The sequence below is a fragment of the Aequorivita marina genome, assembly GCF_031631895.2.
Taxonomy (GTDB): Bacteria; Bacteroidota; Bacteroidia; order Flavobacteriales; family Flavobacteriaceae; genus Aequorivita; species Aequorivita marina.
The window spans coordinates 57,672-115,342 of record NZ_JAVMBW020000013.1; the positions used below are offsets into that span (position 1 = coordinate 57,672).

General features: G+C 37.9%; 56 protein-coding genes (1 of these 56 only partly in view). 29 read left to right on the forward strand and 27 right to left on the reverse strand.

The genetic code is table 11. From position 1 onward, the window contains the following. Window positions 1-249: 249 nt before the first annotated feature. From QPK98_RS12610 to QPK98_RS12655, 10 genes are all read left to right on the forward strand, one after another. Window positions 250-1,434, forward strand: a complete 1,185-nt coding sequence (locus tag QPK98_RS12610; protein ID WP_310993819.1) for a lipoprotein N-acyltransferase Lnb domain-containing protein — start codon at window positions 250-252, stop codon at window positions 1,432-1,434. Window positions 1,435-1,497: 63 nt separating this feature from the next. Next, on the forward strand, window positions 1,498-1,674 hold the full coding sequence (locus QPK98_RS12615) for a hypothetical protein (RefSeq protein ID WP_310993820.1): 177 nt from the start codon (window positions 1,498-1,500) through the stop codon (window positions 1,672-1,674). A gap of 112 nt (window positions 1,675-1,786) precedes the next feature. Then, window positions 1,787-2,359, forward strand: a complete 573-nt coding sequence (locus tag QPK98_RS12620) for a cob(I)yrinic acid a,c-diamide adenosyltransferase (RefSeq protein ID WP_310993821.1) — start codon at window positions 1,787-1,789, stop codon at window positions 2,357-2,359. Between the two features lie 573 nt (window positions 2,360-2,932). Next, window positions 2,933-3,154, forward strand: coding sequence for a DUF2795 domain-containing protein (locus tag QPK98_RS12625; RefSeq protein ID WP_014782927.1), 222 nt, complete (start codon window positions 2,933-2,935; stop codon window positions 3,152-3,154). Between the two features lie 282 nt (window positions 3,155-3,436). Further along, window positions 3,437-6,796: a preprotein translocase subunit SecA gene (gene secA, locus QPK98_RS12630; protein ID WP_310993822.1), complete on the forward strand. Its 3,360-nt coding sequence runs from the start codon at window positions 3,437-3,439 to the stop codon at window positions 6,794-6,796. Window positions 6,797-6,947: 151 nt separating this feature from the next. Then, window positions 6,948-7,424, forward strand: coding sequence for a DUF4199 domain-containing protein (locus tag QPK98_RS12635; protein WP_310993823.1), 477 nt, complete (start codon window positions 6,948-6,950; stop codon window positions 7,422-7,424). A gap of 64 nt (window positions 7,425-7,488) precedes the next feature. Continuing rightward, entirely contained in the window at window positions 7,489-9,015 is a 1,527-nt protein-coding gene (locus tag QPK98_RS12640; protein WP_310993824.1) for a helix-turn-helix domain-containing protein, read from the forward strand. Next, entirely contained in the window at window positions 9,012-10,142 is a 1,131-nt protein-coding gene (locus QPK98_RS12645) for a tetratricopeptide repeat protein (RefSeq protein WP_310993825.1), read from the forward strand. The genes QPK98_RS12640 and QPK98_RS12645 overlap by 4 nt, the downstream gene beginning before the upstream one ends. A gap of 173 nt (window positions 10,143-10,315) precedes the next feature. After that, on the forward strand, window positions 10,316-11,608 hold the full coding sequence (locus QPK98_RS12650; RefSeq protein WP_310993826.1) for a T9SS type A sorting domain-containing protein: 1,293 nt from the start codon (window positions 10,316-10,318) through the stop codon (window positions 11,606-11,608). A gap of 479 nt (window positions 11,609-12,087) precedes the next feature. Beyond that, window positions 12,088-12,612 carry a DUF2383 domain-containing protein gene (locus tag QPK98_RS12655; RefSeq protein WP_310993827.1) on the forward strand — a complete coding sequence of 175 codons (525 nt, stop codon included), beginning with the start codon at window positions 12,088-12,090 and terminating at the stop codon, window positions 12,610-12,612. 58 nt (window positions 12,613-12,670) lie between these two features. Here the strand turns inward: QPK98_RS12655 and QPK98_RS12660 are convergent, their stop codons facing one another. Continuing rightward, entirely contained in the window at window positions 12,671-13,099 is a 429-nt protein-coding gene (locus QPK98_RS12660) for an organic hydroperoxide resistance protein (RefSeq protein WP_310993828.1), read from the reverse strand. A gap of 93 nt (window positions 13,100-13,192) precedes the next feature. Between QPK98_RS12660 and meaB the strand changes: the two genes are divergently transcribed. Beyond that, window positions 13,193-14,272 (forward strand): methylmalonyl Co-A mutase-associated GTPase MeaB, encoded by a 1,080-nt coding sequence (gene meaB / locus QPK98_RS12665; RefSeq protein WP_310993829.1) that lies wholly within the window; start codon window positions 13,193-13,195, stop codon window positions 14,270-14,272. 5 nt (window positions 14,273-14,277) lie between these two features. On the opposite strand, the gene QPK98_RS12670 is transcribed toward meaB, so the two are convergent. Beyond that, the gene (locus tag QPK98_RS12670; protein WP_310993830.1) at window positions 14,278-15,216 is read right to left on the reverse strand and encodes an NAD-dependent epimerase/dehydratase family protein; all 939 of its coding nucleotides are present in this window, start codon (window positions 15,214-15,216) and stop codon (window positions 14,278-14,280) included. A 245-nt stretch (window positions 15,217-15,461) separates the two neighbouring features. Here QPK98_RS12670 and QPK98_RS12675 point away from each other — a divergent pair, with 245 nt between their 5' ends. Genes QPK98_RS12675 through QPK98_RS12685 form a run of 3 tightly spaced genes read left to right on the forward strand, consistent with a single transcriptional unit; the run spans window position 15,462 to window position 18,416 of the window. Continuing rightward, entirely contained in the window at window positions 15,462-16,172 is a 711-nt protein-coding gene (locus tag QPK98_RS12675) for a glycosyltransferase family 2 protein (protein WP_310993831.1), read from the forward strand. Continuing rightward, window positions 16,169-16,801, forward strand: coding sequence for a lipid-A-disaccharide synthase N-terminal domain-containing protein (locus QPK98_RS12680; protein WP_310993832.1), 633 nt, complete (start codon window positions 16,169-16,171; stop codon window positions 16,799-16,801). The genes QPK98_RS12675 and QPK98_RS12680 overlap by 4 nt, the downstream gene beginning before the upstream one ends. After that, window positions 16,791-18,416, forward strand: a complete 1,626-nt coding sequence (locus tag QPK98_RS12685; RefSeq protein WP_310993833.1) for an ArnT family glycosyltransferase — start codon at window positions 16,791-16,793, stop codon at window positions 18,414-18,416. Before QPK98_RS12680 ends, QPK98_RS12685 begins: the two co-directional genes overlap by 11 nt. Here QPK98_RS12685 and QPK98_RS12690 read toward each other — a convergent pair. From QPK98_RS12690 to QPK98_RS12700, 3 genes are all read right to left on the reverse strand, one after another. Beyond that, complete coding sequence (locus QPK98_RS12690) at window positions 18,397-18,981, reverse strand: phosphatase PAP2 family protein (RefSeq protein WP_310993834.1); 585 nt, start codon at window positions 18,979-18,981, stop codon at window positions 18,397-18,399. The genes QPK98_RS12685 and QPK98_RS12690 overlap by 20 nt on opposite strands. A 93-nt stretch (window positions 18,982-19,074) precedes the next feature. Beyond that, entirely contained in the window at window positions 19,075-19,305 is a 231-nt protein-coding gene (locus QPK98_RS12695; RefSeq protein WP_310993835.1) for a DUF8828 family protein, read from the reverse strand. Between the two features lie 86 nt (window positions 19,306-19,391). Then, window positions 19,392-20,768, reverse strand: coding sequence for an MATE family efflux transporter (locus QPK98_RS12700; RefSeq protein WP_310993836.1), 1,377 nt, complete (start codon window positions 20,766-20,768; stop codon window positions 19,392-19,394). A gap of 98 nt (window positions 20,769-20,866) precedes the next feature. Between QPK98_RS12700 and QPK98_RS12705 the strand changes: the two genes are divergently transcribed. From QPK98_RS12705 to rlmF, 4 genes are all read left to right on the forward strand, one after another. Further along, the gene (locus QPK98_RS12705) at window positions 20,867-22,705 is read left to right on the forward strand and encodes an ABC transporter ATP-binding protein (RefSeq protein WP_310993837.1); all 1,839 of its coding nucleotides are present in this window, start codon (window positions 20,867-20,869) and stop codon (window positions 22,703-22,705) included. A gap of 490 nt (window positions 22,706-23,195) precedes the next feature. Then, entirely contained in the window at window positions 23,196-24,155 is a 960-nt protein-coding gene (locus tag QPK98_RS12710) for a PH domain-containing protein (protein WP_310993838.1), read from the forward strand. Window positions 24,156-24,318: 163 nt separating this feature from the next. Beyond that, window positions 24,319-25,059, forward strand: coding sequence for an AAA family ATPase (locus QPK98_RS12715; RefSeq protein ID WP_310993839.1), 741 nt, complete (start codon window positions 24,319-24,321; stop codon window positions 25,057-25,059). 58 nt (window positions 25,060-25,117) lie between these two features. Beyond that, complete coding sequence (gene rlmF / locus QPK98_RS12720) at window positions 25,118-25,963, forward strand: 23S rRNA (adenine(1618)-N(6))-methyltransferase RlmF (RefSeq protein WP_310993840.1); 846 nt, start codon at window positions 25,118-25,120, stop codon at window positions 25,961-25,963. A gap of 64 nt (window positions 25,964-26,027) precedes the next feature. Here the strand turns inward: rlmF and QPK98_RS12725 are convergent, their stop codons facing one another. Beyond that, a complete protein-coding gene (locus tag QPK98_RS12725; RefSeq protein ID WP_310993841.1) occupies window positions 26,028-26,360 on the reverse strand; it encodes a hypothetical protein in 333 nt (110 codons plus the stop codon). A gap of 107 nt (window positions 26,361-26,467) precedes the next feature. Here QPK98_RS12725 and QPK98_RS12730 point away from each other — a divergent pair, with 107 nt between their 5' ends. Both QPK98_RS12730 and QPK98_RS12735 read left to right on the forward strand, forming a co-directional pair. Further along, window positions 26,468-26,923: a DUF1801 domain-containing protein gene (locus QPK98_RS12730; RefSeq protein WP_310993842.1), complete on the forward strand. Its 456-nt coding sequence runs from the start codon at window positions 26,468-26,470 to the stop codon at window positions 26,921-26,923. A gap of 104 nt (window positions 26,924-27,027) precedes the next feature. Then, window positions 27,028-27,753 carry a DUF1853 family protein gene (locus QPK98_RS12735; RefSeq protein ID WP_310993882.1) on the forward strand — a complete coding sequence of 242 codons (726 nt, stop codon included), beginning with the start codon at window positions 27,028-27,030 and terminating at the stop codon, window positions 27,751-27,753. Window positions 27,754-28,121: 368 nt separating this feature from the next. Here the strand turns inward: QPK98_RS12735 and QPK98_RS12740 are convergent, their stop codons facing one another. The 9 genes from QPK98_RS12740 to QPK98_RS12780 all read right to left on the reverse strand — a co-directional run bounded on the left by QPK98_RS12740 (window position 28,122) and on the right by QPK98_RS12780 (window position 38,370). After that, entirely contained in the window at window positions 28,122-28,991 is an 870-nt protein-coding gene (locus QPK98_RS12740; protein ID WP_310993843.1) for a universal stress protein, read from the reverse strand. Between the two features lie 208 nt (window positions 28,992-29,199). After that, a complete protein-coding gene (locus tag QPK98_RS12745; RefSeq protein WP_310993844.1) occupies window positions 29,200-30,591 on the reverse strand; it encodes a M20/M25/M40 family metallo-hydrolase in 1,392 nt (463 codons plus the stop codon). A 49-nt stretch (window positions 30,592-30,640) separates the two neighbouring features. Continuing rightward, the gene (locus QPK98_RS12750) at window positions 30,641-31,519 is read right to left on the reverse strand and encodes a PPK2 family polyphosphate kinase (RefSeq protein ID WP_310993845.1); all 879 of its coding nucleotides are present in this window, start codon (window positions 31,517-31,519) and stop codon (window positions 30,641-30,643) included. 32 nt (window positions 31,520-31,551) lie between these two features. Continuing rightward, window positions 31,552-32,715, reverse strand: coding sequence for a sigma-54-dependent transcriptional regulator (locus QPK98_RS12755; protein WP_310993846.1), 1,164 nt, complete (start codon window positions 32,713-32,715; stop codon window positions 31,552-31,554). 3 nt (window positions 32,716-32,718) lie between these two features. After that, complete coding sequence (locus QPK98_RS12760) at window positions 32,719-33,639, reverse strand: DUF6268 family outer membrane beta-barrel protein (RefSeq protein WP_310993847.1); 921 nt, start codon at window positions 33,637-33,639, stop codon at window positions 32,719-32,721. A 152-nt stretch (window positions 33,640-33,791) separates the two neighbouring features. Beyond that, a complete protein-coding gene (locus QPK98_RS12765) occupies window positions 33,792-35,099 on the reverse strand; it encodes an ABC transporter permease (RefSeq protein ID WP_310993848.1) in 1,308 nt (435 codons plus the stop codon). 6 nt (window positions 35,100-35,105) lie between these two features. Continuing rightward, complete coding sequence (locus tag QPK98_RS12770) at window positions 35,106-36,032, reverse strand: ABC transporter ATP-binding protein (protein ID WP_310993849.1); 927 nt, start codon at window positions 36,030-36,032, stop codon at window positions 35,106-35,108. A 620-nt stretch (window positions 36,033-36,652) separates the two neighbouring features. Next, window positions 36,653-37,771 (reverse strand): molecular chaperone DnaJ, encoded by a 1,119-nt coding sequence (dnaJ, locus tag QPK98_RS12775; RefSeq protein WP_310993850.1) that lies wholly within the window; start codon window positions 37,769-37,771, stop codon window positions 36,653-36,655. 2 nt (window positions 37,772-37,773) lie between these two features. Continuing rightward, the gene (locus QPK98_RS12780; protein WP_310993851.1) at window positions 37,774-38,370 is read right to left on the reverse strand and encodes a nucleotide exchange factor GrpE; all 597 of its coding nucleotides are present in this window, start codon (window positions 38,368-38,370) and stop codon (window positions 37,774-37,776) included. 103 nt (window positions 38,371-38,473) lie between these two features. On the opposite strand from QPK98_RS12780, the gene QPK98_RS12785 reads away from it, so the two are divergent. Continuing rightward, the gene (locus QPK98_RS12785; protein ID WP_310993852.1) at window positions 38,474-39,130 is read left to right on the forward strand and encodes a YceI family protein; all 657 of its coding nucleotides are present in this window, start codon (window positions 38,474-38,476) and stop codon (window positions 39,128-39,130) included. A gap of 484 nt (window positions 39,131-39,614) precedes the next feature. On the opposite strand, the gene QPK98_RS12790 is transcribed toward QPK98_RS12785, so the two are convergent. The 3 genes from QPK98_RS12790 to QPK98_RS12800 all read right to left on the reverse strand — a co-directional run bounded on the left by QPK98_RS12790 (window position 39,615) and on the right by QPK98_RS12800 (window position 41,916). Then, the gene (locus QPK98_RS12790) at window positions 39,615-40,520 is read right to left on the reverse strand and encodes a TIGR01777 family oxidoreductase (protein WP_310993853.1); all 906 of its coding nucleotides are present in this window, start codon (window positions 40,518-40,520) and stop codon (window positions 39,615-39,617) included. Between the two features lie 206 nt (window positions 40,521-40,726). Further along, the gene (gene mnmC2 / locus QPK98_RS12795) at window positions 40,727-41,395 is read right to left on the reverse strand and encodes a tRNA (5-methylaminomethyl-2-thiouridine)(34)-methyltransferase MnmC2 (RefSeq protein WP_310993854.1); all 669 of its coding nucleotides are present in this window, start codon (window positions 41,393-41,395) and stop codon (window positions 40,727-40,729) included. A gap of 5 nt (window positions 41,396-41,400) precedes the next feature. Further along, window positions 41,401-41,916, reverse strand: a complete 516-nt coding sequence (locus tag QPK98_RS12800; protein ID WP_310993855.1) for a DUF4920 domain-containing protein — start codon at window positions 41,914-41,916, stop codon at window positions 41,401-41,403. A gap of 111 nt (window positions 41,917-42,027) precedes the next feature. Here QPK98_RS12800 and QPK98_RS12805 point away from each other — a divergent pair, with 111 nt between their 5' ends. Continuing rightward, window positions 42,028-43,098: a branched-chain amino acid aminotransferase gene (locus QPK98_RS12805; protein WP_310993856.1), complete on the forward strand. Its 1,071-nt coding sequence runs from the start codon at window positions 42,028-42,030 to the stop codon at window positions 43,096-43,098. A gap of 73 nt (window positions 43,099-43,171) precedes the next feature. Here the strand turns inward: QPK98_RS12805 and QPK98_RS12810 are convergent, their stop codons facing one another. After that, entirely contained in the window at window positions 43,172-43,558 is a 387-nt protein-coding gene (locus QPK98_RS12810) for a pyrophosphohydrolase domain-containing protein (RefSeq protein WP_310993857.1), read from the reverse strand. A gap of 359 nt (window positions 43,559-43,917) precedes the next feature. Beyond that, window positions 43,918-45,957 carry a dipeptidyl-peptidase 3 family protein gene (locus QPK98_RS12815; protein WP_310993858.1) on the reverse strand — a complete coding sequence of 680 codons (2,040 nt, stop codon included), beginning with the start codon at window positions 45,955-45,957 and terminating at the stop codon, window positions 43,918-43,920. Between the two features lie 147 nt (window positions 45,958-46,104). On the opposite strand from QPK98_RS12815, the gene QPK98_RS12820 reads away from it, so the two are divergent. Both QPK98_RS12820 and crcB read left to right on the forward strand, forming a co-directional pair. Further along, window positions 46,105-47,160 carry an SRPBCC family protein gene (locus QPK98_RS12820; protein WP_310993859.1) on the forward strand — a complete coding sequence of 352 codons (1,056 nt, stop codon included), beginning with the start codon at window positions 46,105-46,107 and terminating at the stop codon, window positions 47,158-47,160. Continuing rightward, the gene (crcB, locus tag QPK98_RS12825) at window positions 47,161-47,532 is read left to right on the forward strand and encodes a fluoride efflux transporter CrcB (RefSeq protein ID WP_310993860.1); all 372 of its coding nucleotides are present in this window, start codon (window positions 47,161-47,163) and stop codon (window positions 47,530-47,532) included. Here the strand turns inward: crcB and QPK98_RS12830 are convergent. Together QPK98_RS12830 and QPK98_RS12835 are read right to left on the reverse strand one after the other, a co-directional pair. Beyond that, window positions 47,529-48,134 carry a DUF1684 domain-containing protein gene (locus tag QPK98_RS12830; protein WP_310993861.1) on the reverse strand — a complete coding sequence of 202 codons (606 nt, stop codon included), beginning with the start codon at window positions 48,132-48,134 and terminating at the stop codon, window positions 47,529-47,531. The two genes, crcB and QPK98_RS12830, sit on opposite strands and share 4 nt — an antisense overlap. 376 nt (window positions 48,135-48,510) lie before the next feature. Then, entirely contained in the window at window positions 48,511-48,954 is a 444-nt protein-coding gene (locus tag QPK98_RS12835) for an Lrp/AsnC family transcriptional regulator (RefSeq protein WP_310993862.1), read from the reverse strand. Between the two features lie 120 nt (window positions 48,955-49,074). On the opposite strand from QPK98_RS12835, the gene QPK98_RS12840 reads away from it, so the two are divergent. After that, window positions 49,075-49,470: a hypothetical protein gene (locus QPK98_RS12840; protein ID WP_310993863.1), complete on the forward strand. Its 396-nt coding sequence runs from the start codon at window positions 49,075-49,077 to the stop codon at window positions 49,468-49,470. Between the two features lie 77 nt (window positions 49,471-49,547). Then, window positions 49,548-50,165, forward strand: coding sequence for a hypothetical protein (locus QPK98_RS12845; protein ID WP_310993864.1), 618 nt, complete (start codon window positions 49,548-49,550; stop codon window positions 50,163-50,165). Here the strand turns inward: QPK98_RS12845 and QPK98_RS12850 are convergent, their stop codons facing one another. The 3 genes from QPK98_RS12850 to QPK98_RS12860 form a co-directional block, all read right to left on the reverse strand. Continuing rightward, window positions 50,166-50,624 carry an RES family NAD+ phosphorylase gene (locus QPK98_RS12850; protein WP_310993865.1) on the reverse strand — a complete coding sequence of 153 codons (459 nt, stop codon included), beginning with the start codon at window positions 50,622-50,624 and terminating at the stop codon, window positions 50,166-50,168. It abuts the gene before it with no gap. A 2-nt stretch (window positions 50,625-50,626) separates the two neighbouring features. Continuing rightward, window positions 50,627-51,127, reverse strand: coding sequence for an Xre family toxin-antitoxin system antitoxin (locus tag QPK98_RS12855; RefSeq protein WP_310993866.1), 501 nt, complete (start codon window positions 51,125-51,127; stop codon window positions 50,627-50,629). A gap of 64 nt (window positions 51,128-51,191) precedes the next feature. Next, window positions 51,192-54,617 carry a methylmalonyl-CoA mutase family protein gene (locus QPK98_RS12860; protein WP_310993867.1) on the reverse strand — a complete coding sequence of 1,142 codons (3,426 nt, stop codon included), beginning with the start codon at window positions 54,615-54,617 and terminating at the stop codon, window positions 51,192-51,194. 164 nt (window positions 54,618-54,781) lie between these two features. On the opposite strand from QPK98_RS12860, the gene QPK98_RS12865 reads away from it, so the two are divergent. The 3 genes from QPK98_RS12865 (at window position 54,782) to QPK98_RS12875 (ending at window position 56,815) form a co-directional block, all read left to right on the forward strand. Further along, window positions 54,782-55,711 (forward strand): T9SS type A sorting domain-containing protein, encoded by a 930-nt coding sequence (locus QPK98_RS12865; RefSeq protein ID WP_310993868.1) that lies wholly within the window; start codon window positions 54,782-54,784, stop codon window positions 55,709-55,711. 84 nt (window positions 55,712-55,795) lie between these two features. Next, complete coding sequence (locus QPK98_RS12870) at window positions 55,796-56,509, forward strand: DUF4197 domain-containing protein (protein ID WP_310993869.1); 714 nt, start codon at window positions 55,796-55,798, stop codon at window positions 56,507-56,509. Window positions 56,510-56,632: 123 nt separating this feature from the next. Further along, window positions 56,633-56,815: a Lacal_2735 family protein gene (locus QPK98_RS12875; RefSeq protein ID WP_310993870.1), complete on the forward strand. Its 183-nt coding sequence runs from the start codon at window positions 56,633-56,635 to the stop codon at window positions 56,813-56,815. A 2-nt stretch (window positions 56,816-56,817) separates the two neighbouring features. On the opposite strand, the gene QPK98_RS12880 is transcribed toward QPK98_RS12875, so the two are convergent. Beyond that, window positions 56,818-57,600 carry an ABC transporter substrate-binding protein gene (locus QPK98_RS12880; RefSeq protein ID WP_310993871.1) on the reverse strand — a complete coding sequence of 261 codons (783 nt, stop codon included), beginning with the start codon at window positions 57,598-57,600 and terminating at the stop codon, window positions 56,818-56,820. Then, window positions 57,587-57,671, reverse strand: partial view of an orotidine-5'-phosphate decarboxylase gene (gene pyrF, locus QPK98_RS12885; protein ID WP_310993872.1) — the 3' end only. 737 nt of this gene lie beyond the right edge of the window; only the last 85 of its 822 coding nucleotides appear in the window; its start codon lies off the right edge, out of view — the gene reads right to left on this strand; it ends in the stop codon at window positions 57,587-57,589. The genes QPK98_RS12880 and pyrF overlap by 14 nt, the downstream gene beginning before the upstream one ends.

Sequence of the window (57,671 nt, forward strand, 5' to 3'; positions counted from 1 at the left end):
CATAAAGTTTACCAAGAAATATACTAGCATTTGACATTTGAACGGCTCAGTTCATTGAACAACAATAAAGACTTTACAAAAACACTATAAATGCCTTGATGAGTCTAAAAAAATTAAATGCGTATCTAGTGATTAAACAATAAAATTCTTTGTGATCTTTGTGCTTATCATTGTGTTCATTGTGGTTAAATAAACAGTACAATTTATTATTATCCAACTCTAATTGATAACTGAAAACGATATTTAAAAGTGGCTAAAAATTACATCCTATTCCTTCTTCTTTTACTAAGTATTTCTGCTAAGGCACAGTTTGGCTCTTTGTCTCCCGCAGGCGAAATAAGCATATTAACAATTGGCCCCGGAGCCGAGCTTTATGACAAGTTTGGCCATAGTGCTTTTAGGGTCAAAGACTCCCTTAGCGGCGTAGATGTAGTATTCAACTATGGGGTTTACGATTTCAACACGCCTAATTTTTACACAAAATTCGCCCAAGGCAAGCTCTTGTATGAACTTGGTGTGAGCTACTACCAGCCATTTTACGAAAGCTATGTGCATCAAAACCGTTGGATAAAAGAACAGACTCTAAACCTGACCAAGGCCGAAAAGCAAGAATTAGCAGATTTTCTATGGCACAATGCCCTACCGGAAAACAAAAAGTATAAATACGATTTCTTTTATGACAATTGCGCCACTAAAATCAGAGATGTAGTCTGGGAAGTTTTGGGCAACAAACTCGAGTTTAAAAATGACCATATAAAAGACTCGTTGAGTTTTCGGGAGCTTATCCAAAAAAACCTGCAGGCAAACACCTGGGGAAGCATGGGTATTGATATTGCCCTAGGGTCAATTATTGACCAAAAAGCGCGCCCCATAGAATACCAGTTTTTACCGGAATACGTCTTTAAAGGTGCTGAAAATGCAGTTATTCACCGCAATGAAAACACCGTGGATTTAGTAAAGAAAACTAAAACCCTTTATGACAACACCCCCACTCCGCCAGAAACTAATTTTATTACAAGTCCGCTCTTTGTTTTAGGCGTTCTTGGGTTGATTATTGTTTTTATCACCTTTAGCGATTACAAAAAATCATCGCGAAATCGTTTCTTGGATGGGTTCCTTTTTCTTTTTACAGGGCTCATTGGTGTATTTTTACTATTGCTTTGGTTTGCTACAGACCATACCGCAACGGCAAATAATTATAATTTGCTATGGGCATTTCCCATTTCATTATTGTTTTTAATCGCTATTATAAAAAAGGATATTGCGATAGGCATAAAACGTTATATGGTACTATTAATCCTTCTTTTAGGACTTTTAACCCTACACTGGATAACGGGGGTGCAGGTTTTTGCCATCGCGCTGCTACCGCTATTGATTGCCTTGGCCATTCGTTACTTGTATGTTATGTATTTTATTGGGAAGCGGAACAAGTAATTCACAACGTTTCAAAATCATCTTAAAAATTGGTATTATTGTTTCAAGCTTTATCTTTAAATTATGAATATTGACTTTTCAAACCCACTTGTTTTAATCATTGGCGGAATTCTCTTTCTGGCAATTCTATATTTTTGGAACAAACGCAACGCAAGCAACCAAAGACGGCGACGAAACAGAAATTTTCGAAGCAGTTATTACGAACGTAAAAAGGAAAGGGAGAAGGAAAGTGAGCAGTAGGCAATGCTCTTTAATAAATTGAAACTTAGAATTTCTTCTTAGCTCCTGAGCACGCTTTTTAACCTTGTAATTTGTAACTTTGAAAGCCTCAAACCATAAACATCGAACCATTATGAAAATATATACAAAAACCGGCGATGCAGGTACTACTGCCCTATTTGGTGGTACGCGGGTACCAAAGCACAATATTAGAATTGAGAGTTACGGCACTGTAGATGAGCTGAACTCCAATATTGGGATGATTCGCAGCCAAGACATTGATGCCCACAGTAAAAAAACCTTGATACAAATTCAAAATAGATTATTCACTTTAGGTTCAACTCTGGCTACCGACCCTGAAAAAGCGGTCCTTAAAAGTGGCAAGGAAAGGTTGAACATTCCAAGGGTCGATGAAGAAGATATCCAGCTTTTAGAAACCGAAATGGACAAAATGAACGAAACCCTGCCAGATATCACCCACTTTGTACTTCCGGGCGGGAATACTACCGTGTCAACTTGTCACATAGCCCGCACTATCTGTAGGCGCGCAGAACGTCGTGTTACTTTATTAAATGAAAATGAACCGGTTGACCAAGGCGTACTAAAATACTTAAACCGACTATCTGACTACCTCTTTGTGCTGGCACGAAAATTGTCTAATGATACTAATGCGGAAGAAACGCAATGGATTCCGAAAAAGTTATGAGTTATGAGTTATGAGTTATGAAAATTGGCGATAATTGTTATAAAAGTTATGTTTTGCATCAATAGCGTCCTAAACGTTCATAAGAAAGCCATTGAAAGCCTTTGTTTAATGATGCTTTAGAGATAATATGAAGCTTAGGGGGCTGTAATTGAGAATTCCTGTTCTTTGGCCTATCGAAAATTTATCGTAAAATTTGAAGTGAAGTTCCCGTAAAATTTTAGGCTGTTTGAGCCAGCAAAGATAGTCATCAAAGCACTGGATTTAAAGGCGAGTTCCTAAAATTTAGGGGACGAACAAAAAATTTAGAGAAAATTTCGTAAGCCTAGCCCCGATGGCTATCGGGGTTTGGTTCGTTCCGATAGCTATCGGAATTATCAATGGAAAAAATGAACAGGTTAAATATTTAGGACAGGATTGGTTTTGCATAAATAACTTATGAATATCTTAATTTATAAACACTTGATTATCAAGAGTTAAAAAACGTTCTTTAAAATACAGCAGAAATAATTGTGATTTTACTTGGCTTTCTCATAAAAAAAATTAGTTTTGCAGAAAATTAAAACCTAAAGTGCTATGTACTGGACATTAGAATTGGCATCGTATTTAAGTGATGCACCCTGGCCCGCAACCAAAGACGAATTAATTGATTACGCGATCAGGACCGGTGCTCCGCTAGAAGTAGTGGAAAACCTTCAGGCAATTGAAGACGAGGGAGACTCCTACGACTCTATTGAAGAGATCTGGGCAGATTATCCAACCGACGACGATTACCTTTGGAACGAGGATGAATATTAACTCCCATTAACCTTGGGAAAATTTAAAAAATAATATAAAAAGTCTCTTTTAGGAGGCTTTTTTTTGTTTGCAATCTATAAAGAGAATTGACAATAATTTGCAATTATGCTGTTAGGAGCGTATAATCTTGTAGCGATTGTATTATTGTTCATTTCGAGATTGAAAATATAAAACTGACAAAAAAGTGCTGCCCCGCAACACTACAAAATAAGCATTGGCGTTTAAGCAAACGTCTTAAAACATAAACCCGTTCTAAAAACGGAAGCAACAAAATAATTGATCATGGGAATATTAGACAACGTACTTAAAGTATTTGTAGGCGACAAGTCAAAAAAAGATATAGGCCAGATACAGCCGTTGGTAAACGCCATAAAGAAACAGGAAGAAGCAATTTCAAAACTCTCCCACGACGAGCTTAGGGCCAAATCAGACTATTTCAGAAACATCATTAAAGAAAACCAGAAGGAAATTCAGGATCAAATTGATGCGCTTGAAGAAAAATCTGATTCAGAGGAAGACATCAACAAAAAGGAAGACCTTTATAACGAGATCGATAAATTAAAAGACGATCGCTACGAGGTTGAAAAAGAAACGCTCAACACAATACTTCCCGAAGCCTTTGCCGTAATGAAAGAAACTGCAAAGCGCTTTAAAAACAACGAAACAATTACTGTTACTGCCAGTGCCTTTGATCGTGAAATTTCAGGAGAAAAAGATTACATAAACCTCGATGACGATAAAGCCGTATGGCAAAACTCTTGGGACGCTGCAGGAAAACCAATTACTTGGGATATGGTGCACTATGATGTGCAGCTTATTGGAGGGGTTGCGCTTCACGAAGGAAAAGTTGCCGAAATGCAAACGGGAGAAGGTAAAACCTTAGTTGCAACCTTACCCATGTACCTAAATGCCCTAGCTGGTAACGGCGTTCACCTTGTAACGGTAAACGACTACCTTGCCAGACGAGATAGTGCTTGGATGGCACCTTTATTTGAATTCCACGGAATGACTGTTGACTGTATAGACAATCACCGCCCAAACTCCGCAGCTCGTAGAAAAGCATATTTAGCCGATATTACCTACGGAACCAACAACGAGTTTGGTTTTGACTATTTGCGTGATAATATGGCGCACTCGCCAGATGATCTTGTACAGCGCCCGCACCACTACGCTATTGTAGATGAGGTAGATTCGGTGTTAATTGATGATGCCCGTACACCGCTAATTATTTCAGGACCCGTCCCTGAAGGCGACCGTCACGAGTTTACCGAATTAAAGCCCAATATCAGCAACATTGTTGGGGTTCAGAAAAAATACCTTACTGGAGTATTGGCCGAAGCTAAAAAACTTATTGCAGAAGGCGATCACAAGGAAGGTGGCTTCCAGTTATTGCGTGTGTATCGTGGGCTTCCAAAGAATAAGGCCTTGATTAAATTTCTATCGGAAGAAGGGGTGAAACAAATTCTTCAGAAGACCGAAAACCATTATATGAGCGACAACAACCGCGAGATGCCAAAGGTTGATGCCGAACTCTATTTTGTTATCGATGAAAAAAACAATCAGATAGAACTTACCGATAAAGGTGTTGAATATCTATCAGGCGAAGGCGATCCAGATTTCTTCGTAATGCCTGAAATTGGAACCGAAATAGCAAAAATTGAAAACAAAGGCCTTCCAAAGGAAGAAGAGGTTGCAGAAAAAGAAGAGCTTTTCCGCGACTTCTCTCTTAAAAGTGAACGTATTCACACTATGAGTCAACTTTTGAAAGCTTATACACTTTTTGAAAAAGACGACCAATACGTAGTGATGGATAATAAAGTGATGATCGTTGACGAACAGACCGGACGTATTATGGACGGTCGTCGTTATAGCGATGGACTTCACCAAGCAATTGAGGCCAAGGAAGATGTGAAAATTGAAGCATTAACCCAAACCTTTGCAACAGTTACGCTCCAAAATTACTTTAGAATGTACCGCAAGCTTTCAGGAATGACTGGTACAGCCGTAACGGAAGCTGGAGAACTTTGGGAAATATACAAACTGGACGTGGTAGAAATTCCTACCAACCGCCCAATTGCACGTAAGGATAAGGAAGATAAAATTTACAAAACAAAACGTGAAAAATACAACGCGGTAGGCGAAGAGGTTGTAGCGCTTTCAAAAGCAGGAAGACCCGTGCTTATTGGTACAACTTCGGTAGAAATTTCTGAATTATTAAGCCGAATGTTGAGTATTCAAAATATTCCACACAACGTTTTGAACGCAAAACTCCACAAACGCGAGGCAGATATTGTAGCCGAAGCAGGTAAAAGTGGTATTGTGACCATTGCTACAAACATGGCAGGTCGTGGTACGGATATTAAACTGAGCAAAGAAGTAAAAGAAGCCGGCGGACTTGCAATTGTAGGTACCGAGCGTCACGATTCGCGACGTGTTGACAGACAGTTACGCGGGCGTAGTGGTCGTCAGGGAGATCCGGGAAGCTCACAATTCTATGTTTCTCTTGAAGACAACCTGATGCGTCTCTTTGGAAGTGAGCGTATTGCAAAAATGATGGATAAAATGGGCTTGCAGGAAGGCGAAGTGATACAGCACAGTATGATTTCAAAATCTATTGAGCGCGCCCAGAAAAAAGTGGAAGAGAACAACTTTGGTATCCGTAAGCGTTTGCTGGAGTATGATGATGTAATGAACGCACAGCGCGAAGTAGTTTACAAACGTCGTTTCCATGCTTTGTTTGGCGACCGTCTCCGCGTGGATATCGCCAATATGATTTTTGACACTTCAGAAGTAGTTGCCGAAACCAATAAAATGGCACAGGATTATAAGAATTTTGAATTTGAATTGATCCGTTTCTTTTCGATGAGTTCTCCTATTTCGGAAAAAGAGTTTGAAAAAATGAACGCGCTCGAAATTGCCGGAAAAGTTTATAAAGCTGCTTATACGCATTACCAAGATAAGATGGAGCGCAACGCAGAATTGGCTTTCCCTGTTATCAAAAACGTTTATGAAACGCAAAAAGATAAGTACAAGCGTATTTTAGTGCCATTTACTGATGGCGTTAAGACCCTAAACGTTGCTACCGATCTTGAAAAAGCATACGAAACCGAAGGAGCGCAGTTGGTGCACGACTTTGAGAAAAACATTACCCTTGCAATTATAGATGACGCCTGGAAAACGCATTTGCGCAAAATGGACGAATTAAAACAATCGGTTCAACTTGCGGTACACGAGCAGAAAGACCCGTTGCTTATCTATAAGTTTGAAGCCTTTGAACTTTTCAAGAAAATGATTGAAAATGTTAATAAAGATGTGGTCTCCTTCCTATTTAAAGGAGAATTGCCGGTGGAAAACCAACAGCAAATTCAAGAGGCGCGAGAGGTTAAACGAAAGGACAACCTTAGTGAGCAAAAAGAGGAGATTCCTAATATGGACGAACGTGCTGCAGAATCAAGGGCAGCCGGAAACACACAACCCCAACGGCAACAGGTAACGGAAACCATTGTTCGCGAGCGTCCAAAAATTAACCGTAACGATAAAGTAACCATCAAGCATGTGATGAGCGGCGAAAACAAAACCTTAAAATACAAGCAGGCCCTTCCATTGATTGACAAAGGGGATTGGGTTTTGGTTAATCAGTAAAATTTTTGACTTAGGCCTTACGACTATTTAGTTTAAGAGTTATAGTTTTCAAAAAGTTTATAATCCCAAGGTGAAAGCTTTGGGATTTTTTCACTAAAAAAAACTATCTTTAATCGCGAATAAAAAGTAGTCTTATCTCAATAAAACGGGAATGAAAAAAATATACATTGAAATTAAATGGGCGGTAATATTCACCATTACGCTACTTTGCTGGATGCTGCTGGAAAAAACATTGGGGTGGCATGAAGAAAACATAGCAGACCATGAGTGGTTAACGCTTTTTTTTGCTCCATTTGCTATTTTAATATATCTGTTGGCGCTTCGTGAAAAAAGAAGACGGGTCTATGACCGAAAAATGACGTGGCTACAGGGCTTTATTTCGGGTGTAATCCTCACTATTTTTATAGTCTTGCTTTCGCCCTTGGCGCAATACATTACCCACAATTATATTACACCCGAATATTTTAACAATGTGCGGGAATACTCCATTACTAACGACCTGATGACCAGGACCAAGGCCAATGAATACTTCAATATAAAAAATTATATGTGGCAAGCTGCCTTTGGCGCGTTGTGTTTTGGCGTGGTTACCGCTGCAATTACCGCTATATTTGTTCGGAAAAAATAAAATATAAAGCAATAGAAAATGGTAACTTTGACCTAACCTGCGTCAATAGGCTATTTTCAAAAGTATGCGACTTCTATTTTTAGTATTACTGGTTTTATGTACTCCTTGGGCTATTTTAAGTCAGGAGAATATTCCTATTAATGAGCTTTTAAACGAAGCTGACGCCAAGCTTTATAACCAACCAGAGCAAGCCGGCAAAATTGCGTTGTATATAATCTCACAAAAGGAGCCAACTACAATCCACGCCAAAGCCACGTTGCTGCTTGCCCAGAGCTATTATGTGCAAGGAAATTATACCGATGCCGTAAAAAACGCACTAAAAGCAAGAAAATTTGCTGATTCGGCTACCGATATTGATATTAAATACGAAACCATACTATTTGCACTTAAGTTATTTCGAAATATCGGGCTGGAAACAGTTGCGGATAAATATCGGGACAATCTAGTTTCCTTACAAAGCCAACTGCACGATACAAAGAAAATTCTATTATTGAACGGAAAATTGAAACAGGACAGTGCTTCGGTTTTATTTCAAAAGGAAGAATATGCACAAGCTTTAACGTTATTGAGTAGTGCTGAGCCACTTTTCTTAAAAATAAATGATAGCAGCTCGCTACGCGAATCAAAACTTATTCGCGCAGCAGTCTTGACCGAAAGTGGCGCATTAGCTACCGCCAGCAAACAGTTAGAAGCATTACAGCCCGAAGTCAATACTGATTTTGAAAAAGCACAAGTCCTAGATATTCTTGGAAACCTTCACTTTAAAAACAATGCGTATAAAAAAGCAGTGAACGCCTATCAAAAGGCGCTCGCCCTTTCCTTAAAATTGCCAAATAAACACTATCAAAACACGAGTTTGGAAGGCTTAACGGTAAGCTATCTTGCCTTAGAAGACACCCAGAATTTTTTTACATACAAACAACAGAGCAATCTTGTAGCATCGGAAATTGAGACCGATAAAAGCCTTGCCATAAATGCTGTATATAACTTTATAAATTCATACCAAGCGGAGGTTTCAGAGAAAAAATTAAATCAATCCTACTTCTATCTGTATATAATCGGTGGCATTTTACTGCTTTTAATGGTAATAGGTTGGTTTATAAATTACTTATACACCTCTAAGCGCAAAGAGTATGAAGCAATATACAAGTATATTTCTCCTCAAGAAACTGCGTCTAAACCACAAACCACTAGAAAGACTTTAGAAAAAAGTTCCATCGTTCCCGAAGAGACCGAACAGCTTCTTCTTCAGAAATTAAATAAGTTTGAATCTGGAACTAAATACACCAATGCTGATATGAGCATTGCACTCCTTGCCTCGCAATTTGACACCAATACCAAATACCTTTCTGAGGTTATCAACAGACAAAAAGGCAAGAATTTTAACTCGTATATCAACGAACTTCGCATTAATTATATAATTGAGAAGCTAAAGACCGATCCGGTATATTTTAACTATAAAGTAAGTTATCTGGCTCAAGAAAGCGGGTTTTCATCGCACAGTAGTTTTGCAACGGTTTTTAAGTCGGTTACAGGGGTTTCACCCACCAAGTTTATGAGTTTTCTTCAACAAAAACAGGAAGTGGCATGAAGAAGAAACAAACATACAAGGTTTTTTTACTCGTAGGTTTTTGCCTTTTAACTACCATCAGCACAGCACAAAAGGAGCTTGACAGCATCCTTGAAGACGCTAAAAATATAATTTTTGACAACCCAAATAAAGCAATTTCAATTGGCACTGAGGTGTTTTCTGAAGCCACCCAGGCAGAAACTAAAGTGAATGCCTTAATGCTTATTAGCAACGGTTATCTTTCGCAAAGAGACAATCCTAAATCATTGGAATATGCTTTAAAAACACGTGATTACCTAAACCAAATAAGCAGTCTAAAATTACGGATTAGAATCTTGAACACCATTGGCATGCAACATCAGCAGTTGCGTATTTATGATAAAGCCATAGAGTATCTAGATGAAGCGTTGATGATTGCCAATCGCGTAAAGCAACCAGATAGCTTAGCATCTATTTTAGGTTATAATTACAGCATTAGAGGTTTTATTTACCGAGAGCAAATGAGTTGCGAAATAGCTTTGAACTATTTTGACAAAGCTATTTTCCAGTTTGAAAAGAATAGCGAAAGGAAATCAACAAGAGCAAACCTTAGCACACTAAACTATAACAAAGGAAATTGTTTTTTACAGATTTCGCAGATTGATTCGGCTCGTATTAATTTTAACAGATCTATTGTTTATGCGCAAGAAGTTGGGGCAAACAGTCTCGTTGCTTTTGGTAAAAAAGGCCTGAGCGAAGTTTATACGGCCGAAGGAAACTACAACAAAGCAATTGATGAGCTAAAAAAAGCCGAAGCCGCTTCAAAAAAAGTTGGTGACCTCATCTTAAACCAGGGAATCTACAAAAACCTATCAGATAATTACCTAGCCCAAGGCAATAGTGATTTATACCAATTCTATTTTAAAAAATATACCGAAACTCAAAAAAGGATATATAAAAAAGAGCAGGCTTCAATAAATACTTCCATAAATAATCTAATTGAAGAGCACAATTTAACAATGAAAGAGAAGCTCTTTAATTTGCAAATAACCCAATGGATTTTAATAAGCCTCGGTTTAATTTCAACTGTATTTCTCGGTAGATTAATATATAGAAATCAAAGAAAATATAAAGAAATCAAAGAAAAACTCGAGTCCATTAGAATATAGCACCTAAAAATCCCACTTACCAACAAAAACACCTTACAGCCTCACAATCAGTGTTTTAAATACATAAAAACCCTTTCAAATTTCGTGAAATTGAAAAGGTTCACCCTTTTATATATGTATAAGCTTTCATACTTTGCGGCTCAAATCAAACTAATTCTATATATAACAATACTATGAAAAAAATTACTTTTTTAGCGAAGAGCATTTTCTTTGCAGCGGTTCTTCTTGGAGTCTCAAACATTCAGGCTCAAGTTGAGTTTAAACTTCAAACAGAAATGTTTACGCGTTTTAGCGACGTTAATGATAATGGCCAAGGAATAACTATGGGCCAATATTATGATTTTGCAACCAACGTACTTACCAATATGGAGCCCGAAGCTACCGGTCTTTCTTCAATAAACAACAATGGAGATGTTTCAGGGATGATGTATTATGATGAGCCAAATGGCTTAATGCAACCTGCAGTTAAAAAGAATGGAACTTGGACTCCCATTGGCTGGTTTCCAGCCTCTAACCCAGAAGATTCAAGTTTTACCACATATGGTATTTCTCCAAATGGAAAGTATGTGACCGGTCAAATGTCTATTGGGTGTTGTGATTTTGGCACCTTTTTATACAATACCGAAACTGCTGAACTATTTGATATTTTCGACCCTGAAGGCGAAGCATTGGCTGGCTACACAGTTACCAACGATGGTATTATTGGCGGTTGGTTGGATCAGCCAGACGGTGGAGGGACTCTACGCGTACCTGCTTATTTCAATAAAGAAGGTGAAATCACATTAATACCAACGGGACAACTACCAATGATCGGTGTAAATGCCATTAGTGATATTAACAGCTCAAATGAGATGGTTGGTGATTTTGATGGCAAACCTTTTATATATGATTTAGACACTGATACATTCACTAGTTTTGATACACCAACAGGCAATGGTGGAGCTTTTGCAAGCATTTCAGACAATGGTGTTGCAGTTGGTTATGAAGATGTAGATTTTCAAGTAAGAGATGCAATAATCTATCACCCTTCTCTTGGAGATCAGCCTCTTTTTCTAAAAGACGTATTAGCAGATAACGGTGTTACTGTTAATACTGTTGACGGTCTTTTGGGTACAGCTATTGCAGTTTCCCCAAATGGAAAATACATTGCAGGATGGGTAAACGGACCACCTCCATTTGCTGAAGGATGGATGGTTTATCTTGACGATCTTATCTTGGGTACAAACACTGTTTCGCAAAACGAAATTTCTTTCTACCCAAACCCAGTAACAGATATAATGCATATAAACTCAAAAGAAACAATTGATTCAGTAGCTGTTTATACAACTACTGGGCAAAGAGTTTCAAATACCACTTCAAGTAACAACAACACCCAATTGGATATTTCCAATTTAGCCAGTGGCGTTTACCTTGTAAAGGTTTCTAGCAATAGCGGCGTGGAAAACCTGAAAGTGGTTAAACAATAAACAGACTCCCCTAATTCTAAACACGATACGCGTGGGCTCCTCTTCATTTTTTTGAAGAGGAGCTTTTTTTATTGAAAATACCCCTATATACTATTTAAAAGCATACGCATTCAAGTATGTATTACAGCTCATTCTTTATTTTACCAGTATAAATGCAGTGCCTAAAAAACGCCCTGATTTACTAACTGCCGTTTAATTTATTCGAAGACAGTATCAGCATAAAAGTAATGCATTTTTTTCAAATCTTTTGAATAACCCATAATCACTTTATAATCAAATAATTTCGTATATTGGAAAAATGAATACATAGCGGCTTAAAATACCGTAAAGCAATTTACTCCCCTAGAAATTATTGGCATAGATTATGCCTTAATATTCTAAATTGGTTTTAAAAGATTACGAACTTATTCTTTAAAATGTATTAAAAGGTTTTCTGAAAAGTGAAGCCTTTCACTAAAACTGATTAAATAAATTTCTATATGAAGAAAAAATACGCTGATTTTGATAAGTTAAATCGCCTACTCGTGGCTTGTTTTGAAGCTGAAAAACTATATTACAACGCGGCTCAGGACGCACAAACAACAAGTTTAAAGCGATTTTTAAACTATATGGCCGTAGAACGTAACCGCATGAGCCACGACATCACTAACCAGCTTTACGTCCATGATATTGAACCTTTGAAGGTAGATTCTGAAAAAGGAAATTTAGATCGTACCTGGCATGAAGTTAAAGAGGCTTTGGAACATTTTGATGCAGCTGCAATCGTAAATTCTTGTATAAGTCGTGATAAGTACAACATTAAAAGATACGATGAACTTTTAGAACGCAAGGAATTACCAGACATTATCTTGGAGCTTTTAGAAAAGCACAAATACCAGTTGCAATGGTACACCAAGCAAGCCGCGCAACAGACTGAAACAAATCCATTTGTGGAAGAGAAAAAAGAAGAGCCAAAAAAAGGCGAAGGTGGAAAGGTAATACCGCTAAAATCAAAAGCTATGTAAAACAAAAAGCCCTGAAATTCAGGGCTTTTTACTTATTAATGATGCTTATGGATATTTGTTATTCGTCCACCAGTAAGTTTAATGTTACTGTAATATTATCTCGGGTAGCTCTGGAGTATGGACAAACCTCATGAGCCTTGTTTACCAACTCTTCTCCGGTTGCAACATCCACTCCAGGTAAATAGCAGTCTAAAATTGCCTTTAACTGTAAATTACCTTGCTCGGTTTTTCCAATTTGGATATTTGCCGTCACGCTCATATCCTCTCCAATTTTCACATTTTCATTTTCGGCTACCAATTGTATAGCACCACCAAAGCAAGCTGCATAAGCACTGCCAAAAAGTTGTTCTGGGTTAGTGCCGTTTCCGCCATCGCCTCCTAAACCTTTCGGGACAGAAAGTTCTAAATCAATTTTTTTATCATCTGTGGTTACATGACCTTGCCTGCCTCCTACTGCTGTTGAAGACGCACTATATAGCTTTTTCATTATTTGGGTTTTTTAAAGTTATTAAATTTCAAGATACTATCTTAAATGCGCTTTTGAAAAAACAATTTCATAAATTTGTCCTAAATTCACATTGTGAGCAAAAAGAAGGAAAATACAAGCGCTTTAAACGAAAAGGAAGGGGTTTCGCATCCAGAGACCTTAAATACCAATATGGTAAATTCCTTTAGGTCTAAATTTAAAAAAGGCCCTTCTACAGAGAAATTGATTGCAGAACTTCTTCAAGAAAACCAGACTGCGCTTAGTAGAGCTATTACAATCATTGAAAGCACCGCTAATAAACATCAAAAACAAGCCAAGCAACTTATTGAACACTGTTTGCCCCACTCCAATAAATCAATTAGAATAGGAATTACAGGAGTACCAGGAGTTGGAAAAAGCACGTTTATTGAAAGTTTTGGAAAATTATTGATTGCCGAAGGGAAAAAAGTTGCGATTTTAACCGTTGACCCCAGCAGCAGCATTAGCAAAGGCAGCATTCTGGGCGACAAAACCCGAATGGAAGATTTGGTTAAGGAAAAAAATGCATTTATACGGCCTTCAGCTAGTGGAGATACTTTGGGAGGTGTAGCACAAAAAACGCGGGAAACCATTATTCTTTGTGAAGCAGCAGGCTTTGACGTTATTCTTATTGAAACCGTTGGCGTAGGCCAAAGTGAAACTGCCGTCCACTCCATGACCGATTTCTTTTTGTTACTAAAGCTCGCTGGTGCGGGCGACGAATTACAAGGAATAAAACGCGGCATTATGGAAATGGCAGACTCCATAGTAATCAACAAAGCCGACGGTGAAAATAAAAAAGCTGCAAAAATGGCGAAAAATGAATTCAATCGTGCGCTTCACCTCTACCCTGCCAAAGAAAGCGGCTGGGCTCCAAAAACACTTTTATGCAGCGCCCTCCACAATGAAGGCATCAAGGAAATTTGGGAAGTAGTTTCAAATTACTTCGAAACAACTCAAGAGAACGGCTATTTTCAACATAAAAGAAAAGAGCAGAACAAATTCTGGTTAAAACAGACTATTGAAAGTAGGTTAAAAAGTGATTTTTATGCAAATCCTTCGGTTAAAACAGAATTAGAAATTCAATTGAAAGCCTTGGATGAAAATAGAACAACGCCTTTTGAGGCTGCAGATAAACTATTGCAGCTTAAATAAGTTAATTAAAAATTATTTTTAAACCAATAAACCTGAGCTTCCAAACCGCCACGTAAGTTTGTTTTGGGGTTATAACCCAACAACTTTCTAGCTTTGTCAATATCTGCCTTGGTTCGTGATTGATCACCAGCGCGAGGTGGTTTTTTTTCAATAGTAATCGTCGTGTTCAGAATTGCTTCAACTGTTGCTATCCCTTCAGCCGTAGTGTTTTCGGTTTCAGTTCCTAGATTAAAAACTTCACCATTACAAACTTCTTCTTTCCCTATTACGCTTACAATTCCGTCCACAATATCCTGCACGTAGGTAAAGCTGCGAAGGTGTTTTTCACTGCCTTCAAAGAGTGGAAAAGGCTTGTTGTTGAGTCCGCAATCTATTAATCGTGTGTAGAGTTTATCAGGTCGTTCCCTCGGACCATAAACAGAAAACAATCGTAAAGAGGTAGCTTGCATTTTATTTTCACGGCTTTTTGCTAATGCCAACTGCTCCGCCGCCAGTTTGGTTACGCCATACCAAGAAGCAGGTTTTGGAGGAACACTTTCGGGAAACGTAGCTTCTAAACCATAAATTGAGGAAGTAGCAATATTTACAAAGAACGGCTTCTTTTCCAAGCTTTCAGCAAACTCCAACAAGCGTTGGGTTCCTAAAATATTATTACTGAAATAATCCTCAAATGTTGATGTATCGGAAATTCCGGGATGTGCTGAGAAATGGAAGATATAAGCAATCTGCTTCGGAAGCTTTTCATGTAAATCGTCCGTGCGCAAATCAACTTTTAAAACTTCAATATTATTTTCAGAAAGCGATTTGGCATTTATCTGTTTCAATTTAAGGTCGTAATATGGCGAAAAGTTATCAACTCCAATAACATCATAGCCTAGCATTTTTAATCTTTCCGCAGTATGTGAGCCTATAAAACCGGCTGCCCCCGTAACAAGTATTGTCATATTTTCTGTTTTGGAACAAGATTAAATAGCGTTAAAAAACTAGAGGACAGCTATATACTTTAAAAAACCTTCCTTTTTTTATTTAACCCAAATTCTTGTTTCCGTTTCTGCCACAAAATAACATCTTTTTTAAGCAAACACTTTCAAAATTTTAAAAATTCCTCACATTTATGACAATTACATACAAAGCGATAAGCTTCTAAATTAAAAAAATTACTTTTGCAAAAATCTTTTCAATACTATACATGTACCAGTTTACCATTATTGTACCCGTTTATAACGAGGAAGAAAACCTAGAACGCGTTGAGAAGGAGCTTTTGGCTTACACCCAAATTGCAACTAAAAAAACCTCGATTTTATTTGTCAATGATGGTTCTAAGGACAATAGCCAAGCACTTATTGAAAAAATTTGTAGTAGAAACGAAGCCTTTCAATTTATTTCGTTTAAAGAAAACAGAGGTTTAAGCGCAGCCATAAAAGCTGGGTTTGATACGGTTGAAAGTCCGCTGGTTGGTTATATAGACAGCGATCTGCAAACTGATCCTGAAGATTTTAATTTACTGCTAGCGCATATAGACACATACGATTTAGTTACTGGCGTTCGCGCCGATAGAAAGGATAAATTCGTTAAGAACATGTCGTCTAAAATTGCGAATGGTATCCGCCGAACCTTTACTCACGATGGCATGGACGATACCGGATGCCCCCTGAAAGTTATAAAAACTGATTATGCCAAACGCATCCCAATGTTTAAGGGACTGCATCGTTTTTTACCGGCTATGGTTTTGCTCCAAGAGGGAAAAGTGGTGCAAATTCCTGTAAAACATTTTCCACGAGTGGCAGGAACGGCTAAGTTTGGGGTTTGGAACCGATTACTAGGGCCATTAATAGACTGCTTCGCCTATCTTTGGATGAAGAAAAAATACATCAACTACGAGATTAAAAGCAAAGGATGAACGACTGGGTTGTGTACGGCATTGGCTTTTTGGCGCAAATTCTATTCAGCGGAAGACTTTTGGTGCAATGGATACTTTCCGAAAAAAGAAAGCGGGTAATAACGCCTTCAGTCTTTTGGAAACTCAGCCTACTGGCCTCTTTCCTACTTTTTCTGTATGGATACCTGCGCGATGACTTCGCCATTATGCTGGGCCAAGCCTTAACCTATTATATCTATATCAGGAACTTACAATTACAAGGGGAATGGCAAAAATCGCCAAAATGGCTACGAGTTTTTCTTTTCATCTTCCCTATTTTTATTGTTATTTATGCCTACAATAACGGCGAATACGATATAAATCAGCTGTTTAATAATGAAAACATTCCGCTATGGCTATTAGTTTTAGGGATTGTTTCCCAAATACTATTTACGCTTCGGTTTGTTTATCAATGGCTTGTTTCTGAAAAAACACAAACCTCTCAACTACCCGTAGGTTTTTGGAGAATGAGCGTTTTGGGGGCTTCTTTAATTTTAACCTATGCTATTTTTAGGCAAGACCCCGTTCTTTTTGTGGGCCATATCGCCGGCTTGGTAATTTATATTCGCAATATTTTTATCTGGAAAAAACAACTTAAATATGAAGGTTGAAAAACATTATCTTTTATTACTTCTGCTTACCTGTGTTGCTATATTTTTTGTGAATTTAAGCGCATTGCCAGTAAATATTATGGAAGCGCGAAACTTTATTACAGCCCGAGAAATGCTTACGGATGGCAATTGGCTGCTCACAACCATTAACGGACAGCCACGCTACCAAAAACCGCCACTACCCACATGGCTTACCGCTTTGTCAGCAGCTATTTTTGGAATAAAAACAGTTTGGGCACTCCGACTTCCCGCAGCTATTCTGTCGCTTATTTTGGTGCTGACCTCTTATAAATTTGCTAAAAGATTAACTTCCAAAAATTTATATGCATTTATCAGCGCACTGGTAACAGCTACTTCCTTTTACATTGTGGCCTCGGCACGAGATGGCCAGTGGGATATCTACACCCACGGCTTTATGATGGTCTGCATTTATTTGCTCTTTAAATTTTTTACCGAAACAAAGTACAAAGTCCAAAATGCCTTGCTAGCCGGACTTTTCTTTGGGTTTTCGTTTTTAAGTAAGGGGCCCGTATCACTTTACGCCTTACTCCTTCCGTTTTTAATTGCCTTTGGAGTCGTTTATAAGTATAAAGACTTTAAATCGCGCTGGTTGCCACTTGTTGGGTTTTTGGTGGTAGCGGGAGTTGTTTCAAGCTGGTGGCATTGGTACACCTTAAACTTTGATCCGGCAGCAGTAGAAATCACCAAAAAAGAAACCACCAATTGGATTAGTTACGAAATCAAACCTTTTTATTACTACTGGAGCTTTTTCACCCAAAGTGGTGTTTGGACTATTCCCGCATTTATCGCCCTGCTTTATCCGTATTTGAAGAATCGCGTGTTTAATAAAAAGGCTTACCTGTTTACCTTTCTGTGGACCATGGCTTCGGTGGTGTTATTGTCAATAATTCCTGAAAAAAAATCGAGATACCTATTGCCAGTACTAATCCCCATGGCACTCAATACTGGGTTTTATGTAGCGTATCTCTTCCAAAGGTTTAGAGATTTAAGGGATAAGCGCGAAACCTATCCCGTTTATTTCAACTTCGGTCTAATTGCGTTTATAGGAATCATCTTCCCCATTGGAGGCTATATTTTTCTTAAAGACGGTCTAGCCGGAAATTGGCATTGGTTTGTCTTACTCGCCATTACACTATTTATAATTTCTGTTTTTATATACCGCAATCTCTTCCGAAGAAATATTTCAAAAGTATTTTATTTAACGATAGTATTTATAGTTGCAATAATCTGGTTCGGACTTCCATTGAGCAGCGCTATCACAATAAACCCTGAGTATAAACCATATTCCGAATTGCAGCGTTTTGGCACGAATAAAAATTTGAAAATATATGAGTTTTCAAATATGACGCCAGAGCTTATTTGGGATTATGGTGAAAAAATGCCAATTCTAAAAGTTGATGATGAAGTTACAATCCCAAAAGAAAGCAAGTTTGGTGTAATGGTTTCAGATAATAATCATGAGAATTTTGAAGAAGCTTTTTCAAGTTTTGACAAAGAATTCATTGTGCGTTATGATATGAATCCAAAAGGTGCTGACAGCCGAACGCACAAAGATAGGCTATATAGAGATTTGTTTATTGTGACGAAGAAATAGACGTATTGAATTTTTGCTGTCCCCACTTCTGAAGCAAATAGAAAAGCCAACCTGTTAGACCTCCAAAAGCCATTCCCGAAATTACGTCTAACGGGTAGTGCACGCCAAGATAAATTCGGCTATACCCCGTAAATACTGCCCAAATAAGTAATAAAAATGGCAAATATTTATACCATCTTTGAAGGCTCAGCCCTAAAAACACTGCTGCGGCCATAGAACTGGCTGCGTGTGCAGAAAAATAACCGTACCTACCACAACCGCCTGCAACAAAGCGCATTTGCTCCTGTAACGCCGCCACTTGGCAAGGTCTAGGCCTTTTAATACCGTACTTAAACAGGCTGGAAACTTGATCGGTTGCGGTTATCATTAAGGCTACGCAAACAACAATTACCAAGGTTCCTTTTAAGCCGTAATTTCTATAAATAAGATAAAGTAAAAGTGCATAAATAGGAATCGAGGAGAATTTATGTGTTATAAATAACCATAAGCCATCCCAAGGTTCGCTTCCTAGATTATTGAGAAATTGGAAAAGTTGTGTGTCGTAATTTAGAAGTTGGTCGAGCATTATTTTGGTTCTATTTTAAAAATCCAGCTATGAAGTTTCAACAGGATTACACAAATATTCTATATAATTATTCGTGTATTCGTGGTGAAATATTTAATCTGCATCATAAAGCGCAATCTCTCTGTCATAAAATTCTGTTGCTTGTTGGATTAAACCTTCCGTTTCTGCCTCAAGCTCTTGTTGGTCTTCTTTACTAAAATCTTCCAGCCATTCCACCTCATCGTCTTCAAGATTGATAATAAAACGTGGAAACTCTGTATGTATTACAAAAATAGCTGTTGGATACTCACTGTTATCACCTAATAAATATTTTGGGAAATCCATTTTATCGAGTTATGTGTTATGTGTTTTTGAAAAATAAAAATTGATAATGGGTATTGAGTTCTTAAGCTTTTAAAGGTAAAAACTTACTACCCACCGAGTCTAATTAATTTTTTTGAAAGATAATTAAATCTGATGAATAACATAATTCCGCTTGCGGTTAATCCGGCGAACAAACCAATCCAAATACCAGCACTTTCCAAGGAGGTGTGCATACTTAAATAGTACGAAACGGGGAAACCGATAATCCAATAGGCAATAAACGTAAGCACGGTTGGTATTTTTACATCTTGCATGCCACGTAGCGCGCCAAGGGCAACCACCTGCATAGCATCAGTAAATTGAAATATTGCCGCAATAATCAACAATTGCGACGCAAGAATCACTACCTCGTTGTTATCTGCAAATTGGGCCAGATTATCATAATCTAAGAACATTTTCGGTAATTCGCCATTAAAAATTATAAACCCAGCTACAAACACCAATGACAAAAGTGCCGTAAGCAAAAAGATAGAAATAGCTACCCGTCTCAAATCCTTGAAGTTCTTTAATCCTTTTTGGTTACCAACCCGAATCATAGCAGCAACGCTAAAACCCATTGCCACCATAAAAGTCATAGACGATAGGTTTAGCGCAATTTGGTTTGCTGCCTGCGCATTTTTACCAAGAACTCCTGAAAGCCAGACTGCAGAAGTGAAAATTCCCACTTCAAAAAAGGTTTGCATAGCCGATGGAAAACCAAGGTTAAAGAGCTTCTTCAGCATTACTTTGCTCAGGGTGAAGATTTTAATTTCAGTAACGAAAAACCGAGACTTTTCTTTTTTACTCAACAAATACCAAAGATAGCTTACCATCACCACTCGAGAGACCAAGGTGCCGATTGCAGCACCTACCACACCCAATTCTGGAGCGCCAAATTTTCCAAAGATGAACATATAATTCAACAATATGTTTACTAAGTTAGCTATAATCGTGGCGTACATGGGAAAACGTGTCATGGACATCCCGTCGCTAAACTGCTTAAAGCCCTGAAAAATAATCAAGGGAACTAAAGATGCCGCTACCAATGTTAAATACGGCATTGCCAAATCGACCACCACTGGCGGTTGGCTCATAACATACATTAATGGTTTAGCAAACATTACGGTTGCAAAGAGTGCCAAACCAAGGACGATACATAAAAACAATCCGTGTTTAAAGGACGATTTTCCCTTTTCGCGGTTTCCTTCGCCATCGGCTTCAGCTACTAATGGCGTGATTGCAGTGGAAAATCCTACCCCGATACTCATTGCAACAAACATAAAACTGTTCCCCAATGAAACGGCTGCTAGCTCTGCACTACCCAGTTGGCCCACCATAATATTATCTACCAAGGCCACCACTTGATGCCCGAGCATACCCAAAATAACCGGCGTTGCCAGTTTGGTATTGTACTTAAATTCGCGAGTGTAATCTGAAAGCGCCAAATTTTAATTTTTGCGCAAAGATAGTTGTTGTATTTTTTACAATAGCTTTGTACTTGAATAATTATGAAATCAAAATTCATATTTCAGAATCTAAGAAAATGGCCAGACCTCGCTTTAAATCCATTACCGAAAAAGAAGAGAAAACCAGTATTAAAGACTCATTTAAAGCACTAAAAACTATCCCTCGGTTTTTTAGGGAAATCTTTAAAAGTAGTCCAACACTATTTTTGCTCAACACAATTAGCAGACTGCTAAATGCCTTTACGCCCGTAGTAATTCTATGGGTAGGGAAAATGATTATTGACGAAATAATCCTGCAGGTTTCATTAACAAGCCAAGACTACACCCAACTTTGGACATACGTTCTAATTGAGTTTTCCGTTGCCATACTTTCAGATTTGCTGGGAAGATTGATAAACCTTACCGATGGCCTTTTGGGAGATCTCTACTCTAACGATTCCTCAGAAAAAATAATCCGAAAAACAGCCGGACTCACAATTGCCCAGTTAGAAGACCCTGAGTTTTACGACAAATTAGAACGAGCTCGAACACAAACCAACAGTCGTGTAGGCCTAATGAGCAACGCCCTAGGGCAAGCAGAAAGTATTATATCCATAATAACTCTAATTGCAGGATTGGTGTATTTTGAACCGGTTTTAATATTGATCCTTATCCTCAGCATTATTCCATCTTTTATAAACGAAGCAAAATTTAGCAGCACTAGATACTCCCTAGCACGAAGTTGGACTTCAGAACGGCGGGAGTTAGACTACCTCCGCTTTATTGGGGCTAACAACCAAACGGCTAAAGAGGTAAAGCTTTTTGGATTAACAGATTTTATTGCAGAACGTTTTAAAAACCTTTCTAATGATTATTATCACATCAATAAAAAGCTATCCCTAAAACAGAGTTTTTATGGCTCGCTCTTTAATATTTTGGGTATTCTAAGCTACTATGGCGCTTATATTTATATTATTTTTCGCGTACTCGCAGGAGCAATTTCTATCGGGGAGCTTACTTTTCTATCGGGCTCTTTCAACCGGTTACGAAATAATTTACAAGGATTCTTTTCACGCTTTACCCGTATTTCCGAAAGCGCGCTCTATCTTCAGGATTATTTCGACTTTTTAGATCTATCCATCGAACAAGATGCTAAAGCCAAGATCCCAATCCCCAAAACCATTACCGAAGGTTTTCAGGTCAATAATTTACATTTTGCCTATCCCGGAAGCGACGCAGAAGTACTAAAAGGCATCACTTTCTTTATGAAAGCAGGCGAGAAAATGGCCTTTGTTGGTCAGAACGGCGCAGGGAAGACAACCTTGATAAAACTCTTTCTTCGCTTTTACGAACCCACAAAAGGTGAAATCCTCTTAGACGGTATCAACATAAATAAATTTGATGTAAATGCATACAGAAAACGCTTTGGGGTAATTTTTCAAGACTTCTTTAAATATGAATTTACTCTACGTGAAAATATTGCCGTAGGAAATATTGCACAGATTAAAAACGATGAAGTTATAGGCTACGCCGCCAATAAAAGCCTGGCGGAACAAGTGGTAAACGTTATGGAGGAAGGTCTGGAACAACGCTTGGGAAGGCGTTTTTATCAAGGTCAAGAGCTAAGTGGTGGGCAATGGCAAAAAGTTGCATTGGCACGTGCCTATATGAAAGACGCCGATGTTATGGTTCTGGATGAACCCACTAGCGCGCTAGATGCCCAAGCGGAATATGACGTTTTTGAACGTTTTATTGCGCTTACTAAAGGGAAAACCAGTATTATTATTAGCCACAGATTTAGCACAGTACGAATGGCAGACCGCATTTTAGTTCTACAAAACGGACAAGTTTTAGAGCTTGGCACCCACGAAGAATTAATGGACAATCCTAAACTATATTCAGAATTATTTAAGTTACAGGCAGCGGGGTATCAGTGAAATCAAAATCGAAAGTCAAACTGAAATTGAAAAAACGGAAAGCATTAGAACTAAATATTTTAAAGATAAGAAAAAATGAAAAGCTATAAACTAAGTGAAGCCGAAGATCTTTTAATTGGTTGGTGAAAAAGGAACTAAAGAAAAAGAAAGAGATGAATATGAGTTTGAACTAAAGCTTGAACTCATAGGTGAAATGTTTAAAACTGCCCACAAAAAAAGCACAAATCTCCAGACTTGAAAATAGTACTGGTAATTTGACCTTTGAAACCGTTATGAAAATATTCGATGCGCTTGGAGCTAAATTGAATTTAAAACTACAGATTCAATAGAAATAAAAAATCTTCTGTGGCGTGATCGTATCCCTGCTAGTGCAAGAGTCCCCCTTGTACCTATAAACTTTCTCCCCCGTTGGTGCACGTTTGCAAAGTGTGACTTTCCTAAAAACCTATATATTTGTTTTCCATTACGAATTGCTAAGCATTTCTCCTTAATGAAAATAATTCTTCGTAAACAATACGTAAATTATGAACCTAATGAATACGAATTCTTTGGCCCTGTAACCATAGAAAGAATTAAATTGGAGTTTGAAAATTTTCCGTGGGAAGACCAAATTAAACTTCAAGAGCAGCTAATTGGATTTCATATTAGCCCCTCCTTTAATTTAGAATATAAAAATAAAGAACTGACGATAACTGGATATCAAAATGATAATTTCTCAATCCGTTATAATCATAGAGATATTTTACAATGGCAATTTCAAGCAAATATGTTTAATATGAGCGAGGTTCTTTACTTGATTGACCAGTTTACGATTCTAAAACCAAAACAATTTAAAAAAATATTAGCCACTAAAAGTACGGTCGAAGAATCCCTGCTTTCTATATTTTTTATTACCCTCAATTATAATAGAAAGAAACACTATTCAGCAAAGTTATCACAAGTCGGAAATACGTTTAAGATAAATTTCAAACGACTACTTTATTATTTCGTCTTCTCATTCATTTGGTTGTTATTGCCTTTGATACTCTTTTTATTTTTAGGAACCAAGTTCGAGGTTATACCATTTCTTATCTTTCAATCTTTATGTATTTTACTCGCCATACCTGGTATCATAATATCATTAAACCATTTAACCTATAATGGCAAACTAAAGTTAGTTTTTAAAAAAGGAGAGAATATATTCGAAGTTATTAACGATTCCCAATCTATATTATTCAATAAAAAAGATGTTCTGAAAATAGTAGAAATACGAACAGATGGTGGTAGGGCACCTTGGAGTATCTACGAATATTACATTATACTGTTCAAGAATGGTTCGGAATTATGGGTATCTAATATTTTAATTGGAGCAAGTGATATTTATAACCAATTCTACTTTGTGGAAAAGGAAAGTAAACATGCATGGATTCCTCTTTTAAAAAAAACACTGGTCTTTAATATAGAACAATAATGTGGTTAGTGCTAGATTTGCTCCGCTAGCGCGAGCCTCTCGCCCTTGCCAACAAAGCGGCTTAAATATAAAGTATAACTGCCTGATGCTTTCTTATCTAAAAACCTATTCACTATCCAAAAAGCTTCGTTATTTTTGCTAGCTTAAATAACAATGCAGTAAAATGGCAATATCAGATTTTATACTCCGCAGTAATGAAAACACCATTAGCCTGAATGAAATTCATTTAAGCAATACCAACAGTAATGCGCTAAAGCAGCTGTTGAAAGAGTTTAAGCATGTTGAAATCTTGAACAAATACAAGCTTCCGGTTGATAATAAAATATTCCTTTTCGGCCATACGGGCTGTGGCAAAACAACTACTGCCAAGGCCATTGCCCATGCATTAGGAAAAAAGATTATTACCTTAAACCTTGGAAACATTGTTTCTTCCCGCTTAGGAGAAACTGCTAAGAATATTACAGACGTCTTTAAAAAAGCAAATCGTGAAAATGCTGTTTTGTTTTTAGATGAATTTGATTCCATCGGAAAACTGCGCGATCATGACGACAAGGATTCTAGCGAGATGAAACGATTGGTAAACACGGTAATTCAATTGATAGACGCACTGCCAAACGATACATTGTTGATTGCCGCCACAAACCACTCTAAAGTAATTGATACTGCATTATTGCGAAGATTTCAACTAAAGTTAGAGTTTATCTTGCCAAATAACGAACAATTGGATAAATACTACAGTTCACTCTTAGAAAAATTCCCAGAAGAATTTCGGAATGTAGAACGCGTTTACAATATTTCGTATGCCGAGGCTAAAGACATTACGTTTAGCGCATTAAAAAACGCAATAATAGCTAGTGAAGAAGCCAAAGAGAATACTCTAATTCATGAAACTGCTGAACATTAGTTAAAGAAAGGAAAGGTCAAAACCGATTAGAGTATCTTTACAATTCTAAAACCAACTTGTGCATCCAAAAAATCCATTTAGCAACGACTATAATTTTGAGAAGCTTATAATAAAACATCCACCGCTTAAAACATTTGTTTTTACAAACCAATACGGGAATAAAACCATAAAATTTGGTGATAGCGAAGCGGTTAAAGCCCTAAACACAGCATTGTTAAAGGCACATTACGGCATAGTTTATTGGAATATCCCCGATAACAACCTTTGCCCGCCCGTTCCGGGTAGATTAGACTATTTATTGCACGTAGCCGATCTGCTCCCTAAAAAGGACGTGCATTTGCTGGATATTGGCACTGGTGCAAACCTCATCTACCCTATTTTGGCCAGTCAACATTTTGGTTGGAAATCTACCGCTAGCGAAGTAAACTTAGACGCTCTGAGTAATGCACAGGAAATTATTGATAAAAACAAAGTTTTAAAAAATATTGAACTGCGGCACCAACAGTTTAAAAGTAAGATTCTGGAACACATCATCCTTCCAGACGATTTTTTTGATGTAGTGGTTTGCAATCCACCGTTCTTTAAAAATCGTTCCCATGCTGAAAAAGTTAATCGCCAGAAGTTTAAAAACCTCGGATTAAAAGAGACTAAGACCCAGAATTTTGGCGGGCTAAGTAATGAATTGTGGTACAAAGGTGGTGAGGAGGCGTTTATTAAGCAGATGGCAATTGAAAGCCTTCAGTTTAAAGACCAAGTACATTGGTTTACGGCCATTGTTTCGCAAAAAGAGAACCTAAAAAATATAAAACGCGCCATCAATAAAACAAAGCCTTCCGAAGTAAAAACAGTCACGATGGAACAAGGAAATAAGCAAAGCAGGTTTATTGCCTGGAAGTTTAAATAACAAGTTTTAGTGCTTTTTTTCGCACAATTTATTGGACTAAACCAATTGTAATTATTGGCTCTAACTACTTCTGTTTCCTAAAAATATAACTCATCCAAACAGGGTCGTTATCACTAGACACAACGGATTGCCGGTCTAAAAACTCCCAGTTGTGCGTATTCATATAATTTAGTAAAGTTGCGGTTTCGTCAATATCCTCAATTTCCTTTATGGTGAAATCTTCCCCAAGCAAAGAAGATTGCTCCTCTACTTTTATTCGTTTTATCTTCCCGCGGTTGTTTGCTTTTTGAACGACGATGATTTCAAGAAAATTGTATTTCGTTATTTCTTGGGAATACCCCTGCATTGAAAACAAAAGAAATAGGGCAACTACTATTAATTCTATACGTCTCTTCATAATCTTTTTGTATTTCTTTGTAAATTACAATAAAATTTCTTTATTGCGAAAGTGTTTATCACCAACCACTACTAGTAATTTACATATAGTTTTAATTTGTTTTTAAGATGCAAACCAAAGATATTACTCCAGATCAATACATAGCGGCAGTACCAGAAGACCGTAAAATTGTGATGCAAAAATTACGCGAAACAATTAAAAAAAATATTCCTGAAGGTTTTGAAGAAACCATGCAATACGGTATGATAAGCTACGTGGTGCCACACAGTATTTATCCAGACGGTTATCATTGCAAACCTACAACACCACTGCCTTTTTTGAGTATTTCCGCTATGAAAAACCACATAGGATTTTACCATATGGGAATTTACAGCAATCCAGATTTACTACACTGGTTTACCAATGAATACCCAAAACATGCAAAAGGAAAGTTAGATATGGGCAAAAGCTGTATTCGATTCAAGAATATGAAAAACATCCCTTTTGAATTATTAGGAAACCTAACCGCTAAGGTTTCTGTTGATGAATGGATTGCACAATATGAAAGTGAATTAAAACGATAATCATTAAACCTACTCACATTCTACGTAATTTTAAAAACGCTCCCAGTTTAAAAATATATTCGGAGCATTATCCTTTTGATACTTTCGAGTTTTTAGATGAAGAAATAGACGAAGAGGAATTCCTTTTTCCAAGAAATTCCGTTTTAGGAATGCAAGCCGAAGCCTGCTTTGAAGCCTATTTAAAAAATTCGGCACATTATAAACTTCTAGCGGCAAACTTACAAGTCTATACTTCAGTTTCCAGCAAAAATGGAACCGCAAAAGAAACTATTGGAGAATTGGACTATATCGTTAAAAAACATGCTCTCAAAGCGGTTGTCCATGTTGAATTGGCATGTAAATTTTACCTATACGATATGGATGCGGGTGCTTTGGAAACGGAAAAATGGATTGGCCCCAACAGAAAAGATAGGCTTTTTGACAAATTAGAAAAAGTAAAGTTGAAACAGTTCCCGTTGCTTCACAAAAATGAAACCATTGAAAAACTGAAAGCCCTGAATATTGAAATTCCCACCTTACAAGAATTATGTTTAAAAGCTTTTTTATTCCTTCCGAAGGAGATGAAAACCCAAGCTATCGCAAGAAATTACGCCAATTGCGTGGTTGGATATTGGATAAAACATCAAGATTTAATTAAGGAAGAGGCTGATGCCCTATATGCAATCCCGTCTAAAAAAAAATGGCTTTTACCTTTAGCAAATATTGAAGCTTGGTATTCTTTTTCAGAAATAAAAAAAATGATTGACACCCAGGTTGAAAATAGAAAATCGCCCTTAATCTATAAAAAAACATCGTTTAAAACTGAGCGATTCTTTGTAGTGTGGTGGTAAACTTTCCTGTTTCAACTATGATTTTATATGCTTATATTCAGCCCAATTAGCCAATATTAAACCCTCTTCGGAGTTTATATCAAACTTGCATACCGTATAACCCTACACTGCACTTCGTTTGTGTAGGATTATGAATATTTGACTCTTTCAAAGTCAGTTTCTAGGTTAAAAACAACCGAAACCACTTAGCCCCAGTGGGGTTAAACAATGCTAACCCCGAATTATACCGAAATAGAATGCAGGTATTATTCGGGGTAGAAATACGAGCTAATAAAGAACGCTGAAAGTGTTCAACACTATAATAAAAGCAAGAAAAAAGATAGATTTTAACGTTGAACGGTTCGTTATGGTTTGGTGGTAAATCTTGCTTATTCAATCTTAAAAGTAACCACTGGTATATTGGCATGATTGGCAATATCTTCACTAATACTATTATTAAAAAAGTGTGCTATACCTCGTCTGCCGTGCGTGGTAACCCCAATAAGATCGGCATTTATTTTTTTACTGAAGTTAAGTATGCCTTCTTCAATACTTTTATCGCTATAAATACTGGTAGTAACAGTTTCTGGGGCTATCATATTCTCCTTTAAAAGTGCTTCAAATTTTGTATCTATCGCAGCAGTAGTCAAGAAAGTACTGCCAGGCGTATTAACGTAAAGAATATTCATTTTTGCACCGAGCTTTTTAGCCAGGTTATAGGCATCAATTAACGATTGTTTGCTTTCTTCTTCCCAATTTGTTGCAAACACAAAGTTCTTTATGGTAAAGTTTTCACTCTTAGCTTTAATTACCAATACGGGAATATCTGAAGTGCGCACTACCTTCTCGGTATTAGAACCAACGAACATTTCCTTAAACCCGGTAGCTCCGTGAGACCCCATAATTATCAAATCGGCCTTGTTTTTATGTGCAGAATCTATAATGGCCTTAAAGTCTAAATGGTTTTGCACCGTTTCTTCGTAACGTATTCCTTGCATAAATGGCAGTTCCGCTATTTCGCCAAAACGCTTTTGCGCAAGTTTCATATAGAATAAAGCCGCTGGCAAATCATGTTGATGCGTAGTTTGTGCCGAAGTAACATCATTGGTTTTATCAGCTTCGGGTAATAAATGCTCAGGAATTTCCAACATGTGAAGCAAAATGAGCTTGCTGTTGTGTTTTTTAGTAAGTTGCACAGCCACTTCTAAAGCGAGTTTGGCAGTTTCTGAAAAGTCGGTAGGCACTAATATAGTATCCATGATTATAAAAATTAAAGCGTAAATAGATTAAGAGTCGTCGTTTTATGAAATAACGAACACTATCAAAGTTACCCATAATTGCTATAAACCTGTTATAAGGCTTTCCCAAAAAATCAAGAAATATATGGCTTAATTAACTAAACCTCAATTTGTTCAGAAGATTGACGGGAGACTCGTATGTACCGTTTTCTACACTTGGATTATACGTCTATTTAACGCCATGCGTATCTATTAAATACATCATGCTGGCCATGGTTGCTGCACCAAGCTCCAGCTCGCGTTTATTGACTTGGTCAAAGGTGTCATTTTCTGAATGGTGAATATCAAAATAACGTTGCGAATCGGGCTGAAGACCTGCCAGCACATCAATATTCCCTTGCATTGGACGAATATCGGCGCCGCTGTAGCCTTCTTCAAAAATATGAATTAAATAAGGTTTAAATAGTGGCGCCCAAGATTGAATGTGCGCCATATTTTCAGCGTTAGTCTCCAACGAAAAACCTCTGGGTGTAAAACCACCGCTATCACTTTCTAAAGCGAAAATATGTTTTTCATTTTTACGTTTTGCTTCTTCGGCATATTTTAAACCACCCCGCAAACCATTTTCCTCATTCATAAATAACACAACACGAATGGTGTGTTTAGGCTTGTAATTCAGTTTTTTAAACAAGCGAAGCACCTCCATGCTTTGTACTACTCCAGCCCCGTCATCATGAGAACCATCTGCGAGATCCCAACTATCTAAATGGCCACCGACCACCATAAATTTATTAGGGTGAAGGCTACCCGTTATTTCACCAATAACATTAAAGGAAGGCACATCGTCCCAGATTTTACAGTTTTGTTTAAAATAAAACTGTAAGCCTGGTTGAAGTTTTAATAAACTGCTAAGATAATCAGCACCGTTCGTACTAATAGCCGCCGCAGGAATTTGTTTAGAAGCTGGCGTGTCGCCATAACTCATAGCACCCGTATGTGGCACGTCATCAATTTTTAGCGATAACGAACGCACCAAAACACCAACGGCACCGTATTTAGCAGCTTGTTCCGCTCCTGAATAGCGTTGATTGGACGCTCCGCCATAGGCATGACCTGTATATATCAGCTTTGGATCCATAGGTCGGTTAAAGAAAACAATCTTTCCCGCTATCTTTTCCTTGCCCAAATTTGCCAATTCGTCAAAGTCATGAACTTCTACAACTTCCGCCTTGATTCCTAAATTAGGTGTAGGTACAGAACCACCGAGCGCACAGATATTGGTTACCGTTTTTTCTCCAGAAGCAGTTTCAATATAAGCGTATTCCTTAAAACCACGTGTCCACTTTGGCACCATAACCGGTTGAAGCCAGACCTTGTCTAAACCGAGTTCATTTAACTGTTCTTCTGTATATTTTACAGCTCTTTCCGCATCAACCGACCCCGAAAGCCTTCCTCCTATTTCATTAGACAAATAATCAAGCCAGTCGTAAGCCATTCCATCGGTCAACGCAGTAGTGTAGAGTTTATCTAACATTTTAGCGTCTTGTTCCGCCGACTGCGAAATTGCCAATTGCGAGAAAAATAAAGCAAAAAGTAATGAGGGGAGAAAAGTGATTTTCATTTTAGGTAATTTAAAAGTAAGTAGTTATCAGATTGCTTAAGTAACTTTTTTAATCATTTTTAAGCCGTTCCCGATATTCTGAAAGCTTAGCCTTAATATCGTCATCCAGTTCTGGTTCTTTAATGTCGTCGTACTTTCTAAGCTCTTGAAGCATTATCTCAGCAACAATAACACGCGCTGTTTTCTTATCGTCTGAAGGAATTATATACCAAGGGGCGTTAGGCTTTGAGGTTCTATTAATGGCTTCTTCATAACATTTTTGGTAGGTGTTCCAATGTTCCCGCTCATCAAGATCTGCCGGTGAAAACTTCCAATTTTTATTGGGTTTGTTAAGCCGGCGCAAGAGACGGTGTTTCTGCTCTTCTTTAGAGATGTTTAAAAAGAACTTAAAAATAATCGTGCCATTTTGGGCAACGGTTTTTTCAAAGTTATTTATTTGCTCAAATCGCTTATCCCAGAAATCGTCATCTATTGCATCCAAGCTATTAACATCGGGTAGGTTTTCGCCTAGAATATACTCAGGATGAACCCGTGTAATCAATACATTTTCATAGTGTGTACGGTTAAAAACACCAAACTTGCCACGTTCGGGTAACGCAATATAGTGGCGCCAAAGAAAATTGTGCTTTTTTTCTAAAGCAGTAGGAGTCTTAAAACTGTGAACCACAACGCCGCGTGCATTAAAATCCTTAAAAACCTCTCTAATTAAGCTGTCTTTTCCTGCAGTATCCATTCCTTGAATACAGATAAGCACAGCGTGTTTTCCGTGGGCATATAATGTATCCTGAAGATCGCCCAACTTTCTACGGGTTTTCTTTAATTGCTTTTTTAGTTTCTTTTTTGAGGCGTCTAGGTCTATACTTGTTTGTGTTTCCTCTATTTGAATCTTTTCAGAAACTTTAAAATCATCAATTTTTATATCGTCCATATTGTTTTACTTCTTCAGGTTAGCTTACAAATTTATTTACTGGCGAAAAGTTTAACGTCCTTTTCGCTTATCTCCTTTCCGCCTAAAATTATTAAACGTTCAATTACATTTCGTAATTCTCGAACATTTCCGGTCCAATCGTATTCTTGTAACAGTTTAATAGCTTTAGTTGAGAATTTCTTTTGGGCAGTGCCATGATCTTTTGCTATTTTTCCGGTGAAATACTCTACTAATAGCGGAATATCATCGCGTCTATCATTTAACGAAGGCACTTTTATAAGAATAACCGCCAACCTATGGTATAGATCTTCTCGGAAATTTCCTTCTTCAATTTCCTTTTTTAAATCTTTATTGGTTGCAGTTATAACGCGTACATCTACCTTAATATCTTTATCACTACCTACTCTTTGCACTTTGTTCTCCTGCAAGGCACGAAGCACTTTTGCTTGCGCCGAAAGACTCATATCGCCAACTTCATCAAGGAAAATAGTACCGCCATTGGCCGCTTCAAATTTACCTGCTCTATTTTTATTGGCAGAAGTAAACGCTCCCTTAATATGGCCAAAAAGCTCACTTTCAATCAACTCACTTGGAATAGCGGCACAATTCACTTCAACCATTGGCCCCTTACTTCTATCACTTTTTTGATGAAGCCAGTGGGCAACGAGTTCCTTCCCTGTTCCGTTAGGCCCTGTAATCAACACACGCGCCTCGGTAGGTGCCACTTTTTCAATCATTTCCTTTATCTGCTCTATTTCAGGAGATTCACCAACCATTTGGTAGTTTTTGGAAACTTTCTTCTTTAGCCGCGTATTTTCAACCTCTAATTCTTTCGTGTCTAGCGCAATTCGCACCGTATTTAACAAACGATTCAAATCTGGCGGTTTTGAAATATAATCAAATGCTCCCAGACGCATAGTGTTTACCGCTGTATCTAAATCGCCATGCCCAGAGATCATAACAATCGGAATCTCTGGCTTTATCTTCTTTGCTGCTTCCAAAACCTCAACGCCATCCATTTTTGGCATTTTGATATCACAAAGCACAAGGTCGAAGTCTTCTTTTTTAATAATTTCCATTCCCGCTAAACCATCTTCAGCTTCAAAAACTTCATACCCTTTGTTTTCTTCAGAAAGTATTTTTACTAAAACCCTTCTTATTGCAGCTTCATCTTCTATTATAAGTATTCTTGGCATTTTTTAATATTTAAATTTAAGTCCGACCCTAAAATAAGGCGAATTTTCGGTATTAATCTTATAAACTTTTTTTCCTTTGCCGTCTTCAAATCTAAAATCGTTGTAAACAGAGTGTGCGGCATAGCCATAAAACAATAAATGTTCGGTAAAATAATGTTCATAACCCAAGCCCAGAAGGCCAACAGTGGTTTGAATGCTCTCGGCAATTTTCCCATCTTCACCTTGATCTACCAAAGGTTCAAAATTTTGCTGAATATTTGCATAAACATTGTCTAAAGTGGCAAAAACCTGTAATGCATCTTTATGGTTATTGTTTAAATAATGACGAAGATTGGATTTTGGCACTCCAAGCGTATAAGTCCAATTGGGGTGAAATTCTTTATAATAATTGAAAATAGGCAACGGATACCATCGTCCTGGAACGTTAGAATAACTAAGCCCGGCTATAATACGGTAGGACTTTTCATCTTCGGGCACATTGTCCGTCATGTCTTTTACAGCATATATTCCGCCTTGGTATATTAGGTCGTCATTTATCATTTTTCCTTCAAAATCACTTTGAATTTTCACACCTGCCTTAACTCCAAAACGCCAGTTTTCATTGTGTTTCCACACATACCCCAAATAGGTATTAATTTGTTGTACGGAACCAATGAGGTTTTGGTTTAAAGCGAAAACATCTTCCGCATCCTTTATGTTTATGTCTACATATCGATATTCAAACCCCACTACAAGCATTTTGTTGTGCTCTTTATCCAAAGGAATAGGGGCCTGTACCAAAGCGCGGTATCGTTGCAGGGAATTATCAGACTTTGAATACGGCAAGTTTAGGTATTCAATACGCGCTAAATCTGTGGTTTGCGCCGACATCCCAAAGACCATTAACATTAAGAAAGTTATAATAAAATAATTCCCTTTAGTCATATTGTGATTTTATAGTCTGAAAAGGATTGTTTGATGCGTTTAAAAAATAGATTTTGAAAATAGATTTTGGATTAACTAGAGCAGTTTTAATTACATTAATTTCTATCAACGTAATCTAGCTGAACTTATTTCATTATGAACACGAGTTTTACTTAATATTTAAGCCATTTAAAAATCTCTTTATACGAAGGCTTTTTACCATACATTAAAATTCCTACTCGGTATATTTTTGCAGCAAACCAAACCATACCAATAAAGGTGGCGAAGAGGATTACTACCGAAACAATTTGCTGCCACAACGGCACCCCAAAAGGAATACGCATTAACATAACTACTGGTGAAGTAAAGGGTATGTAAGAGAATACCTGTGAAACCGTGCCATGCGGATTATCGATAACCGTAAAGAACCCTACATAAACGGCTAAAATTAAAGGCATTAATATTGGCATCATAAATTGTTGCGTATCTGTTTCGCTATCAACGGCAGCACCTACTGAAGCATATAGCGAGGCATATAACAAGTAACCGCCAATAAAGAAAAGGATAAACATTACTATTAAATTAGTTACTGGCAAATTGTTTATTTCCAGCATTATGCTTTGCATCATTTGTTGGGTTCCACCGTCTATCCCTTGCTCTAACACTTGAGCCGAGGGTGATCCGGCAGCAGGATCTATTCCAAAAATAGACGTTACAGTAGTCATCAAAACCAAAATTAGAACCACCCAGATTAAGAACTGCGTAATCCCAGCTAGCGTTGTTCCAAATATTTTTCCCAAGAGCAGTATTCGCGGCTTTACTGACGAAATAATCACTTCAATTATTCTGCTAGTTTTCTCTTCAATTACGCTTCGCATTATCATATTTCCATAAATAATGATAAACATAAAAAGCAAATATCCTGCGGCGCCACCAAATATCAATTTAAGTCCCGAGCCTAGCTTTGAGGTTTCTTGCCCGCCAAAAGTTTCTTGATTTGCCCGAATGTCTATATGAAGCTTTTTTATGGTTTCGGAATCTATGCCTTCTTGCTTCAACTTCATGGTATTCACTTTCCGTTCAAGCAACTTATTAATATCGCTCATCAATGAAAGTGAGGGTGAATCTGTAGAGTAAAACGTTATTTTCTTTGAGAGATCTTCTAAACGATCAGTTTTCGGAATATATAAAAAGCCATAAATTTCATCGGTTTCGGCCTCTTTTTTGGCTTCTGAAAAGCTTTTGTTTTCCAGAATATTATACTGCAGGTGCGGCGTGCTGTTGAATTCATCAACAAATAACCCGCTATCATCCAAGACTACAATATTCCTAACGGTATCATTGTTTAAACTGGACAAGTAAGCAACCAAGGCAAAAATACCAACGAATATAAGCGGACTTAAAAAAGTCATTACAATAAACGACTTATTACGAATTTTGGTAAGATATTCCCTTTTTATGATAATAGGAAGGTGGTTCATCGTTAACTAGTTTTTTTGAATGGTTTCAATAAATATGTCGTTAGCCGAAGGTATAACCTCCACAAAATGGGTCAGTTCTCCTTGGGCAGTCAAGTAGTTTACCAGATCATTGGTAGCCATTGAGTCTGGAACTTTTACCTTGTACTGCAATTCGTTGTTTATACTTTTAAAGGTAGCCGGAAATATTTCAAACTTCTCTTTTAATGAAGCTGTTGTGGCAATGTGATCTGGGGTTTGCAGACCAATTTCGAAAATATTGTTTTTATATTGCCGTTTAATATCCACTAGTTTTCCGTCCAAAATTTTATTTGATTTATGGATCAACGCAATATGGTCGCACATTTCTTCAACAGATTCCATTCGGTGAGTAGAGAAAATAACGGTTGCGCCATCATCTCGAAGCTTTAGTATTTCGTCCTTTATTAGGTTTGCATTTATAGGGTCAAAACCACTGAAAGGTTCGTCAAAAATCAACAATTTTGGATTGTGAAGCACAGTAACCACAAATTGGATTTTTTGTGCCATTCCTTTTGAAAGTTCCTGAATCTTTTTATCCCACCAGTCACCAATTTCTAGCCTATCAAACCAATATTTTAAACGCTGTTTGGCTTCTTGTTTAGAAAGTCCTTTTAATTGCGCTAGATAAAGGGCCTGCTCCCCTACTTTCATCGATTTATACAACCCGCGCTCCTCTGGCAGATACCCAATATATTGAATGTGATTGGGCTGTAAAGCTTCGCCATCTAAAATAACAGCGCCTGTATCTGGCATGGTTATTTGATTGATTATGCGTATTAAGGTTGTTTTTCCCGCACCGTTAGGACCTAACAACCCAAAAATGCTTCCTTTTTCTACCTCGATAGATACATTATTTAATGCTTTATATCCACCGTAGCTTTTAGAAACATTGTTGACTACTAAAAGTTTTTCCATAGGGTTTATTTGAAGTATGTAAATATATTGAATTGAACGTCGCCGCAACTTCTACAGAGAAAGTTTTATGATTTTTTTACAAAAAAAATGGGTTTAAATTAAATATTAATCGAATGTCCGTAATGCATCATAATATTTAACCTACATCAAAAGGATATTATTAAACCAGTCCTGAAAGGGCGAAAACATCGTAACATTGGGCAAGGCCCGGTGGGGCAAACCTGTGACACACAAAGCCCCGAAAAGGCGTAATACATGTCGCCCTTTCAGGGCTGGCCTTAGACCGGTTATGTGCAGAAAAGCTGTTAGATTTTTTGATAGGGCGTTGCCTTATCTTATGGTTCGCTGCCCGATCAGGACATAATTATTTTCAATATCTAAAAAGGTTCGCTTGCAGACGCAATAATTAACCCATAATTTGAACCGACCAATGATATTTCTGATCGCGGATATTCATTAATGCTAATAAGAAACTTTGGGAATAAGCCTCATAAAATGCAAAACCCACCCAAAAAATAAATTCTTGGGTGGGAAAAAAAATTGCTATGAAAAAGAAAAATATCACTTCTAAGACGAAGCGACTCTTCAAATATATAGAAAAATATCTATTTAACGTTTAATTAAGAGAACATATCTTTTACTTTTTCAAAAAACGACTTGTCTTCTTTCTCGGGTTTAGGCTCAAAATGCTCGTCATCACTCATTTTTTCAAAAAATACGCGTTGTTCTTTTGACAGTGATTTTGGTGTCCAAACGTTAACATGAACTAGCAAGTCACCCGTTCCGTAGCCATTAATACTTGGAATTCCTTTATTGCGAAGGCGTAAAATCTTACCGCTCTGCGCACCAGCATCAATTTTTATACGAACCTTTCCGGTAACGGTTTCAATTTCCTTTGAGGTTCCTAGAGCCGCATCAGAAAAACTGATGTATAAATCGTAGTGCAGATTATCTCCTTCCCGCTGCAAGGTAGCATGTGGTTTTTCCGTAATTGCCACCAATAGATCGCCCGGTACTCCATCACCTGGAGCATCGTTACCTTTTCCTGAAACTTTTAACTGCATGCCATCTACAACACCAGCCGGAATTTTAATAGAAACAGTTTCTTCGGTCTGCAACATACCCTCGGCATCTGCATTAGACGGTTTATTTTCAACAACCTGCCCAAGACCACCACAAGCATTACATGTGGCTGCAGTTTGCATACGCCCCAAGATTGTATTTTGGATTCGGGTTACCTGGCCTTGCCCATTACAGGTAGCACAAGTTTTATAAGTGGTTCCTTTAGCGAGTTTTTTGCGCTTTACCTTTATTTTTTTCTCAACCCCATTGGCTATTTCTTCTAGCGAAAGTTGTACGCGAATTCGAAGGTTACTTCCTTTAACGGTTCTGCGGCCACCGCCTCCAAAACCGCCACCACCAAAACCGCCGCCAAATGCGCCACCAAAAATATCTCCAAACTGACTAAAGATATCGTCCATGTTCATTCCGCCACCGCCGCCAAAGCCACCACTTCCATCAAAGGCTTGGTGACCAAACTGGTCATATCGCTGACGCTTATTAGGGTCGCTTAAAACCTCATAAGCTTCCGCAGCGTTTTTAAACTTGGCTTCTGCTTCGTGATCGCCCGGGTTTTTATCGGGGTGATATTTTAATGCTTTTTTTCTGTAAGCTTTTTTAATCTCAGCCGCTGTAGCGGTCTTTGAGATATTTAAAACTTCGTAATAATCTTCCTTCATACTTATTGTCCTATAACTACTTTTGGATAGCGGATGATCTTATCACCAAGGGTATAGCCTTTTTCCACTACATCAATAATTTTACCTTTTAATTTTTTCTCTGGAGCAGGAATCTGAGTTACCGCTTCATGTGAATCTGCATCGAACGTATCGCCAGTCTTCACCTCCATCATTTCCAACCCTTTAGATCGTAATGTTTCGCGAAGCTTATTGTTAATAAGACCAACCCCCTTAAAATGACTGTCGTCTTCCATTGATTCAATCTCTTTTAAGGCACGTTCAAAATCGTCCAATACCGGAAGCAAGGAGCCAATAACATCTTCCCCTGCCGTTTTAAACATTTCAACACGTTCGCGAGAGGTGCGTTTTTTATAATTCTCAAATTCCGCAAATAGTCTTAAATAGCGTTCCTTTTCGCGTTGAAATTCATCTTGTAATTCTGAAATGGCATCGGTAACGTTTTCTTCGGCAACCTCCTGCTCATTTCGTTTGGTATCTTCCAAAACCACTTCTTCGTGGTCTGTTTCTTTATTTTTATCGTTTTTGCTCATAATAGCGTTTCTTTCATTTTTTTCAGAAGGGAGCAAAAGTACTGCCATTTGTGCTAAAATGTCAAAATGTCACAGGATTTAATTTAATAATTATTTAAGAGAAACTGCTTTTTATAAGACTTATGTTTGCAGCCTATTTATAAAAACTACTATGATGAAATCAACAACTTTAAAAATTACCATGCTTGCCTTTTTGGCAGTTGGCGCATTTTCTTGTAAAAATGCAGAAAAAGAAACCGAAACTGTTACCGAAAAAGCGGCCGAAGCAACCGAAACGGCAGTTGAATACAAGGTAGATACCGATGCCTCACAAATTATGTGGGAAGGTTCAAAACCTACAAAAACACACAACGGAACAATTGCGTTATCTTCAGGAACCTTTCATGTAAATGAAGGCGCAGTAGAAGCCGGGAATTTTGTGATTGATATGAACTCAATTAACGTTGAGGACTTAGAAGGTGACGGAAAAGCTAACTTAGAAGCGCACTTAAAAGGTACTGCTGAAGGTAAAGAAGGCGACTTTTTTAACGCAAACAAATACCCAACTGCAAAATTTGAGATGACAGGTATTGAAAATAACGTGGTAAAAGGAAACCTAACCATTAAAGACAAAACCAATGCCGTTGAATTTCCAGCAACCGTAACTATGGAAGGTGATAAAATGACACTTAAAACTGAGAAATTTGAACTAGATAGAACAAAATGGGGCGTAAATTATGGTTCAAAATCTATTTTCCCTAATCTAGGCGATAAGTTTGTTAGCGATGCTATGACTATTACGCTTTCATTAGTTGCAACAAAAGCATAACACATACTACTTGAAGTTTAAAGATTTCAAGAAAATAACATCATGCAAAAAGAGAGTCGAAAATTCGGCTCTCTTTTTTTGTTATTGCAATAACATCAAATTATGTTTTTACTTATAAACCCTCCTAAGAGAAATTGTCTTCAAGCTAAGTAGAATCTACCCTTAGAATAAGCTAATAAGGTTGGCATAGCTGTCACTACATCCACTTTACGAAGCTAATAAGATTGGGATATCTGCTTCCACACTAATTATACGAAGTTAATAAGGTTAAAAGCTCTTGAGTAAAAACCTTAGTATCTTAGTAACCAAAAATGTTAGCACTAACAAAACCTTATTACCTTAGTAACGACAAGCAAACAACTACCTGTTCAAACCTTATTACCTTCTCAACCAGCAGGCTTCAAAATAGAATATTGAATGACCGTAGCACAGATTTCTTCTTACTAAAGCTTACATTAGACCCGAAAGATTAGTATCAATAACACTATAGTAAATCCTGCAAAGCGTTCTCTAGGTTGTAATATTTAAATTGGTATCCGAGTTTTTCGATTTTTTGAGAACTAACCAATTGTCCTTCCAATACCAAAATAGCCATTTCGCCCAATATAAGTTTTAAAGCGAAAGACGGTATATTGGGTAACCACAGTGGATTGTCCATTTTTGAAGCAATCATCTTTGTCATTTTTTTATTCTGAACCGGATTTGGCGCGACTGCATTGTATTTTCCCTCCAATTGATTTGTCAATAAAAAGAGGTATATGCCAGCAATATCTTCAATATGAATCCAAGACTGCCATTGATCACCACTTCCCAAGGGAGCACCAACCCCCAATTTTATGGGTTTTACCAGCATAGGAAAAGCGCCGTCGTCTTTTGCCAAGACCATTCCCGTTCTTACCATACTAACCTCCATACCCAGTTGCTTAAACTTTACGGCTGCGTTTTCCCAAGCTACAACAACTTCTGCCAGAAAACTATCTCCAACCTCAGCATATTCTTCAGAATATAGTTTGGTTTTAGAGTTGGGATAAATATTTATACCGCTTGCAGAGATGAAGTGAACAATATTATGCTCAATTTTTTGAAGCGTATCATAAATTAGATTCATGGATTCAACCCGGCTATCTACAATAATTTTTTTATAGCTATCTGTCCATCGTTTAGAAATGGATGCTCCCACTAAATTTATAATGGCTGTTGTATCTTTAAAGGCGTGAATATCTATCTCACCCGCTTTAGGATTCCAATAATAACCTTGATACATTTCCGAGTTTTCAATCTTTTCTTTACTGGTAGTTAGATAGTTAACAGCAATATCATTCTGGTGGCATTGCTTTACCAATTCACTTCCAATAAGCCCCGTAGCCCCAGTTATCAGTACTTTTGTCATAATATTCTAAATTTAGAAATTCAAGTGGAAAACGCAAAGCACCTTAACGCAAGATTGTGAATTCACAACAAATAAAACTGATATAAGCCTACTTCAAAAAAATCTGTTTTATATAAGTAAGAGTTCGGAAGTTGTAGCGAAAGTTTCAAGAATTAGAGCGTCAGAAAAAATGATAGAAGGGTTATCCTCTTCATAAAATAGACGTCTTAAGACTTTGTAGCCCGCATCATTTCTTTTTTACCTGGTGGTCCAGGAAGACGCTCAACAGTAAAACCGACTGATTGCATGGCTCGCCTAGCATTGCCATTAGCGGCATAAGTTACCAAGATGCCTTTTGGCTTCAAAGCTCGGTACATTGTAGCAAAAATGGCTTCTGTCCAGAGTTCTGGTTGCACGCGAATTCCGAAGGCGTCAAAGTAGATAATATCAAAGTTACTTTCCGTAGTTATTTCTTGGAAAGTCTTTTTTTGTTTTAGTAATGTAAAGGTATCGGAAATCTGTATTGATTCTTCCCATTCGCTCTTGTGAAGCGCTAAGAATTTGGCTTCAGGGACCTCGAGCATTTTAGGGTAATTCATTTTTTGGTATTCTTCGGCACCCAATGGATACGCCTCTACACCCGTATAATTAATGTTCAGCCCATGTTTTTCAGACTCTAGATAGGTGAGCAGTGCATTTAAACCTGTACCAAAGCCAATTTCTAAAATGGAAGCCTTGGCAGTATTGTTTGCTGAAAACCAATAAAAAAGACCTTCTTTTATAAAAACGTGAAGGGCTTCAGCTATTGCACCGTGCTTAGAGTGGTACTGTTCGTCCCAATCTGGAATATGCAGGGTGTAAGAGCCGTCGCCCGTCTTTAGAACTGTGCGTTTCAAGGGCTTTATTGTTTTTCCACTTCTGGAATAAGTACACCATCAGCTTCAAAAGCAAGGGTGCGTTTTGGCGTAGTGATTTGTGCAATTTCCGCTTCAGATTTACCGCCATCTTCAGCATAATGGCGTTGGTCTTCCACGCTCATTTCTTCAACAAATGCCTTACCATTTACAATAATTTCTTGGTCTGAAATATCTTTAGGCATAAAAAAACCATAGTCCTTAAACCTTACCATTGCTTGGTCTTCACCCATATCAAGATACATCCAACATCCTTTTTTCTGGCAAACCTCCTTTACTTTAGAAGAAAATTTCACTGCAATAGTATCGCCTGGCTTTAGGTTTTTATACTTCTCAACCATTTCCGCTTCGGTCATTACCATTTCATCAGAAATTTCATCACCAAAAGTTTGATAATTTACGGCAACCTCCTCAGTTTCAACAGCAGGAGATTCTTCTGTTTTTTCGTTCTTACAGCTAAAAAGGACCAATGACAAGGCCAGTATACTTAAAAATTTATTCATAGCGGTTATATTAATAGGTTATTGATCAGTAACGTATTGCAAGTTTAATGAATTTTTCAATTTTATATGGTGTAAATTTTGCCTATTTTTACGGAATAAATGTAATTACAAATGAATTCTTCTACAACATCAAAATTAAGTATAGATAAAGTTAAATCTTCTCGAATTGGAGAAGTAGATTTCGACAACCTTGTTTTCGGAAGCACTTTTACAGACCACATGTTTGAGTGTGATTATAAAGATGGCGCTTGGCATAACCCAACTATCAAGCCTTATGGAAATTTATCAATCTCGCCAGGAGCTAAGGTTTTCCATTATGGGCAAGCCGTTTTTGAAGGCATGAAAGCCTATAAAGATGAACAAGGAAAGGTGTGGCTATTTAGACCGGAACAAAACTTTGAGCGCATCAATAAATCGTCTAAGCGAATGGCAATCCCTGAATTTCCACGCGATATTTTCTTTGAAGCGTTAAACACCTTAATTAGAATGGATAAGGAATGGATTCAGCCCGGGCTTGGAAATTCGCTTTACATTCGGCCTTTTGTTATGGCAACACAAGTTGGTGTTTCGGCCTCGCCTTCAACAGAATACAAGTTTATGATTTTAACAACCCCCGTACAAGCCTACTACACGGGCGATGTTAGAGTTATTATTGCCGATCATTACAGCCGCTCGGCAAATGGTGGAGTTGGCGCAGCAAAAGCTGCCGGAAACTATGGCGCACAATTTTACCCTACCAATCTAGCGCGTGAAAAAGGATTTCAACAAGTTATCTGGACTGACGATAGTGAGCATAAATACTTGGAAGAAGCCGGAACTATGAATGTGTTTTTTAGAATAAACGACACCTTAATAACTGCACCAGTAAGCGATAGAATTTTAGATGGTGTAACACGAAAAAGTGTTATTGACATTGCAAGGCACAATAATATTGAGGTGGAAGTACGACCTATTTTAGTTTCTGAATTAGTGAAAGCCGCCAAAGACGGAAGCTTAAAAGAAATTTTTGGAGCTGGAACTGCAGCCGTTATAAGCCCCGTAAGTGCTTTTAGCCATGAAGAAACCGTGTATGAGTTAACCAAACCAGAAGACAGTTACTCCACGCAATTTAAAAGTGAACTTATGAATATTCAGCACAACCTTATTGAAGATCCGTTTGATTGGCGATATGAAGTTGTTTAGAATGAAGTAACAAATTACAAACTCCAAATTCCAAAAAGTTAAACCCTTGGAATTTGGAGTTTTTTATTCTGCATTATTTTTCAAGTATTTCTTGAATATTCGGTTGAAAATAATCAGGTCCTTTTAACACCTTTCCATCTTCCCGATAAATTGGTTTTCCATCTGCTCCAAGCTTACTCATATTACTGCGTTGGATCTCGTTAAAAACTTCTTCAATTTTATGCTGCATGCCGTGCTCTATTATGGTTCCGCATAGAATGTAAAGCATATCCCCAAGCGCATCAGCAACTTCAACCATATCATTGGTATTGGCGGCTTCAAGGTACTCCTCGTTTTCTTCGCGCATCAGTTTATAACGCAATAAGTTTTTGTTTATTCCAAGATTGGCAGTGGGAACTTCTTTCTTTCCTAGGCCAAATGCTTCGTGAAACGCAGTAACTGCGGCAATTTTATTCTTCATAATTATAAATTCAGAGGGTTATCTTTTAAATTACTATTGTATTTTTGACGATTGTAAAATTACATCAATATGTTTAGTACAGGCCAATTCGTTTTTGCCATTTTATTTTTTCTTGCTTTTATCGTTATTATGTTTTTTAGCTATCGCGGCGATAAAAAGCTCCATAAAAAATATTACAAAGGAAGTATATGGGTGCTTCTATTTTTTATAGTTTTTGTATTGTTCCTAATTGGGATGAAGCTATATTTTCAGCCGTAGCATACAGCCTGAAACAAAGATAGAACTTCACCCGAAAAAGAATTTTAACAAAAAAGCGCTTCAGTAACCTGAAGCGCTTTTTCTATTTCAATAACAGCATTTTAATTTACCGCTGGCAAATTGCTATAGTTTTTTGAATAATAAAGCATCTGCTCAGTAAAATCCTTTGACTGCTCAACACTAAAGCTTTCAATCTCACCATTGTCATCCATTTCTGGCACAAGCATTGGATTAACAAAACCACTATAAGGAGCTGCTGTAAACTGTTCGTTACGCTTTAAAATCTCCTTGTGCAGCTCTTGATCAACTTTTACACCGTAGTCTTCAACCAAGGCTTCAACAGCGGCATAGTCTCCCTCACTTTTAATGCGTTGTGTCTCGCGAAGTAACTGCCCAAACAAATCGTGTAATTTGTCATAATCATTAATATTGTAATAGGTTTTCCCGTCACGTGTTATTTTTTCAATCACGTTATCAGCTTTTCCTTTTTCATAAGCCCAAGCAGAAACCCATTGGCGGTTACGCATGTGCGCCTCTTCAACATCATCTCCAAGGTTTAAACGAATTAACTGCGTCATCAACCCATTACGGATGTAACCGTCATAAGCTGCCATTCCAACCTTTTTCCAATCGTCAACCAAACCTAGTTCCTGTAGTTTTGGATTGTATAAATAGTAGAGTCCAACCAAATCTGCACGACCTTCTTCTAAAGTAGAAGCATAGTTTTTCAGTGTTTCTTTGGTTTCGCCTACACCTGGGTTTAATTGCCCCGAAGCGTGCCCAATTACTTCGTGAAGTGCGGTGTGAAGTTTATCAGCCTGTTGCCCGTATTTTTCCTCCAGTTTCAGTTCTTCTTCATCATTTACAAACTCCTTCAATCTACCCGTGCTTCCTGCGTTGTTATAGGCTTCAATAATATTTCCTAGGGAAACCGATTTACTTCCTACAGCTGCACGAATCCAGTTGGCGTTGGGTAAATTCACTCCAATAGGTGTACTTGGCGAAGCATCGCCTGCTTCTCCTGCAACGTTTACTACTTTATACGTTACACCTACCACGTTTTTCTTTTTATGCGCTTCCATTAATGGAGAATTGTCTTCAAACCATTGTGCATTTTCAGAAAGAACTGCCATTTTTTCCGACATATCAAAGTCCTTAATCTGAACGATAGTTTCAAATGAACCTGTATAGCCCAACGGATCGTTATAAACCTCAATAAAGCTGTTTATATAATCAATATTACCTTCGGTAGCTTTGGTCCAAGCTACGTTGTAATCATCCCAAGTTTGAAGATCTCCAGAGTTGTAATACTCAATTAAAAGACCAATGGCATCTCCCTGCGCTTGGTTTTCGGCAACAGCTTGTGCTTTTTCAAGCCATTCAGTTATTTTGTCTATTGCAGATCCATATAGCCCTCCAGACTTATACACCAATTCTTTTAGTTTTCCATCTTCCTTAACCAGTTTTGAGTTCAATCCAAAAGAAAGTGGTTTTTTAGGATTAGGAGATTTCTTGCTTCCATAAAAATCCGCAACATCTTTATTGGTAACATTAGGCCCGTAAAAATTTACAGCACTTTCAGCAACATTATCAACGCCTTTTGCTTGATTTACTTTTTTAGAGTCTTTATCGTTAAAGATTACATCAAAAGCTTCACCTTCCAGTTTTGTATTGGTATCTGTTAAAAGTTGTTTTAGGTAATCTGAAGAAAAATCTGGCTTCAATTTAGCATTGGAATAATGATGGTGAATACCATTGCTAAACCAAACACGCTTTAAGTAAATTTCAAAATTCTTCCAATCTTCAGTAGCTTTATCACCCTCATAGTTCGTGTAAATATTCTCTAGGGCCTTTCTGATTGTAAGGTTATGGCGATAATTCTGGTCCCAAATAATATCTCTACCTACAAGCCCAGCTTGGGTAAGGTAATATACCAGCTTCTGTTCTTTTAATGTAAGTTGTTCCCAGCCCGGAATTTGATAACGCAAGATTCTAATATCAGAAAATTGTTCTACATTATAGTCAAAATCGGTAGTTTCAACGGTTTCTGTTACAGCTAGGTCTTTTTCCTCTTTATTTTCGTTACAGGAAAAAAACAGCAAGCCAGACAATACCATGGCAATTAAAAAGCTATTCTTCATCTTAAATATTTTATTGATTTTTGCAAATGTACTAAAATATTATGGCGGATATTAAAATAGACCGCTTGAAACAAGATTGTAGGCTTTGATGTTAAAAAGGATCAATGAATTTTAACTATCTTAGCATCACGAATCAACACCTAGCAAATGAAAATTATAAAATACTTACTCTTTCTTATTCTTATTATCATTATTGGCAGCGCCATATACCTTGGCACTAAAGACGGCACCTATGATCTTCAAGATACTACGGTTATAAATGCTCCCCCAGAAGTTGTATTCAACAAAGTAAATAACTTTAAAAGCTGGGAAACTTGGAACCCGTGGAAAGAAGAAGATCCAAATCTGAATTTTTCATATGCCGAAAAAACTTCAGGCGAAGGTGCTTCCCTCACATTTAATGGAGACAAAAACGGATCAATAACTACAACGAAGGTTATTCCGAATAAGGAAATTGAGCAAGAAGTTATAACCAAAACTTCCTTGGGCGAACGAACTTCCACAATGTATTGGAGCTTTGATGAATCTGGAAACAGCACCACAGTAACTTGGGGTTTAAAAGGCGAGCACACTTTGGTTGATAAGGCCTATCAAACAATAAAAGGGTCAAACCATGACTCCTTGGTTCATAAAATGAACATTATTGGCCTAAATAATTTAACGGAAGATGTTTTAAAAGACATGGAAAAATACGCGATCAATGTTGATGGCGTTACCCAATATGGCGGTGGGTATTATATGTACACCACCTCCGTTGCAAAACAAAATGAGCTGGATTCAAAAACAAAACCAATGATGCAGGAAGTCATGGGTTTTGTTAACAAGAATAACCTTAATATGGCCGGAAAGCCCTTTACACTTTACAACCAAATTGACGACGCTAATAATACAGTTATCTTTTCAACTGGGGTACCTGTAAAGGAACAAGTAATTACTCCAGAAGGAAGCCCGGTGGTTTGTGGCTTTATGGAACCGGTTACAACCGTCAAAACTACTTTAAAAGGCGATTACAAGCACTTACCTGAAACCTACCTTAAGGCTAGAAAATATATGGAAGCCCAAGATTTACAAATAGACCCAGACAGAAAAATGTTTGAAATTTATATCACAGACCCCGAAGCGGTTGTAAATCCTGCAAATTGGGTTACTGAAGTATATATACCAATACTATCTGAAAAAGAACCTGTAGAGGAAGAAATTTAAATGAAGCAGCTAGCACTTGTTTTTATTGGAGGAGGATTAGGAAGTTCATTGCGATATGTGTTTTCGCTATATCTAAACGATTTTAAAAATGGGGTTCCATACGGCACGCTTCTCGCCAATATTTTAGGAAGTCTTTTTATTGGGTTTATATTGGGGCTCGCCCTAAAAAACGATACGCTTTCACAAAACACAGTGTTATTTTTGGCTACAGGGTTCTGTGGCGGATTTACAACTTTTTCCACATTTGCGTATGAAAACCATCTCTTTTTAAAGGCTGGCGATTTTATGTCGTTCGCACTTTACACCCTCGCTAGTTTTGTAATTGGGTTTACAATGGTGTTTTTAGGTATGTGGTTGGTCAAATTGCTTTAAGGCATCTGGTAGGCCTTTACCCCTGCCTCAATCCGTACTAAAATATCGTTTTCTTTTGGTGGTATTGGGCATGAGTACCGCGCACTATACGCACAATACGGGTTGTACGCCTTGTTAAAGTCAATTATAATAGTGTCGCCCTCCGGGATTCGTTGATCTAAATATCTACCACCTCCGTAAGACCCATCGCCACTGGTTAAATCGGTAAACGGAAAAAACAGATAGTCCTCGTACCCCGGTTCGTCATAGGGCTGCGTACTTTTAAATAAACTTACCACAAAATTTTTTCCTTCCAACGTAAAGTGTGCTTCGCCGTATTTTACATACTCTGGCAAGCGGTCCGTAGAAGTAGGCATTAAAAATGGTTTTTCATTTGGCGTTCGCACAAACCTGGCTTCCACACGGTATTTTAAATCTATTGGATAAAACTCCAGTCCTTCAAAGACTTTAAAATCTTGGGGCTCTAAAATTGAGGTTTCCGCATTTGTATATTCCTCATTTAGTTTTTCTTGAGCAGCCTGATTTTCGGCAATAAGATCCACATTCTGGGCAAAGAGTAATGTGTTTAGCAATAGAAATAAAAGTAAGAATAGCTGCTTCATGATAGGTTTTTCGTAAAAGTAAAAAAGAAATTTATATCGGTATCGTAATATAGCAATAAAGTTACCCCTTATTCCCAATTCCGATGCTTGATTCGCTCAGTGTAATGTCATGACTCTTTTTTATAATAATATAGTAGTGTCCGATTAAAATAATTAAAAAACCACTTGTTTCAACAATAGTAAGCTTTTAGAATATCATTAAAATATAACACCTTGCTATTGAGATTCCAATAAAGGATAAACATTTTAAAAATATGTATAACGAAATTAACTTAATTATCAAGCCTTTACAATTCTAGTCGTATGTCGTTAGTCATTTAGCGAAGCGGTCGTACATCTTTGTCGGACACTAATGATAATAATAGTAAGCTCTACATTATTTCACCGGTTTTAAATCGTTGTTTTTAACTACGTGTGAAAGTACAATTTGCGTTTTTGACTCTCCATAAATGATCAATTGGTCTATAAAAGCCTCCAAATGTTTTTGATTTTTTAAAACCACTTCCATTACAATGTTTTCATTACCGGTAATTCGGTAACAATTAAGCACCTCATCATAGGTTTTCACTATCTCAAGAAAAGGCCTCAACTTCCCCATAAATGCACGGAGTGTAATTATAGCCTTAAACTGATACCCTGCCTCAAATGGCGACACTAATGTATTGTAGCCATGGATGATTCCTGAATCTTCCATTTTTTTAATTCTTTCGGAAACAGCGGGCGAACTTATACCAACTTGCCTCCCTATTTCAGTATTGGGTTGCCGAGCATTTTGCTGCAGACAATTCAAGATTTTCCAATTCAACGCATCTATACTCATGATTAAAGTTTATTTTATATTTAACATCATAATTAAAGCAAATATAGCGATTCACTTTAATATCAATTGCAGAAACCCATTTCTAGTCCTTAAATTTGATGTGCTATAAAAAAGAAGGAAATGTCATCGCATTCGTTTAAAAACAATTCACATTCGGCTATTTACAACAAGGCCTTGGATATATTTTCATTGAGCAGAAGTATTTCCAATTATCTTATTCAAGATTTGGCACACCTTCAAAGCAATGGAAGTGAGGACCCCAACATCTACTTTACGGGCGATATTGTACAACAATCTGTTTCGCTTGGCCCAGAAATACTCAAAGCCGAAAGTCAACCGTTTTCTGAAGAAAAGCATAAATACGCAGCTTCGGTAATGCGACTTTCAAACTTGCTATATAAAAACTGCGAACGTTTGGAACGCGTAAATAGCAACGGGAAAGATTTTTTACCGCTACTTCGCAACGAACTCCAAAAATTTAGAAAGCTACAGCACACCTGGAGGCTTACCCTCTAAACGTATTGTTTCGCACTACCGTATTTTCTTTCAAAATCCATTTCATATATTTGTATAGTTTCTAAACACCTATCAATATGTTTGATAATGAAGACGATTTTGACCCCATGGAGCGGCGCAATCACTTGCAGAAAATGCCTTTATACATAAAAGCCAGAGAATTATCAGAACTGGTAAGGCATTTGGCGCAATCTGTGGAAAACACCGACATTGAATTTAAGCGGAAAGGCGAAAAGGAAATGCTGGAGCACACCTTAAGCTTTTTAAGAAAGAACTCTATGATAATTCCCGCTAAAATTGCGGGGGCCGTTGGCGTAGATCTCTATGACATAAAAATGGAAAATGCCGCTATTATCCGAAGCGCAGCCCGAGAGCTTATAACCGATGCCCGAGGCATACAAATGCACGGCTTTAAAGACACTGAATACCTAGACCTTCTGCGAAAAGAAGTGGATGAATTCCGGATTCTTTTTGCCGAATGGGTAAAAACCTTTGACCCGTGGAATTATAGCATTGATCGCTGGGGCCTATTCAATCCGCCGGGTATAAACTATGATGACCACGATCCTGACGATGACGTTCCTTTTGATATGGGCGAACTTTCAGATGAATTTTTTGGCGATACTGAAGACGATGATGATAATGATGACGAAGAAGATTTTGAAGAAGACGATAACGACGATTCCAAGGAGTAACTAGCGCAGCAATCGCGGGTCTAAATCTATTTTATCGGTCTTTATAACCTTTAACTTCCCAAAATCGGCATGTAACGGATTAATCAAAATATTATTTTCCTGGGGCAAGACCGCCGAAGGAACCCGCATTGCTAAGCTTTCGCTCTTTTTAAGCCAGCTGGAACCTAATAGCTGAAGTTGGCTAACCGCAGCCTCTGTAGTCCATTTCGGCTTTATAAAGTCGAGCGATTGAATGTTCTTTATGGAAGAATCTGGAATTTCAATCATGATATACGAATATTCCTCAGGAAGCTCAGCATATTCTACATGTACGATAATTTCCAACAAACTTAAAGATAGGTTTTCGGCAAAATAAAGTAATGCATCCCCAGGTTTATTCCATCGGCCACCGTACAACCGTGCTCCCTCGCCAGAAAGATCGTCAATATAGTGTGTTTTTGCAATTCTATAGATCCGCACAACTAAGAAGGTATTCCATGGGCAATACGCCCCATCATGTTCTTAACGTACTGGATACCAAAACGGGTATCTAAAAAATCAAGCGGCTTTTGGCCATTAAAAATGTATGGCGTAGAGTGCAACCACTTTCTGAAGTTATCTAAGGTTTCAAAAACGCTTATACCTTCCGAAACTACTTCGGCAATTTCAAAAAGCTGTTCGGTATTTGAAACAGATAAAAAATCATCATCTGCCTTTCGTTGAAGCGTACGATGCGAAACACGCAAAAGATCACTTAACTTATCCATGGAAATGCCCAGCACCTCACACACCGAATAAACCACACTTTTAGGAAGCCCTCTTCTGGTAATGCGAATAAGATCTATATCACTATTTACAACCTGGCCTACCTGACCTACACCCCCTAAAACCCCGACAATTCTATCAAAAGGGTTCTCCAGAAGATAAAACACCTCTGGCTCCTTCAGTAAATCAACATCATTATTGTTTGTATATTTTTTCATAATCACGACAATTATCCCAAATATACGTATTTTTGTCGTAATTTAAAAGCCGTACTCCATCTTTTTACATATTTCGTCTATATTGGCCTCCAACTTCAAACAATGCCTCAGTAATTTGCCCCAAGGAACAAACCTTTGTAGCTTCCATAAGTTGCTCAAACATATTTTCGTTTTGAATTGCGGCATTCTGTACTTTTTCAATTGAAGCGCTTGCAGAATCCTCATACATTTTATGGAGGCTCTCTAAGGTTTCAATCTGTACCTGCTTTTCTTCTTCGGTTGCCCGTATTACTTCATCCGGAAGAACCGTTGGCGAACCTTTACTGCTTAAAAAGGTATTTACCCCAATTATTGGGAATTCACCATTGTGTTTCAAGGTTTCATAATACAAACTTTCTTCCTGAATCTTACTGCGTTGATACATGGTTTCCATTGCCCCCAAAACACCACCACGCTCCGTAATACTATCAAATTCTTTCAAAACAGCTTCTTCCACAAGATCGGTCAATTCTTCAATAATAAACGACCCTTGAATTGGGTTCTCGTTTTTAGCAAGACCCAACTCCTTATTGATTATCAGCTGTATAGCCATTGCACGGCGTACACTCTCTTCTGTTGGCGTGGTTATGGCCTCATCATAAGCGTTAGTGTGCAACGAGTTGCAATTGTCATAAATAGCATACAGTGCTTGCAGCGTAGTACGGATATCATTAAAATCAATCTCTTGCGCGTGCAATGAACGTCCGGAAGTTTGAATGTGGTACTTTAGCATTTGCGCCCTCGGGTTTGCGCCGTACTTTTCCTTCATGGCCTTGGCCCAAATTTTACGCGCAACCCTGCCTATTACCGCATATTCAGGATCTATTCCGTTACTGAAAAAGAAAGAAAGGTTTGGTCCAAATTCATTGATGTCCATACCACGGCTCAAGTAATATTCTACATAGGTAAACCCATTAGAGAGCGTAAAGGCAAGCTGCGTAATAGGATTGGCACCGGCTTCTGCAATGTGATAACCGCTGATGGAAACCGAGTAAAAATTCCTGACTTTTTTCTCAATAAAATATTCTTGGACATCGCCCATTAAACGCAGCGCAAATTCCGTTGAAAAAATACAAGTGTTTTGTGCCTGATCTTCCTTTAAAATATCGGCCTGTACCGTTCCGCGCACCTGTTGAAGGGTTTCATATTTTATCTTATTGTAAACCTCGGCATCCAACACCTGGTCTCCAGTTACGCCAAGAAGCATCAACCCTAAGCCGTTACTGCCTTCAGGAAGTTTTCCGTGATATTTAGGGCGCGCTATCCCCTTTTTCTTGTAGATTGTATTGATTTTCTTTTCAACCTCAGCCTCCATTTCATTTTCAACAATGTACTTCTCACAGTTTTGGTCTATAGCGGCATTCATAAAAAAGCCCAATAACATGGGTGCGGGCCCATTAATGGTCATACTGACCGAAGTCATAGGGTGGCTTAAATCAAAGCCGGAATACAGTTTTTTGGCATCGTCCAGGCAGCAAATGGAAACCCCGGCATTACCAATTTTTCCGTAAATATCGGGCCTGTGGTTCGGATCGTTTCCATATAAAGTAACACTGTCAAAAGCAGTGGAAAGCCGTTTTGCGGGCAAGCCCATACTTACGTAGTGAAAACGCCTGTTGGTACGTTCTGGACCGCCTTCACCGGCAAACATACGGGCGGGATCTTCCCCAGTTCTCTTAAACGGATATAAACCCGCCGTATAGGGAAACTCCCCTGGTACATTTTCCTGAAGCACCCATTTCAGCACATCGCCCCATGCTTTATATTTTGGCAGGGATACCTTGGGAATTTTGGTATGGGAGAGCGATTCAGTCTGTGTTTCAATTTTAATTTCCTTGCCACGGACCTTAAAGCTGTATATGGGATTGTTATATTTTTCCACTTTATCGCTCCAGTTCGTGATTACCTCCCAATTATACGGGTCTAGGTTTAATTTTTCACGATCAAATTCAGCGAGCAACAGCTTTAATAGATCTTGGTTTTCTTCAGAAGTATTTATGGATTTTAGCAGAATTCCACTTTTGTCAAGCTCCGGTTTTTCGCCTGAAACAGATTCCATGGTTTTGTAAATGCCGTATAGTTTTTGAGCTACTTCGGCTTGCTCCAAGGCTTTTTTATCATAAGCTCTGTTGTTTTCCGAAATTTCAGAAAGATAGCGTGTCCGTGCTGGTGGAATAACAAAAACCTTTTCCTCCATTTCTTCCGAAACATGGAAATCACTATTTAGATCGGCTTTGGTTTTTTCTGCAACTTCACCCATTATAGCCTTATACAGCTTATTCATTCCTGGGTCGTTAAACTGCGAAGCAATAGTGCCATAAACCGGTAATTCGTCATGCGGCGTATCAAACAACAGATGGTTTCGTACGTATTGTTTCTTGACATCGCGCAGGGCATCTAAAGAACCCCGTTTGTCAAATTTGTTGATGGCTACCAAATCGGCAAAATCAAGCATATCAATTTTCTCAAGCTGGGTTGCGGCACCAAATTCTGGTGTCATAACGTATAACGACACATCGCTGTGTTCAATAATTTCGGTATCGCTCTGCCCTATTCCCGAGGTTTCAAGAATAATTAAGTCAAATTCCGCGGCTTTTAATACCTGAATGGCCTCGGCCACATATTTTGAAAGGGCAAGATTGCTTTGTCTGGTTGCCAAGCTACGCATGTAAACGCGGGGTGAGTTGATGGCGTTCATACGAATGCGATCCCCCAGCAAGGCACCTCCCGTCTTTCTTTTAGAAGGATCAACGGAAACAATACCGATGGTTTTTTCGGGGAAATCTACCAAGAACCGACGCACCAGTTCATCAACCAGCGACGATTTTCCTGCGCCGCCCGTTCCTGTAATACCTAAAACTGGGGTTGTGGATTTTTTGTTCTTAACATGGATTTTATCTAAAGTTTCTTTTGCGACTTCCGGAAAGTTTTCCGCAGCCGAAATAACCCGGGCTATTGCGCCTATGTTTTTATTCGGAAGCTTATCAACCTCAGCATTCAAAGTATCGCCTATGGCAAAATCAGCGGTTTTAACCAAATCATTTATCATTCCCTGTAACCCAAGCTCACGGCCATCATCCGGGGCATAAATACGGGTGATACCGTACTCCATTAACTCCTTTATTTCTGAAGGCAGAATAACGCCGCCGCCGCCGCCGAATATTTTAATATGCCCCGCCCCTTTTTCCTGAAGCAGATCGTACATATATTTAAAGTACTCATTATGCCCTCCTTGGTACGACGTCATGGCAATTGCATTGGCATCTTCCTGTATGGCGGTATTTACAACCTCCTCTACACTACGGTCATGCCCAAGGTGGATAACCTCAACCCCTGTAGATTGAATAATGCGCCGCATGATATTGATGGCGGCGTCATGACCGTCAAAAAGCGAGGCCGCGGTTACAATACGAACTTTATGTTTAGGTTTATAAGGAGCTATCTTTTGCATAATGTAATTTACTTATATATTTATGAAGCACAAATTTAGCAAATACTCACGAAGATATTGATTTCAGTCTAAAATGATTTTAATAAAAACTGAATTTCTTATTTACATTAAATCATTTTTTTTGTATATTGCAGGAGAATATTTAAATCTAAAAACTTAAAATTATGAAAAAACTTTACATTTTAGCATTTCTAGTAGGTGCTTTTAGCATTTCATCGCAGGCCCAAGTTGACGTTGAGGATGATTTTGAATCTTATACTTTAGGACCTATCTCACCTCAAGCATCACATTGGAGGTCATGGTCAGGAACTTCAGCTGATGATGGTTTGGTAGTAGCATCACAAGCACAATCAGGTTCTCAATCATTATTAATTCCAGATGACGAGACTACAGATAATATTCTACTATTTCCTTATGGAGCTGACGAAGGGTTTTATACAGTTCAATTTTCTGCATATATACCAACTGGACAATCAGGATATTTTAATATGCAAGCAGCTTTAACTCCAGAAGGAGATGAGTGGCAGCAAGCTTTGATGGGTGGTAATGTATATTTTAACTGTGACTCTTCCTCAGGTGGAACTGGTGGGGTTACAGGAGTAATTGACTGTACTGCTTTTGACCAAGTATTTACTTATCCAGAATCAGAATGGTTTCAGGTTAAATTACTTTATGATATAGACAACCAAGTTTGGGATATGTATATTAATGGAACTCAGGCAATATTTGCACAACCATTTGAATTTGGAGACCAAGAATTCGAAGTTTTGGCTGGACTAGACTTCTTTTCAGCAAGTATTACTAACGAGATGTACGTTGATGATGTACTACTATATGTTGGTATCTTAGGTACAGACGATTTAGCTGAAAACACTTTTAGCGTGTATCCTAACCCAGTAAAAGATGTTCTAAACATTCAATCTAAAACTTCTATTGACAATGTTACTGTTTATGACGTTTTAGGAAAAGTTGTTCTTCAAGCGAACCCTGGAAAAATTTCTCCAGCTATTAACACGAGCAGTCTTGCCAGTGGATCTTACTTGGTTAAAATAACCAGTGGAGACACTTCTAAAACAATCAAGGTTCTTAAATAAGAACTTTTTAAATCTTTTATTACAAAAAGACCCTTCAATTTTGGAGGGTCTTTTTATATTTGGAAAAACTAAAACCCAAAACCCATGTGGATTAAAAAAGCCCTTCTATTTTGCTCGTTATTTATTGTCATTTCTTGTGCCGAATTACAAGAAGTGGTCAACACCCTTCCAAACCAGACCGGTGTTGGAATGAACTCCACCCAAATAGCAAACGGGCTGCGCCAAGCCTTGGATAAGGGTATTGAGAAACAGGTAAGCAAATTGACCCAAACCGATGGTTTTTATAAAAACCAACTGGTTAAGATTATGCTGCCTGAAGAACTGCGAAAAGTAGATCAAACCCTACGTGATATTGGCTTGGGAAGCTTGGCAGACGAAGGCCTAAAGATTTTAAACCGCGCTGCCGAAGATGCAGTAAAGGAAGCCACACCCATATTTGTAGGCGCCGTAAAAGATATAAACTTTAACGATGCAAAAAACATACTGCTTGGACCAGACAACGCAGCAACCAGTTACCTGGAACAACGCACCAATACCGCGCTATATTCAAAGTTTAACCCGGTGATTAAAAACTCCTTTTCTAAAGTGGGGGCAGACCAAATATGGAGCAACATCATTAACAGGTACAACGCCGTTCCGTTTGTAACAAAAGTTAATCCAGACCTAACAGATTACGTCACTAACGAAGCTCTTAATGGCGTATATACAATGATTAGCGTTGAGGAAAAAGATATTCGCAATAATATTTCTGCTAGAACAACAAATCTTCTAAGACAAGTTTTTGCGCTTCAGGATTAAAATATCCTTGTAATTTAACAGTATTGGCACCAGTTGTGACACTATTATGATAGCATTAACCACGTATTAATAATAAATTTAGGTTTCCAAACTTATCTTTGCTAAAAAGAAAAGCAAAAGAAGATGATACGCTGGTTTCAGAAAAAATCAAAAGTTGAAAAACTAAAGGCTAAATACACCTATTTAATGAAGCGGTCCTACGAAACCTCTTTAAAGAATGCGGAAAAAAGCGATAGGTTTCAACGCCAAGCGCGCCAACTTTTTCAAGAGATAAACTATCTTTCACTTCAACAAGGCGACAAATAGTATTATTGTTTTTCATGAAGACTTTTAAAATACTTAAAAGCCTTTTGTAATCGCGAGCCATACCAACTAAAATACTCCCCGTCCACCAAGCGTACTTCGGCGTCAATTTCACCTTGCATATTTAAAACGTGTTCTTCCTTAAATGGATAAGGTTCTGTTGAGAGCAGCACCAAATCAACATTTTTAAAATCGGCTGTTTTCACTTCGGGGTAACGGGATTTTGGTGTAGCTATACTATTTTCAAAATTATTAAGGCGAAGCATTTCATTTATAAAAGTAGCTCTTCCCGCCGCCATATATGGATCTTTCCAAATTAAATACAGTGCTTTTCTCTTAGGCTGATTTTTGATAAATTTTTGAAAATTCTGTATTTCTAAGCGAATCTGTGTGTTTATTGCCTCAGCCTTGTCAGAAACGTCAAAAATTCTTCCCAGTTCGTCAATCATTGCGATGCTATCAGCTATAGTATCTACATCGCTAATCCAAACCGGAGCAATTTTTTCCAGCTGTAACACCATTTCTTTGGTGTTTTCTTCTTTATTGCAAATGATAATATCTGGATTGAGCGTCTTGATTTTATCATACTTCACACTTTTAGTTCCGCCAACAACAAGCTTTTCACTTCTTAAATGCCTTGGATGCACGCAGAATTTAGTCACTCCAACCAGTTGTTCCTCCAACCCCAAATCTACCAACAGCTCCGTTTGTGACGGAACCAAGGAAACGATACGCGAAGGAGGGGTTTTAAAGTTTAAGGTTCTATGTAGCTGATCAAGAAACTCCATCTAGTATGGATTTCATTTCTAACTGTATTTTCTCCGCCGCTTTAGCCGCAGCAGCTTCAAAATCTGAATTG

Excerpts from the sequence above, each read along its gene's own strand:
- QPK98_RS12615 (WP_310993820.1), top strand. The coding sequence starts at position 1,498 with ATGAATATTGACTTTTCAAACCCACTTGTTTTAATCATTGGCGGAATT.
- QPK98_RS12620 (WP_310993821.1), top strand. The coding sequence starts at position 1,787 with ATGAAAATATATACAAAAACCGGCGATGCAGGTACTACTGCCCTATTT.
- QPK98_RS12625 (WP_014782927.1), top strand. The coding sequence starts at position 2,933 with ATGTACTGGACATTAGAATTGGCATCGTATTTAAGTGATGCACCCTGG.
- secA (WP_310993822.1), top strand. The coding sequence starts at position 3,437 with ATGGGAATATTAGACAACGTACTTAAAGTATTTGTAGGCGACAAGTCA.
- QPK98_RS12635 (WP_310993823.1), top strand. The coding sequence starts at position 6,948 with ATGAAAAAAATATACATTGAAATTAAATGGGCGGTAATATTCACCATT.
- QPK98_RS12640 (WP_310993824.1), top strand. The coding sequence starts at position 7,489 with ATGCGACTTCTATTTTTAGTATTACTGGTTTTATGTACTCCTTGGGCT.
- QPK98_RS12645 (WP_310993825.1), top strand. The coding sequence starts at position 9,012 with ATGAAGAAGAAACAAACATACAAGGTTTTTTTACTCGTAGGTTTTTGC.
- QPK98_RS12650 (WP_310993826.1), top strand. The coding sequence starts at position 10,316 with ATGAAAAAAATTACTTTTTTAGCGAAGAGCATTTTCTTTGCAGCGGTT.
- QPK98_RS12655 (WP_310993827.1), top strand. The coding sequence starts at position 12,088 with ATGAAGAAAAAATACGCTGATTTTGATAAGTTAAATCGCCTACTCGTG.
- QPK98_RS12660 (WP_310993828.1), bottom strand. The coding sequence starts at position 13,099 with ATGAAAAAGCTATATAGTGCGTCTTCAACAGCAGTAGGAGGCAGGCAA.
- QPK98_RS12670 (WP_310993830.1), bottom strand. The coding sequence starts at position 15,216 with ATGACAATACTTGTTACGGGGGCAGCCGGTTTTATAGGCTCACATACT.
- QPK98_RS12675 (WP_310993831.1), top strand. The coding sequence starts at position 15,462 with ATGTACCAGTTTACCATTATTGTACCCGTTTATAACGAGGAAGAAAAC.
- QPK98_RS12680 (WP_310993832.1), top strand. The coding sequence starts at position 16,169 with ATGAACGACTGGGTTGTGTACGGCATTGGCTTTTTGGCGCAAATTCTA.
- QPK98_RS12685 (WP_310993833.1), top strand. The coding sequence starts at position 16,791 with ATGAAGGTTGAAAAACATTATCTTTTATTACTTCTGCTTACCTGTGTT.
- QPK98_RS12690 (WP_310993834.1), bottom strand. The coding sequence starts at position 18,981 with ATGCTCGACCAACTTCTAAATTACGACACACAACTTTTCCAATTTCTC.
- QPK98_RS12695 (WP_310993835.1), bottom strand. The coding sequence starts at position 19,305 with ATGGATTTCCCAAAATATTTATTAGGTGATAACAGTGAGTATCCAACA.
- QPK98_RS12705 (WP_310993837.1), top strand. The coding sequence starts at position 20,867 with ATGGCCAGACCTCGCTTTAAATCCATTACCGAAAAAGAAGAGAAAACC.
- QPK98_RS12710 (WP_310993838.1), top strand. The coding sequence starts at position 23,196 with ATGAAAATAATTCTTCGTAAACAATACGTAAATTATGAACCTAATGAA.
- QPK98_RS12715 (WP_310993839.1), top strand. The coding sequence starts at position 24,319 with ATGGCAATATCAGATTTTATACTCCGCAGTAATGAAAACACCATTAGC.
- QPK98_RS12725 (WP_310993841.1), bottom strand. The coding sequence starts at position 26,360 with ATGAAGAGACGTATAGAATTAATAGTAGTTGCCCTATTTCTTTTGTTT.
- QPK98_RS12730 (WP_310993842.1), top strand. The coding sequence starts at position 26,468 with ATGCAAACCAAAGATATTACTCCAGATCAATACATAGCGGCAGTACCA.
- QPK98_RS12740 (WP_310993843.1), bottom strand. The coding sequence starts at position 28,991 with ATGGATACTATATTAGTGCCTACCGACTTTTCAGAAACTGCCAAACTC.
- QPK98_RS12745 (WP_310993844.1), bottom strand. The coding sequence starts at position 30,591 with ATGAAAATCACTTTTCTCCCCTCATTACTTTTTGCTTTATTTTTCTCG.
- QPK98_RS12750 (WP_310993845.1), bottom strand. The coding sequence starts at position 31,519 with ATGGACGATATAAAAATTGATGATTTTAAAGTTTCTGAAAAGATTCAA.
- QPK98_RS12755 (WP_310993846.1), bottom strand. The coding sequence starts at position 32,715 with ATGCCAAGAATACTTATAATAGAAGATGAAGCTGCAATAAGAAGGGTT.
- QPK98_RS12760 (WP_310993847.1), bottom strand. The coding sequence starts at position 33,639 with ATGACTAAAGGGAATTATTTTATTATAACTTTCTTAATGTTAATGGTC.
- QPK98_RS12765 (WP_310993848.1), bottom strand. The coding sequence starts at position 35,099 with ATGAACCACCTTCCTATTATCATAAAAAGGGAATATCTTACCAAAATT.
- QPK98_RS12770 (WP_310993849.1), bottom strand. The coding sequence starts at position 36,032 with ATGGAAAAACTTTTAGTAGTCAACAATGTTTCTAAAAGCTACGGTGGA.
- dnaJ (WP_310993850.1), bottom strand. The coding sequence starts at position 37,771 with ATGAAGGAAGATTATTACGAAGTTTTAAATATCTCAAAGACCGCTACA.
- QPK98_RS12780 (WP_310993851.1), bottom strand. The coding sequence starts at position 38,370 with ATGGCAGTACTTTTGCTCCCTTCTGAAAAAAATGAAAGAAACGCTATT.
- QPK98_RS12785 (WP_310993852.1), top strand. The coding sequence starts at position 38,474 with ATGATGAAATCAACAACTTTAAAAATTACCATGCTTGCCTTTTTGGCA.
- QPK98_RS12790 (WP_310993853.1), bottom strand. The coding sequence starts at position 40,520 with ATGACAAAAGTACTGATAACTGGGGCTACGGGGCTTATTGGAAGTGAA.
- QPK98_RS12800 (WP_310993855.1), bottom strand. The coding sequence starts at position 41,916 with ATGAATAAATTTTTAAGTATACTGGCCTTGTCATTGGTCCTTTTTAGC.
- QPK98_RS12805 (WP_310993856.1), top strand. The coding sequence starts at position 42,028 with ATGAATTCTTCTACAACATCAAAATTAAGTATAGATAAAGTTAAATCT.
- QPK98_RS12810 (WP_310993857.1), bottom strand. The coding sequence starts at position 43,558 with ATGAAGAATAAAATTGCCGCAGTTACTGCGTTTCACGAAGCATTTGGC.
- QPK98_RS12815 (WP_310993858.1), bottom strand. The coding sequence starts at position 45,957 with ATGAAGAATAGCTTTTTAATTGCCATGGTATTGTCTGGCTTGCTGTTT.
- QPK98_RS12820 (WP_310993859.1), top strand. The coding sequence starts at position 46,105 with ATGAAAATTATAAAATACTTACTCTTTCTTATTCTTATTATCATTATT.
- crcB (WP_310993860.1), top strand. The coding sequence starts at position 47,161 with ATGAAGCAGCTAGCACTTGTTTTTATTGGAGGAGGATTAGGAAGTTCA.
- QPK98_RS12830 (WP_310993861.1), bottom strand. The coding sequence starts at position 48,134 with ATGAAGCAGCTATTCTTACTTTTATTTCTATTGCTAAACACATTACTC.
- QPK98_RS12835 (WP_310993862.1), bottom strand. The coding sequence starts at position 48,954 with ATGAGTATAGATGCGTTGAATTGGAAAATCTTGAATTGTCTGCAGCAA.
- QPK98_RS12840 (WP_310993863.1), top strand. The coding sequence starts at position 49,075 with ATGTCATCGCATTCGTTTAAAAACAATTCACATTCGGCTATTTACAAC.
- QPK98_RS12845 (WP_310993864.1), top strand. The coding sequence starts at position 49,548 with ATGTTTGATAATGAAGACGATTTTGACCCCATGGAGCGGCGCAATCAC.
- QPK98_RS12855 (WP_310993866.1), bottom strand. The coding sequence starts at position 51,127 with ATGAAAAAATATACAAACAATAATGATGTTGATTTACTGAAGGAGCCA.
- QPK98_RS12860 (WP_310993867.1), bottom strand. The coding sequence starts at position 54,617 with ATGCAAAAGATAGCTCCTTATAAACCTAAACATAAAGTTCGTATTGTA.
- QPK98_RS12865 (WP_310993868.1), top strand. The coding sequence starts at position 54,782 with ATGAAAAAACTTTACATTTTAGCATTTCTAGTAGGTGCTTTTAGCATT.
- QPK98_RS12870 (WP_310993869.1), top strand. The coding sequence starts at position 55,796 with ATGTGGATTAAAAAAGCCCTTCTATTTTGCTCGTTATTTATTGTCATT.
- QPK98_RS12875 (WP_310993870.1), top strand. The coding sequence starts at position 56,633 with ATGATACGCTGGTTTCAGAAAAAATCAAAAGTTGAAAAACTAAAGGCT.
- QPK98_RS12880 (WP_310993871.1), bottom strand. The coding sequence starts at position 57,600 with ATGGAGTTTCTTGATCAGCTACATAGAACCTTAAACTTTAAAACCCCT.